General features: G+C 55.9%; 57 protein-coding genes (1 of these 57 cut by a window edge). 33 read left to right on the top strand and 24 right to left on the bottom strand.

All coding sequences use genetic code 11. The features are described 5' to 3' along the window. On the top strand, positions 1-1,207 hold the 3' portion of the coding sequence (locus AUQ41_RS05740; RefSeq protein WP_063087131.1) for a mechanosensitive ion channel family protein. Its footprint begins 137 nt before the window's first position; 1,207 of the gene's 1,344 nt are visible here — the last part of the coding sequence; its start codon lies beyond the left edge, outside the window; its stop codon occupies positions 1,205-1,207. On the opposite strand, the gene AUQ41_RS05735 is transcribed toward AUQ41_RS05740, so the two are convergent. Further along, on the bottom strand, positions 1,204-2,562 hold the full coding sequence (locus tag AUQ41_RS05735) for a YihY family inner membrane protein (protein ID WP_063087130.1): 1,359 nt from the start codon (positions 2,560-2,562) through the stop codon (positions 1,204-1,206). The two genes, AUQ41_RS05740 and AUQ41_RS05735, sit on opposite strands and share 4 nt — an antisense overlap. A 202-nt stretch (positions 2,563-2,764) precedes the next feature. Between AUQ41_RS05735 and fabI the strand changes: the two genes are divergently transcribed. The 7 genes from fabI (at position 2,765) to AUQ41_RS05700 (ending at position 8,674) form a co-directional block, all read left to right on the top strand. Beyond that, positions 2,765-3,595, top strand: coding sequence for an enoyl-ACP reductase FabI (gene fabI, locus AUQ41_RS05730; RefSeq protein WP_008891298.1), 831 nt, complete (start codon positions 2,765-2,767; stop codon positions 3,593-3,595). Between the two features lie 83 nt (positions 3,596-3,678). Next, positions 3,679-4,782, top strand: a complete 1,104-nt coding sequence (gene aroC, locus AUQ41_RS05725; protein WP_063087129.1) for a chorismate synthase — start codon at positions 3,679-3,681, stop codon at positions 4,780-4,782. A gap of 60 nt (positions 4,783-4,842) precedes the next feature. Further along, complete coding sequence (locus tag AUQ41_RS05720) at positions 4,843-6,042, top strand: hypothetical protein (protein ID WP_063087128.1); 1,200 nt, start codon at positions 4,843-4,845, stop codon at positions 6,040-6,042. 181 nt (positions 6,043-6,223) lie between these two features. Further along, positions 6,224-6,838, top strand: a complete 615-nt coding sequence (locus AUQ41_RS05715; RefSeq protein WP_063087127.1) for an intradiol ring-cleavage dioxygenase — start codon at positions 6,224-6,226, stop codon at positions 6,836-6,838. A gap of 143 nt (positions 6,839-6,981) precedes the next feature. Further along, positions 6,982-7,599, top strand: coding sequence for a TetR/AcrR family transcriptional regulator (locus AUQ41_RS05710; protein WP_063087126.1), 618 nt, complete (start codon positions 6,982-6,984; stop codon positions 7,597-7,599). Between the two features lie 40 nt (positions 7,600-7,639). Beyond that, on the top strand, positions 7,640-8,116 hold the full coding sequence (locus AUQ41_RS05705) for a DUF2269 family protein (protein WP_063087125.1): 477 nt from the start codon (positions 7,640-7,642) through the stop codon (positions 8,114-8,116). Positions 8,117-8,245: 129 nt separating this feature from the next. Continuing rightward, a complete protein-coding gene (locus AUQ41_RS05700) occupies positions 8,246-8,674 on the top strand; it encodes a heme-binding protein (protein WP_008891292.1) in 429 nt (142 codons plus the stop codon). Between the two features lie 34 nt (positions 8,675-8,708). Here the strand turns inward: AUQ41_RS05700 and AUQ41_RS05695 are convergent, their stop codons facing one another. Together AUQ41_RS05695 and AUQ41_RS05690 are read right to left on the bottom strand one after the other, a co-directional pair. Then, positions 8,709-9,449, bottom strand: a complete 741-nt coding sequence (locus AUQ41_RS05695) for a TlyA family RNA methyltransferase (protein WP_063087124.1) — start codon at positions 9,447-9,449, stop codon at positions 8,709-8,711. Positions 9,450-9,511: 62 nt separating this feature from the next. Continuing rightward, positions 9,512-10,189 carry a GntR family transcriptional regulator gene (locus AUQ41_RS05690; protein ID WP_008891290.1) on the bottom strand — a complete coding sequence of 226 codons (678 nt, stop codon included), beginning with the start codon at positions 10,187-10,189 and terminating at the stop codon, positions 9,512-9,514. Positions 10,190-10,507: 318 nt separating this feature from the next. Between AUQ41_RS05690 and dctP the strand changes: the two genes are divergently transcribed. The 7 genes from dctP to AUQ41_RS05655 all read left to right on the top strand — a co-directional run bounded on the left by dctP (position 10,508) and on the right by AUQ41_RS05655 (position 18,362). Further along, complete coding sequence (dctP, locus tag AUQ41_RS05685) at positions 10,508-11,515, top strand: TRAP transporter substrate-binding protein DctP (protein ID WP_063087123.1); 1,008 nt, start codon at positions 10,508-10,510, stop codon at positions 11,513-11,515. A gap of 106 nt (positions 11,516-11,621) precedes the next feature. Then, positions 11,622-12,311 (top strand): TRAP transporter small permease, encoded by a 690-nt coding sequence (locus AUQ41_RS05680; RefSeq protein ID WP_008891288.1) that lies wholly within the window; start codon positions 11,622-11,624, stop codon positions 12,309-12,311. 12 nt (positions 12,312-12,323) lie between these two features. Then, positions 12,324-13,640, top strand: a complete 1,317-nt coding sequence (locus AUQ41_RS05675; RefSeq protein ID WP_063087122.1) for a TRAP transporter large permease — start codon at positions 12,324-12,326, stop codon at positions 13,638-13,640. Beyond that, a complete protein-coding gene (locus AUQ41_RS05670) occupies positions 13,640-14,956 on the top strand; it encodes a malonyl-CoA decarboxylase (RefSeq protein ID WP_008891286.1) in 1,317 nt (438 codons plus the stop codon). Before AUQ41_RS05675 ends, AUQ41_RS05670 begins: the two co-directional genes overlap by 1 nt. A gap of 12 nt (positions 14,957-14,968) precedes the next feature. Then, positions 14,969-16,495 carry a malonyl-CoA synthase gene (locus AUQ41_RS05665; protein WP_063087274.1) on the top strand — a complete coding sequence of 509 codons (1,527 nt, stop codon included), beginning with the start codon at positions 14,969-14,971 and terminating at the stop codon, positions 16,493-16,495. A 268-nt stretch (positions 16,496-16,763) separates the two neighbouring features. Next, positions 16,764-17,471 carry a YkgJ family cysteine cluster protein gene (locus AUQ41_RS05660; RefSeq protein ID WP_063087121.1) on the top strand — a complete coding sequence of 236 codons (708 nt, stop codon included), beginning with the start codon at positions 16,764-16,766 and terminating at the stop codon, positions 17,469-17,471. Positions 17,472-17,573: 102 nt separating this feature from the next. Next, a complete protein-coding gene (locus AUQ41_RS05655; protein WP_063087120.1) occupies positions 17,574-18,362 on the top strand; it encodes an SDR family oxidoreductase in 789 nt (262 codons plus the stop codon). Positions 18,363-18,441: 79 nt separating this feature from the next. Here AUQ41_RS05655 and dxs read toward each other — a convergent pair whose 3' ends face one another. The 5 genes from dxs to AUQ41_RS05630 all read right to left on the bottom strand — a co-directional run bounded on the left by dxs (position 18,442) and on the right by AUQ41_RS05630 (position 23,719). Further along, positions 18,442-20,361, bottom strand: coding sequence for a 1-deoxy-D-xylulose-5-phosphate synthase (gene dxs, locus AUQ41_RS05650; RefSeq protein WP_063087119.1), 1,920 nt, complete (start codon positions 20,359-20,361; stop codon positions 18,442-18,444). A gap of 100 nt (positions 20,362-20,461) precedes the next feature. Continuing rightward, entirely contained in the window at positions 20,462-21,430 is a 969-nt protein-coding gene (locus tag AUQ41_RS05645) for an alpha/beta fold hydrolase (RefSeq protein ID WP_063087118.1), read from the bottom strand. 25 nt (positions 21,431-21,455) lie between these two features. Beyond that, the gene (locus tag AUQ41_RS05640) at positions 21,456-22,337 is read right to left on the bottom strand and encodes a polyprenyl synthetase family protein (RefSeq protein WP_063087117.1); all 882 of its coding nucleotides are present in this window, start codon (positions 22,335-22,337) and stop codon (positions 21,456-21,458) included. A 24-nt stretch (positions 22,338-22,361) separates the two neighbouring features. Next, complete coding sequence (locus AUQ41_RS05635) at positions 22,362-22,625, bottom strand: exodeoxyribonuclease VII small subunit (RefSeq protein ID WP_008891279.1); 264 nt, start codon at positions 22,623-22,625, stop codon at positions 22,362-22,364. A 161-nt stretch (positions 22,626-22,786) separates the two neighbouring features. Continuing rightward, entirely contained in the window at positions 22,787-23,719 is a 933-nt protein-coding gene (locus AUQ41_RS05630) for a histone deacetylase family protein (RefSeq protein ID WP_008891278.1), read from the bottom strand. A 689-nt stretch (positions 23,720-24,408) separates the two neighbouring features. Between AUQ41_RS05630 and AUQ41_RS05625 the strand changes: the two genes are divergently transcribed. After that, positions 24,409-24,726 (top strand): helix-turn-helix transcriptional regulator, encoded by a 318-nt coding sequence (locus tag AUQ41_RS05625; RefSeq protein ID WP_008891276.1) that lies wholly within the window; start codon positions 24,409-24,411, stop codon positions 24,724-24,726. A gap of 77 nt (positions 24,727-24,803) precedes the next feature. Here the strand turns inward: AUQ41_RS05625 and AUQ41_RS05620 are convergent, their stop codons facing one another. From AUQ41_RS05620 to AUQ41_RS05605, 4 genes are all read right to left on the bottom strand, one after another. Further along, on the bottom strand, positions 24,804-25,658 hold the full coding sequence (locus AUQ41_RS05620; RefSeq protein WP_008891275.1) for an EipB family protein: 855 nt from the start codon (positions 25,656-25,658) through the stop codon (positions 24,804-24,806). After that, complete coding sequence (locus AUQ41_RS05615; RefSeq protein ID WP_232308316.1) at positions 25,658-26,599, bottom strand: SPOR domain-containing protein; 942 nt, start codon at positions 26,597-26,599, stop codon at positions 25,658-25,660. The genes AUQ41_RS05620 and AUQ41_RS05615 overlap by 1 nt, the downstream gene beginning before the upstream one ends. Positions 26,600-26,762: 163 nt before the next feature. Then, positions 26,763-28,550: an aspartate--tRNA ligase gene (gene aspS, locus AUQ41_RS05610; protein WP_063087272.1), complete on the bottom strand. Its 1,788-nt coding sequence runs from the start codon at positions 28,548-28,550 to the stop codon at positions 26,763-26,765. A 256-nt stretch (positions 28,551-28,806) separates the two neighbouring features. Then, entirely contained in the window at positions 28,807-29,355 is a 549-nt protein-coding gene (locus AUQ41_RS05605; protein ID WP_063087116.1) for a histidine phosphatase family protein, read from the bottom strand. 462 nt (positions 29,356-29,817) lie between these two features. Between AUQ41_RS05605 and AUQ41_RS05600 the strand changes: the two genes are divergently transcribed. From AUQ41_RS05600 to AUQ41_RS05585, 4 genes are all read left to right on the top strand, one after another. Continuing rightward, positions 29,818-31,965: an RNA degradosome polyphosphate kinase gene (locus AUQ41_RS05600; RefSeq protein WP_008891271.1), complete on the top strand. Its 2,148-nt coding sequence runs from the start codon at positions 29,818-29,820 to the stop codon at positions 31,963-31,965. Positions 31,966-31,991: 26 nt separating this feature from the next. Further along, on the top strand, positions 31,992-33,473 hold the full coding sequence (gene ppx, locus AUQ41_RS05595) for an exopolyphosphatase (protein WP_063087115.1): 1,482 nt from the start codon (positions 31,992-31,994) through the stop codon (positions 33,471-33,473). A gap of 97 nt (positions 33,474-33,570) precedes the next feature. After that, positions 33,571-33,912, top strand: a complete 342-nt coding sequence (locus AUQ41_RS21120; RefSeq protein WP_063087114.1) for a hypothetical protein — start codon at positions 33,571-33,573, stop codon at positions 33,910-33,912. Beyond that, entirely contained in the window at positions 33,912-34,874 is a 963-nt protein-coding gene (locus AUQ41_RS05585; protein WP_063087113.1) for a DUF1835 domain-containing protein, read from the top strand. The genes AUQ41_RS21120 and AUQ41_RS05585 overlap by 1 nt, the downstream gene beginning before the upstream one ends. A 26-nt stretch (positions 34,875-34,900) precedes the next feature. Here AUQ41_RS05585 and AUQ41_RS05580 read toward each other — a convergent pair whose 3' ends face one another. Further along, positions 34,901-36,073: an NAD(P)-dependent oxidoreductase gene (locus AUQ41_RS05580; protein ID WP_143588702.1), complete on the bottom strand. Its 1,173-nt coding sequence runs from the start codon at positions 36,071-36,073 to the stop codon at positions 34,901-34,903. A 151-nt stretch (positions 36,074-36,224) separates the two neighbouring features. On the opposite strand from AUQ41_RS05580, the gene AUQ41_RS05570 reads away from it, so the two are divergent. From AUQ41_RS05570 to AUQ41_RS05545, 6 genes are all read left to right on the top strand, one after another. Beyond that, a complete protein-coding gene (locus AUQ41_RS05570) occupies positions 36,225-37,118 on the top strand; it encodes a glycosyltransferase family 2 protein (protein WP_063087110.1) in 894 nt (297 codons plus the stop codon). Positions 37,119-37,160: 42 nt separating this feature from the next. Further along, positions 37,161-37,931, top strand: a complete 771-nt coding sequence (gene rfbF, locus AUQ41_RS05565) for a glucose-1-phosphate cytidylyltransferase (protein WP_063087109.1) — start codon at positions 37,161-37,163, stop codon at positions 37,929-37,931. Between the two features lie 78 nt (positions 37,932-38,009). Then, positions 38,010-39,242 (top strand): class I SAM-dependent methyltransferase, encoded by a 1,233-nt coding sequence (locus AUQ41_RS05560; RefSeq protein WP_063087108.1) that lies wholly within the window; start codon positions 38,010-38,012, stop codon positions 39,240-39,242. After that, positions 39,239-39,775, top strand: a complete 537-nt coding sequence (gene rfbC / locus AUQ41_RS05555) for a dTDP-4-dehydrorhamnose 3,5-epimerase (RefSeq protein ID WP_063087107.1) — start codon at positions 39,239-39,241, stop codon at positions 39,773-39,775. The genes AUQ41_RS05560 and rfbC overlap by 4 nt, the downstream gene beginning before the upstream one ends. Further along, entirely contained in the window at positions 39,772-40,677 is a 906-nt protein-coding gene (locus AUQ41_RS05550; RefSeq protein ID WP_063087106.1) for an NAD(P)-dependent oxidoreductase, read from the top strand. The genes rfbC and AUQ41_RS05550 overlap by 4 nt, the downstream gene beginning before the upstream one ends. After that, complete coding sequence (locus AUQ41_RS05545) at positions 40,667-41,251, top strand: CatB-related O-acetyltransferase (RefSeq protein WP_063087105.1); 585 nt, start codon at positions 40,667-40,669, stop codon at positions 41,249-41,251. The genes AUQ41_RS05550 and AUQ41_RS05545 overlap by 11 nt, the downstream gene beginning before the upstream one ends. A 19-nt stretch (positions 41,252-41,270) precedes the next feature. Here AUQ41_RS05545 and AUQ41_RS05540 read toward each other — a convergent pair whose 3' ends face one another. Beyond that, a complete protein-coding gene (locus AUQ41_RS05540) occupies positions 41,271-42,185 on the bottom strand; it encodes a LysR family transcriptional regulator (RefSeq protein ID WP_063087104.1) in 915 nt (304 codons plus the stop codon). 101 nt (positions 42,186-42,286) lie between these two features. Here AUQ41_RS05540 and AUQ41_RS05535 point away from each other — a divergent pair, with 101 nt between their 5' ends. Both AUQ41_RS05535 and AUQ41_RS05530 read left to right on the top strand, forming a co-directional pair. Further along, positions 42,287-43,150: an SDR family oxidoreductase gene (locus tag AUQ41_RS05535; RefSeq protein ID WP_063087103.1), complete on the top strand. Its 864-nt coding sequence runs from the start codon at positions 42,287-42,289 to the stop codon at positions 43,148-43,150. Continuing rightward, positions 43,147-43,602 carry a nuclear transport factor 2 family protein gene (locus AUQ41_RS05530; protein WP_083952737.1) on the top strand — a complete coding sequence of 152 codons (456 nt, stop codon included), beginning with the start codon at positions 43,147-43,149 and terminating at the stop codon, positions 43,600-43,602. The genes AUQ41_RS05535 and AUQ41_RS05530 overlap by 4 nt, the downstream gene beginning before the upstream one ends. Before the next feature lie 323 nt (positions 43,603-43,925). Here AUQ41_RS05530 and AUQ41_RS05525 read toward each other — a convergent pair whose 3' ends face one another. Both AUQ41_RS05525 and AUQ41_RS05520 read right to left on the bottom strand, forming a co-directional pair. Next, positions 43,926-44,390 carry a DUF1348 family protein gene (locus AUQ41_RS05525; protein WP_063087270.1) on the bottom strand — a complete coding sequence of 155 codons (465 nt, stop codon included), beginning with the start codon at positions 44,388-44,390 and terminating at the stop codon, positions 43,926-43,928. 95 nt (positions 44,391-44,485) lie between these two features. Next, the gene (locus tag AUQ41_RS05520; RefSeq protein WP_063087102.1) at positions 44,486-45,034 is read right to left on the bottom strand and encodes a carboxymuconolactone decarboxylase family protein; all 549 of its coding nucleotides are present in this window, start codon (positions 45,032-45,034) and stop codon (positions 44,486-44,488) included. Between the two features lie 175 nt (positions 45,035-45,209). Between AUQ41_RS05520 and AUQ41_RS05515 the strand changes: the two genes are divergently transcribed. Then, positions 45,210-45,788: a TetR/AcrR family transcriptional regulator gene (locus AUQ41_RS05515; protein WP_063087101.1), complete on the top strand. Its 579-nt coding sequence runs from the start codon at positions 45,210-45,212 to the stop codon at positions 45,786-45,788. A gap of 120 nt (positions 45,789-45,908) precedes the next feature. On the opposite strand, the gene rnd is transcribed toward AUQ41_RS05515, so the two are convergent. The 7 genes from rnd to AUQ41_RS05480 form a co-directional block, all read right to left on the bottom strand. Then, positions 45,909-47,072 carry a ribonuclease D gene (gene rnd / locus AUQ41_RS05510; protein WP_063087100.1) on the bottom strand — a complete coding sequence of 388 codons (1,164 nt, stop codon included), beginning with the start codon at positions 47,070-47,072 and terminating at the stop codon, positions 45,909-45,911. Between the two features lie 115 nt (positions 47,073-47,187). Next, positions 47,188-48,276, bottom strand: a complete 1,089-nt coding sequence (locus tag AUQ41_RS05505) for a succinylglutamate desuccinylase/aspartoacylase family protein (protein WP_198155617.1) — start codon at positions 48,274-48,276, stop codon at positions 47,188-47,190. Between the two features lie 17 nt (positions 48,277-48,293). Beyond that, entirely contained in the window at positions 48,294-49,199 is a 906-nt protein-coding gene (gene rimK / locus AUQ41_RS05500; RefSeq protein WP_008891260.1) for a 30S ribosomal protein S6--L-glutamate ligase, read from the bottom strand. Between the two features lie 132 nt (positions 49,200-49,331). Further along, entirely contained in the window at positions 49,332-49,832 is a 501-nt protein-coding gene (locus tag AUQ41_RS05495) for a RimK/LysX family protein (RefSeq protein WP_008891259.1), read from the bottom strand. Positions 49,833-49,922: 90 nt separating this feature from the next. Then, positions 49,923-50,645, bottom strand: coding sequence for a DnaA ATPase domain-containing protein (locus AUQ41_RS05490; protein WP_063087099.1), 723 nt, complete (start codon positions 50,643-50,645; stop codon positions 49,923-49,925). Between the two features lie 35 nt (positions 50,646-50,680). Then, complete coding sequence (locus tag AUQ41_RS05485; protein WP_063087098.1) at positions 50,681-51,775, bottom strand: AI-2E family transporter; 1,095 nt, start codon at positions 51,773-51,775, stop codon at positions 50,681-50,683. A gap of 40 nt (positions 51,776-51,815) precedes the next feature. Continuing rightward, on the bottom strand, positions 51,816-52,940 hold the full coding sequence (locus tag AUQ41_RS05480) for a DUF2066 domain-containing protein (RefSeq protein WP_232308315.1): 1,125 nt from the start codon (positions 52,938-52,940) through the stop codon (positions 51,816-51,818). Positions 52,941-53,311: 371 nt separating this feature from the next. On the opposite strand from AUQ41_RS05480, the gene purM reads away from it, so the two are divergent. The 4 genes from purM (at position 53,312) to AUQ41_RS21030 (ending at position 55,895) form a co-directional block, all read left to right on the top strand. Then, positions 53,312-54,385 carry a phosphoribosylformylglycinamidine cyclo-ligase gene (gene purM / locus AUQ41_RS05475; RefSeq protein WP_063087268.1) on the top strand — a complete coding sequence of 358 codons (1,074 nt, stop codon included), beginning with the start codon at positions 53,312-53,314 and terminating at the stop codon, positions 54,383-54,385. After that, on the top strand, positions 54,373-55,047 hold the full coding sequence (purN, locus tag AUQ41_RS05470) for a phosphoribosylglycinamide formyltransferase (RefSeq protein WP_063087097.1): 675 nt from the start codon (positions 54,373-54,375) through the stop codon (positions 55,045-55,047). Before purM ends, purN begins: the two co-directional genes overlap by 13 nt. Before the next feature lie 177 nt (positions 55,048-55,224). Then, complete coding sequence (locus AUQ41_RS05465) at positions 55,225-55,623, top strand: hypothetical protein (RefSeq protein WP_143588701.1); 399 nt, start codon at positions 55,225-55,227, stop codon at positions 55,621-55,623. 143 nt (positions 55,624-55,766) lie between these two features. Then, positions 55,767-55,895, top strand: coding sequence for an aa3-type cytochrome c oxidase subunit IV (locus tag AUQ41_RS21030; RefSeq protein WP_197145299.1), 129 nt, complete (start codon positions 55,767-55,769; stop codon positions 55,893-55,895). Positions 55,896-55,949: 54 nt separating this feature from the next. Here AUQ41_RS21030 and AUQ41_RS05455 read toward each other — a convergent pair whose 3' ends face one another. After that, positions 55,950-56,504, bottom strand: coding sequence for an ATP-binding protein (locus AUQ41_RS05455; protein ID WP_232308314.1), 555 nt, complete (start codon positions 56,502-56,504; stop codon positions 55,950-55,952). Positions 56,505-56,635 lie beyond the last annotated feature (131 nt).

Here is a 56,635-nt window from a genome sequence, read left to right as displayed (position 1 = left end):
GCTGCGTGGTCGTCTGGCGTCGCTTCTCGCACGCTTGCAGGATTGGAAGCCGCTTTTACCCTATGCCGGGTTTCGGCGCTTTGCGCTGGTGCTGCCCAGTCTTGCCTTCCCGCTGATTTTTGTCATTGCCATCTGGCTGCTTGATGCCATCGCCATTCAGGCTGGCTACCGCCATAACATCATCCGGTTGGTGGCAAGTCTTCTGAATGCGTGGATTGTCATTCGTCTGGCCGCCGCCATTGTCAATGATCCTGTCTGGTCACGCACCATCGCCACCGTCGCCTGGACGTTGGCAGCACTCAACATTGTCGGATGGCTGGAACCAAGTATCGCAATCCTTGACGGGCATGCGATTGAATTCGGCGAGTTCCGCATTTCGATCTATGGCATCATCAAAGCCGTTCTCTCGCTTGCGGTTTTGCTGTGGGTGGCATCCTTTGCCTCGCGCCTGTTTGAACAACGCATCCGCAAGGTCCATCACCTGACCCCGTCGGTTCAGGTCCTGATGGCAAAGCTTCTGAAGCTTGTCTTGCTGTCGATCGCCGTTTTGTTTGCGCTGTCGACCATGGGGGTCGACCTGACAGCACTCGCCGTATTTGGTGGTGCGGTCGGTGTCGGGATTGGCTTTGGTCTGCAACGCATTTTCGCCAACCTGATCAGCGGCGTGATCCTGTTGCTTGACCGCTCAATCAAGCCCGGCGATGTCATTGCGATTGGCGATACCTTTGGCTGGATTCAGTCACTGGGCGCGCGCTATACCGCGGTTCGAACCCGCGATGGCACGGAATTCCTGATTCCGAACGAAGACCTGATCACCAATCAGGTCGAAAACTGGAGCCACTCGGACGTCAAGCTGCGCCTGAAGGTACCAGTCGGCATTTCCTATAACTGCGATCCCCACCTTGCGATCAAACTGTGTAACGAGGCAGCGGCAAAATGCGCACGCGTGCAGGACAATCCCGGCCCCAATACCCTGATGCGCGGTTTTGGTGACAACTCGGTCGATCTTGAAATCCGGTTCTGGATCAACGACCCGCAAAACGGACGCGGCAATATCATCAGCGAAGTTTTGCTCAATGTCTGGGATGCCTTCATCGAACACAATATCGAAATCCCGTTCCCGCAACGCGATTTGCACCTGCGCAGCAGCGATGAACCGATCCGCGTGGAAATGACCCACGCCAAAGCGCCCGGCCGCAACGACTAACTTATGATGTCGGTCATGTCTTTTTGATTGATATCGTCTTGTTTCTCGTGGTCCGGGTCTTTCTCGATCTGTTCGGGGATTTTGTCTTCGGGCCGCGGGGTATCAAGCAGATCACCCACCTTCACATCCAGAACCGTTTTGCGTTTTTCTTCCAGTTCGATCAGGCGTTCACGCATGGCAATCGGCCAGCCGCTATCGGTCTGCACGACCAGCAACCGGTCGTAATCCAGAAACAGGCCAAGGCGGCTCATCAGATCCATCAACGAAATCCGCGACAGGTCGCCCGAAAGCAGCCAGCGATGATTTTCGGAACGATCAATCAGCTTTTCACGCCGCAATGCTGCCAACGCCCAGTTCAGATCACGCCCGCCCAGTTTGACGTCGCGCATCATCCTGCGATAGGTCGGCGGCTTGTCGGCCTCGTGGAAACGACTTTGCAGATATTCCAAAACCCGCAGCACGGCGATAATCCGTTCCATATGCCCCGGCACCGCACCACGCGGATCGGGGATCAGGCCGGCTGCACGTGCCGCACGCCATTCGGACCGCGCGGCTGCCACCTGCGCACCCAAAAGGATCACGATCCAGGTCAGATACATCCACAACAAAAAGATGGGCACAATCGCAACCGCGCCATAAATCGTCTGATAGGTCGGAAATGTCGTGACATAATACGCAAACCCCTTTTTTAGGCTTTCGAACAAAACGGCCGCCACCACGCCACCGGCCACACCATCAATAATCTCGACCGAACGGTTCGGCATGCCGATAAACAGCAATGAAAAGGCCACCGCCGACAGGACAAACGGCGCAAGAAACGTCAGTTGACCGATATGCTCGGCAACCGCTTCGCCGCCCACCAGGTATCGCATGGCAAAGAAATAGGACGCCAGTGACAAGCTCAAGCCCAGCAACATCGGCCCAACCGTCAAAAGCGTCCAGAACACCACAAGGCGCGCCAGAATTTTACGCGGGCTGGTCACGCGAAACACATCGTTCATCGCCCCTTCGATGGCGCTGAGCAACATCACCGCCGTCAGGCCAAGCACGATTGTGCCAATCGCCGTCATCTGTCCGGTATTCTGCAAGAAATTGCCAAGATAGTCTGTAACCTGCGCGCCGGTTTCCGGCAGGAAATTGCTCAGGACCACGGTCATGATCTGGTCCTTGAACTGATCAAAAACCGGGAAGGCCGACAAAACCGTCAGGGCAATCGCCAGAAACGGCACCATCGCCAAAAGCGTCGTATAGGACAAACCGGCGGCACGTTGTATGGATTTGTCATGGACAAAACGCATACCGGCATAGCGCCAGAACGCAGTTCGATCAGCGAGCAATTTCTGAATTTCGGCCATTAAACGCTTATCCCCACGCATTTTCCGGTTATACTGCACCTGATCAACAAGATAGCGTGCCTGCACACGTTATGACAGGTCAGATTGACCTTGGCCGCGCTTTGTGTAGGATGCGCAAAATGTCTAATGCCTTCTGGGCCGGTCGCGGCTTTTCTTGAATGCCTCTACCTGCCAGAGAGAGATCGTGGGAACGAGAGGAAATATGAGCCTGTCCACCGACAATATTTCGGGCCTTATGGCCGGTAAACGCGGCCTGATTATGGGTGTCGCCAACGATAAATCGATTGCCTGGGGCATTGCACGTGCGGCTGCTGCGGCCGGCGCCGAAGTGGCCTTTACCTTCCAGGGCGAAGCCCTCGAAAAACGTGTGCGCCCGCTCGCAGAGTCCGTTGGCAGCAACATCGTTCTGCCATGTGACGTGACCGATGCGGCCAGCATGGATGCCGTGTTCGAGACGCTTAAGGAAAAATGGGGTAAGCTTGACTTTGTCGTGCATGCCATCGGTTTCTCCGACAAGAACGAACTGCGTGGTCGCTATGTCGATACCTCGCCGGAAAACTTCGCACTTTCGATGAACATCTCGGTCTATTCCTTTACCGCGATCGCACAGCGCGCGGAAAAACTGATGACCGATGGTGGTTCGCTTCTAACACTTTCCTATTACGGCGCGGAAAAGGTCATGCCGCACTACAACGTCATGGGCGTTGCCAAGGCGGCCCTTGAAGCCAGCGTCAAATACCTTGCCAATGACCTTGGCCCGGACCGCATTCGCGTCAACGCCATTTCGGCGGGCCCGATGAAGACCCTTGCCGCATCGGGGATTGGCGATTTCCGCTATATCCTGAAATGGAACGAATACAACTCGCCGATGCGCCGTAACGTCACGCTTGATGATGTTGGCGGATCGGGTCTGTACTTCCTGTCAGACCTTTCGACCGGTGTTACGGGTGAAACCCATCATGTCGATTGCGGTTACCACACCGTTGGCATGAAACAGGCAGACGCACCTGACATCACTGTCCAGAAATCCTGATCTGGGCCTGATACGATTTTGCGGGCTGCCCTGATGGGCGGCCCGTTTTGTCTCTTAAATATTTGAATTCTGGATAATCGGTTATGGCTGGCAACAGTTTTGGAACACTTTTCCGCTTCACCACCTTTGGCGAAAGCCACGGCCCGGCCATTGGCTGTGTCGTTGATGGTGTGCCGCCCCTGCTTGAGCTCACCGAGTCCGATATTCAGAATTATCTCGAAAAACGCAAACCCGGTCAGTCGCGCTTTACCACCCAGCGCCGCGAACCTGATCAGGTCAAAATCCTTTCGGGCGTGTTCGAAGGCAAAACCACCGGCACCCCGATCGGACTTCTGATTGAAAACGTTGATCAGCGTTCCAAGGATTATGGCGAGATCAAAAACCAGTTCCGCCCGGGCCATGCCGACTACACTTATTGGGAAAAATACGGTACCCGCGATTACCGTGGCGGCGGCCGTTCGTCGGCCCGCGAAACCGCCATGCGGGTTGCCGCTGGTGCAATTGCCCGCAAGGTACTGGGCGACGACATCAAAATCCGTGCCGCCCTGGTCAAAATGGGTACCAAGGAAATCAACCGTGCGAACTGGGACTGGGCTGAGGTCGATAACAACCCGTTCTTCTGCCCCGATCCCGAAGCCGTTCCGGTGTTCGAGGAATATCTTGATGGCCTGCGCAAGGATGGCTCATCCGTCGGTGCGGTGATCGAAGTCGTCTGTTCGGGCGTTCCGGTTGGTCTGGGTGATCCGGTTTATGACAAGCTTGATGCCGATCTCGCCAAGGCGATGATGACGATCAATGCCGTCAAGGGGGTCGAGATCGGCAATGGCTTTGAAGCAGCCGAACTGACCGGTATCGAAAATGCCGATGAAATGCGTCTGGGCGAAGATGGCAAGCCTGTCTTTGGCTCCAACCATGCCGGGGGGATTCTCGGCGGGATTTCATCAGGTCAGGACATTATCGTGCGCTTTGCCGTCAAACCGACCAGCTCGATCCTCACACCTCGCAAAAGCCTTGATATCTATGGCAAGGAAGTCGATGTCGTCACGAAGGGCCGCCATGATCCGTGTGTTGGCATCCGCGGCGTTCCGGTGGGCGAAGCCATGGCTGCGATCACGCTTGCCGACCACCTTCTGCGCCACCGCGCACAGTGCGAAGGCTGGAACACCAACAAGCATTTTCCAAGCTAATTTTCGGGCTAGTTTTCCGACGCAATCGTAACGGGCGAATATCGCATCACAACTGGTTTCATGCCGCGTCTAAGTGGCATGAACCCGATATTGCTCAAAACCCTGATCCAACTTGCTGCATCAAACAAAAAACCGGCTCCAAGCGGAACGGTTGGCAGTGACGCGCAGCTCAAAAATCGCATCGTCCTGTTTGCGGACGAAGCCGTCGCCCTGCCCGACTGGGGGATTTCAGGGCTGCCGTCCATGATCCTCGGCGCGGCACCGCAGACCTGCCTGTTTGTCAGCGACCTCACTGTCGATGATGACGGCGAGGATAAGGACGACACCGGCACTTCCGATAGCAGCAGCAATGACGCGTCAGATGTAACAGCCAGCGGTTCGGTATCTTTTTCCCTGACCATCAAGGCCCCGCCTGCCGCCGACAGCAGCCTTAAGTCGCGCACCATTGTCTGGAAGCTGACCTTGCCCGTTGCGGGCTTTCGCGATGTGCAAACCGGTGCCAGCACCCCGCCCGTGCACGCCCCTGTAATCAAAACCCGCATCAAGCTGGGCGGCGTTATCCGTGATGTCGAAATCGGACTTCTGGAAATGGGTCCTCTGGATCAACCGCTTCTGATCGGCAAAGACACGCTCTCAAACAAATTCCTGATCCGCCCGGACCGGCCCGAAGATCAGAAGACACCAGCCGCCCCCACGGTTGACCTGACACCACCAGTTGCCGAAGCCGCAAAACCGGACGACAGCAAGGCCGAGGCACGCACGGATAAAGACACGGCCGCATCCCCGTCAGATAAGAGCCCGGAAACTACGCCTGCAGCCACAGATACCAAGGCACCCGACGCAGCCGCCAAGCCAGACACCAACCCGGCGTCTGAAACACCAAATGCGGCACAGGCAGATGCGGAGGCAAGCGACACCGCCAAACCCGCCCTGGATCCGCAGCAATCCTCAGACGGCACGCAATCTTCCGATGCGTCCCAAACCACTGTGTCGCAGGACACTCAGGCAGCGGTAACCGACGATGACGGGAAAACGGCAGATGCTGATCCGGTCCAAGACAGCACATCGTCAGAAGACAGCGACAAACCGGAAAACACGGCGGACGCCGATCCAAACGACAGTTCGAGCAAGCCCGAGCAAGACACCACTACACCAACGACACCAGCGACCCCCGACACACCAACCGCACCAGAACCAGCGGCAACCAGCGCAGACACCCCGAAAGCTCAACCGGCTGAGCAGCAAAACAACTCCGCCTGAAGCAGACCCGAACCCTGAAGCGCCAGACTTCCCTCGCGCCATCCCCTCACGGGTGGCGCATTTTTTTGTCGATCAAAGTAATTTTCGACCAACCTCGCCTTGTAGTTTCGCGCCGCGACCACATCTGTACCTCATAACAAAAAAACACGGTCCCAAACGCGGTTGGGAAAAGGCAAAACCAATGACCATCGATCTGGACTTGGCCGGTCTGTCGCGCAGATCTGCGCTTAAGGGCTGGTTTGCTGCAGGCTCGGCACTTATCGGCAATTCCATTCTTTCACCGGTTTCCTACGCCAGTGACAGAACCCTTCCGGCGACACCAGCCTGCGGGGAAGATATCGGCCCGACACGCGCCATGACCGAAGGCCCGTTCTATAGCGAAAACCCGCCCGAAAAGCCCAACTTCCGAACCGATACCGGCGGCACGCCGGTGACCCTGCTGGGTTATGTGCTGAACTCGGCCTGCACGCCGATTGCCAATGCGATTGTCGATCTGTGGCATGCGGATGCCGATGGCCGTTATGACAATCAGGGCTTTAACATGCGCGGCTATCAGCGCACTGACGGCCAGGGACGCTATTACTTCGATACCATCCGCCCGGCCGAGTATGCCGGACGCACCCCGCATTACCACGTCAAAATCACCCCGCCCAATGGCCGAACCCTGACCACCCAGCTTTATTTCCCGGATGAACCGCTTAACGAGCTTGATCACCTGTTTGACAGCGCGCTTCTGATGAATATGCATCCGGCAAGTGACGGCGAAATCGGTCGGTTTGATTTCGTTCTGGGCTGATTGGCCAGCGCCCACGCATCACGATAACCCGCAGCCTTCCACCATAAGATCCGTATGAAAAAACGTGATTTTTGGTCTTGCGCCCTCGTGTGTCACGCTTTAATGTTAACGAAGTTAACATAAGAAAAACGAGATACGTGCAAATGGGAAAGTATCACCACGGTGATGTCCGGAATGTCCTCCTGCAACAAGCTGAAAACATCCTGACGGACGAAGGCCCGGCTGGTTTGTCGCTACGCCGTCTGGCGCGGCTGACCGGTGTGTCGGAAGCCGCCCCCTATCGCCATTTTGACGGTAAGGATGGCATTTTGGCGGCAGTCGCGATTGCTGCCTTTGAAAGGTTCGCCGAGCAACTTGAAAGTGCTGCGGAAAGTCACCCCGATCACGAAGAACGCATCATGGCTCTGGGGGCTGCCTATGTGCAGTTCGCGGTCGAAAACCCGCAGCATTTCCGTCTGATCTTTGGTCGGGAGCGCCCGCCCCTCGATCAATATCCGGAATTGCGCGATGCCGCCGATAACGCCTTTGACGTTTTGCAGCGTGCGGTCACATCAGTTGATCGCAAGGCCGAAATGACCCTGGCCGAGGCCGCCAGTGCCTATAACCGGGCACTCGCCGCATGGAGCCGCGCCCACGGCATCGCCATGCTGGTAATTGATGGCATGATCGTGCCACCCGCCGATCAAGATCTTTCAAGTTTTGTCCTTGGCCTTCTGGCCGAAGACCTGACCATGCCGGTCAATACCGCCAAAGCCCCTTAACCCCTAACGGGCAGCCGCCTGTTACCAACCGGAAAATCAGATGGAATACGCAACCGTCAAACTCATACACGTCATTGGCGCCATCCTGTTTTTGGGCAATATCATCGTATCCGCCGTCTGGAAAATTCAGGCCGACCGGACCAACAACCCGGTCGTTATCGCCTTTGCCTGTCGCCTGATCAACGTTACTGATCTTGCCTTTACTGCGCTTGGTTCGGCCCTGATTGTGATTGGTGGCATCGGGCTTTTCCACGCGACCGGCATCGCGCTCTCGGAGGCGCCCTATCTGATCTATGGCATTGGTCTGTTTGGCATGGCGGCGATGCTGTGGTTGGTGGGCTTGCTCCCGCTTCAGATCTATATGTCAAAGATCGCGGCCAAGACCGTCGCAAACGCCGAAACCGAAATGCCCGCAAGCTATGAGAAATGCCGCAGACTGTGGAACATGGTCGGGCGGATTGCCATCCTGTTTCCGCTGGCCGCCCTTTATCTGATGATCATGCGCCCCGACTTCTAAGTGGCGGGCGTAACATGCTGCGCCTTCCACCATACGGAAAGCCGTTTTATCTGATTGATCGGCTTTTGGCGCAGGCCCTAAGATGCCGCCAGTTAATTGCATCAAAGAAAACGTCCCGGGAGAAGTCCAATGCTGACCATCAAACGCCTGTCCATTGAGGATGCCTATATCCTGATCGAAGGCGCACGCAACCGCGCCAATGAAATAGGGGTGCCGATGTGCATCGCGATTACTGACGAATCCGGTGTTCTGATCGCGTTTGAACGCATGGATGGCGGCAAGGTCACCAGCACCACCATCGCCCAGGATAAATCCTTTACCGCGTCGGGCGCGCGCAAGGGCACGCATGAATATGCCGCGGCCGCTCAACCCGGCAAACCGGCCTATGGCATTGATAGTGAAATTGGCGGCCGTCTGTCGATTGTTGCGGGTGGCCTGCCAGTGTTCGTTGATGGTGAATGCGTGGGCGGTATCGGCGTCAGTTCCGGCACCCCGCCGCAGGATCAGGATTGCGCCCAGGCCGGCATTGATTTCTTCATGAAGAAAATCGGCAAGTAATCTGATAATCGCGGGTGGAAACCGGGCCTGTTGATCAGGCTGTTTTCCGCCCGCAAATCAGAAACTCGACATTGCCTTCGGGACCGGTGATCGGGCTTTTGGTAATGCCCAGCACTTCCCAGCCCGGAAGATTTGCCAGCCAGTCGGAAATCGTATCGCAGACTTCCTGATGCAATTCGGGTTCGCGAACGACCCCCTTTTTGCCAACACGCTCCTTGCCGACTTCAAATTGCGGCTTGATCAGCGCAATCAGATATCCGCCATCCTTGACCCGCTCCATACTGGCCGGAAGCACGGTACGAAGGCCAATAAAGCTGGCATCGCAAACAACGATATCGATGGCATCAGGGATCTGTTCTTCGGTCAGGTGGCGCGCATTGGTCTTTTCCATCACCACAACGCGGTCATCATTGCGCAGCTTCCAATCAAGCTGCCCCTGCCCGACATCAACGGCATAAACCTTGGCCGCCCCGTTCTGAAGCAGAACATCGGTAAAGCCACCGGTGGAGGCGCCGACATCAACCGCGATAAACCCGGTCACGTCGATCTCGAACTCTGCCAACCCTTTTTCAAGCTTGAGCCCGCCGCGTGACACCCACGGATGGGGCTGCCCGCGCAGCGTAATGGAAATGTCTTCCTTGCACGGCATGCCCGGCTTATCGAGCCGTTGCTCGCCGCTAAAGACATTGCCTGCCATGATATAAGCCTGCGCCTTGGACCGGCTTTCCACCAATCCACGTTCCACAAGCAACTGATCCAAACGTTTCTTTGCCATGAGCGCGTTTTAACGTACCCGCCCAAAAAGGTCACGCATTTGGTGTCGTCTTTGAACCGGAATCAGCTAGCCAGCGGTTCGAGGTATCCGCGCGGCACAATCGCCAGAAGATCATTAAGCGACTCACCCTGAACCGCCACATGCTGCTGCATCAGTTTGCCGGCTGTCTCGGCCTCGCCGTTGGAAATGGCACTGAGGATATCGGCATGTTCATTATTGGATTTTTTCACACGCCCCGGACGGTGCAATTGCAGGCGACGATAAGGTGCCAGTCGGTTGCGCACATTCTTGGTCTGACGTTCAAGAAAACTGTTGCGGCATCCGGCATAGATCGCCTCGTGGAAGCGGACATTGGCCTCGTAATAGGCGTCAGCATCAGCATGGTCCTTGAGCCCGTTGCACTCTTCGGACAGCGCAATCAGGTTTTCGATATCCACACGCGGCATGCGTCGAGCCGCCAGCCGGGCACACATCGCTTCAAGTTCTGCCATGACTTCGAACATTTCAATCAGTTCGGCAACCGTGATCGAGGCAACAATGGTGCCGCGGCGTGGCATGGTCGCAACCAGTCCCGAACCGGCAAGTGTCTGAAGCGCCTCACGCACAGGCGTACGTGAAACACCGAACCGTTCGCTTAAAGAACGCTCGTCAAGTTTGTCGCCAGGCTTGAGCACACCGGTCACGATATCGCGTTCAAGTTTCTGGACCAGATCGGTGGCAAGCTTTCCGTTTTGCGACATGTGGGACCTCGTTTTTCGTCACTTACTGGTATACCAGAACACATATTCTGGTACCAATCAAAGCCTTTTCGATGCTGCTTTGCGATGATTCCCTGCTGCATCGCAAAAGTTCAGGCCCGGTTTTCCTAAATCCCCCGGCAAATACTAGGGCGCGGATTTGTGGCACTGCAAAATGACGTTCTGGTATACAAAATTGCATGGACAGCATGCCAGAAATCTGTAACGCTTTCTTCCAATGCGAAAACCGCATCAATAATAAGACGCGCAAAAAGCCGTCAAAATGCATTCAAAACGCATGCTTCATCCGGGAGGATAAAGATGAAGATTTTCAAGAAGACTCTTACGGCGTCTGTTGCCGCCATCTCCATGTCTGTTGCTGCCTTTGGCATGTCCGCATCTGCTGGTGCCGAGACGCTCAAACTGTCTCACCAGTGGTCGACCAGCGACATCCGTCACAAGGTTGCACAGATCGTCGCCGATGAAGTCAAAGCCGCAAACGTTGATCTGGAAATCCAGATCTTCCCGTCCGGCTCCCTGTTCAAGGCAAAAGAACAGTGGACCCCGATGACACGCGGGCAGCTCGACATGATCGTTTATCCGCTGGCCTATGCCGGTGGTCGTGTTCCGGCAACCAACCTGACCCTGATGCCGGCACTGGTCAAAAACCACGATCATGCCAACCGCATCAACGAATCCCCGTTCATGGCTAAAATCGAAGAACTCCTGAACGAAGATGGTGTTGTAACCGTTGCCAAGGGTTGGCTGGCCGGTGGCTTTGCCTCGACCAAGGGCTGCATCCGCAAGCCGGAAGACGTAAAAGGCCTTCAGATTCGTGCCGCCGGCAAATCGTTCGAGCAGATGCTTGAAGGTGCCGGTGCATCCATCGCCGCCATGCCGAGCTCGGAAATCTATCCGGCCATGCAGACCGGCGTTCTTGATGCCACCAACACCAGCTCCTCAAGCTTCGTTTCCTATCGTATCTACGAGCAGGTCAGCTGCTACACCCCGGCCGCAGGCAACGCACTGTGGTTCATGTATCAGCCGGTCCTGATGTCGAAGAAAAGCTACGACAACCTCAATGATGCGCAGAAAGAAGCCCTGGCTGCTGCTGCGAAAAAGGCTGAGGAATACTACACCACCGAAGGCCGCAAGCAGGACTCTGACAGCATCGACGTCTTCAAGGAAAACGGCGTTGAAATCGCCGAACTGACCGATGAAGACTTCGCTGCCTGGCAGGCTCTGGCCAAGGAAACCTCCTACAAGAAGTTCGTCGAAGAGACCCCGAACGGCCAGGAACTTCTTGATATGGCACTTGCAGTCGAGTGATCGGTTCTTGACGTGAAGTGATGGTGGTGCCGGTCTGTCCGGCACCACCGCATTCCTCAAAATACAAAAATATAGACCAATACGGTTCCGTCAGAGGAGAACGCGCGTGTCGAACGCCATGTCCCCGCACCCACTTCCGATTGATCTGCCAGACGATTTCACGCAGACACCAAGTGCGTCGCATTCCGTTAAATCAGATATGCCTCCCCCGCCTGATGTCGAGCCGATCGACCATCAAAACGCCATGGCCGCAAACCGGTCCCAGGCGCCAAAGGGCCCGCTTGATGGCGTCATTTCTGCCATCCATTTCTTATCGCGCATTTGCGGGATCGCATCGGCAAGCATGTTTGCCATTGCGATGCTGATCATCTGCCAGCTGGTTTTCATGCGCTATGTGCTCAATGAATCCACCGTCTGGCAGACCGAAGCCGTCATCTTCCTGATGATCGGCGCGACACTGGTCGGCCTGCCCTATGTTCAATTGCTGCGCGGTCACGTCAATGTTGACCTGTTCCCGATGTACCTCAAACGCGGCGCACGCATGACCCTTGCCATCCTGACCCTGTCATGTGGCATGGCGATCAGCGCACTGTTTGGCTTCTATGGTCTGGAACTGGTGATCGAGGCTTATGAAGGCGGCTGGTTGTCTGAAACCATCTGGGCCGTCGCACTCTGGAAACCTTACACCGCGCTGCCGATCGGCTTTGGCTTGCTGTTCTTGCAATTCTTTGCCGATTTCCTGTCGCTTATCACCCGCAGATCGACACCGTTCGATATTCGCGACGACATTTCCTAAGGAGGCCGCATCATGGATCCCTTGCTTCTTGCGGCCGTTGTCGGCATCGCAACCACCCTTGTTCTTTTCTCTGGTATTCCGGTCGGCATTGGCCTGCTTCTGGTCAGTGTTGGCTTCATCATCACCTTTGATGGCACCGGATCACTGCCGCTGTTGCCGGAAATCCTGTTCGGCAAACTCGAAAGTTTCGAAGTTCTCGCCATCCCGATGTTCATCCTGATGGGCGCGGTTGTTGCCTCGTCTCGGGCCGGTGGTGACTTGTATTCTGTTCTTGATCGCTGGCTGACCCGTATTCCGGGCGGGCTTGTGATTTCAAACCTTGGCGCCTGCGCGATCTTTTCCGCCCTGTCGGGTTCGTCGCCTGCCACCTGTGCCGCAATCGGCAAGATGGGCATCCCGGCGATGCGCGAACGCGGCTTCCCCGATACGGTTGCAGCCGGCTCAATTGCCGCTGGCGGTACGCTGGGCATCCTGATCCCGCCAAGTGTCACCATGATTGTTTACGGGATCTCGACCGAAACCTCGATCGGGCGTCTGTTCCTTGCCGGTCTTCTGCCGGGTCTTCTGGTCACCGCCCTGTTCATGGCCTGGTCGCTCTATTCGACCTGGCGTCAGGGTAACGCCCAGGTCGCCCTTGGTGTTGTCAAATACACATGGAAGGAAAAGTTTGAAATCCTTCCGCGTGTTCTGCCCTTCCTCGTCATCATCGGTGCGGTTCTGTTCGCCCTTTATGGCGGTGTTGCGACACCTTCGGAAACGGCCGGTGTGGGTGCACTGTTCTGCCTGATCACCGCGATGATCGTTTATCGCATGTGGAAACCGGGTCAGCTTTGGAATGTCATGCGTGACACCACCAAGGAATCCGTGATGATCCTGCTGATCATCGGGGCTGCCGGCCTGTTTAGCTACATGCTGTCGTCGCTGTTCATCACCCAGTCGATTGCACAGTGGATTTCCGCCCTTGAGGTCAACCGTTGGGTTCTGATGGGCTTCATCAACGTGTTCCTGCTGATCAGTGGCTTCTTCCTGCCGCCGGTCGCGGTCATCCTGATGAGCGCACCGATCCTGCTGCCGGTGATCATCAATGCCGGTTTCGATCCTTACTGGTTTGCCGTGATCCTGACGATCAACATGGAAATCGGTCTGATCACCCCGCCGGTTGGTTTGAACCTGTATGTAATCAATGGCATTGCACCCGACATCCGTCTGCAGAGCATCCTTAAGGGCGCCTTCCCTTACGTGATGTGCATGATCGCAGCGATCATCATTCTGTGCTTCTTCCCGCAGATCGCCACCTGGCTTCCGGAAACCATCATCGGAGGACGCTAATGTCAGGCATGTCTGTCAAAAGCTGGCTTTCAAGCATTGCCGACCGTGGTCGCGAACTGCTTGATCTGCCTCTCTCGACCCCGCAGGACCCGCTCAAGCAGCTTGGCGCCATGTGCAAGGACCTTGTTTCGCAAAAGGGCGAGGCACGTGGCACCGCGGCTGCACGCGAAGTGGTGCGGCTTTGGGAAAACCTTCCCGAAGAAGACCATCTGGCCTTCTTCCGGATGATGCAAAATGACTTTAGCGCTGATCGCGCCAAGGTCACCAAGGCCGCCGAGGCCTTTGCCAAGGACCCGTCCGAGGCAAACCTCGCCGTCCTGACCCAAACGTCCGAGCCGATCCGTCAGGAACTGCTGCGCAAGATCAACATGGCACCGGGTGGCACGCGGGCCATTGTCGATATGCGTGAAACCCTGATTGCACTTCTCAAGAACAACCGCGACCTTGAACCGCTCAATGCCGATATGCAGCACCTGCTGACCAGCTGGTTCAACCGTGGCTTCCTTGAGTTGCGTCACATTGACTGGGATACCTCGGCGGCCATCCTTGAAAAACTGATCCGCTATGAGGCGGTCCATGAAATTCAGGGCTGGGAAGATCTGCGCCGTCGTCTGGCAACCGACCGGAAATGCTTTGCCTTCTTCCATCCGGCCATCCCCGACGATCCGCTGATCTTTGTTGAAGTCGCCCTCGTGCACGGCTTGGCTGATAGCGTTCAGGCGCTTCTGGCCCCGGAAATCGATGAAAAGGCACCGGAAACCGCCAACACGGCGATCTTCTATTCGATCAGCAACTGTCAGGCGGGCCTTAAGGGGATTTCGTTTGGCAACTTCCTGATCAAACAGGTGGTCGAGGAACTCAAACGCGAATTCCCGCAGCTCAAACAATTTGCCACCCTGTCGCCCATTCCGGGCTTCATGGGCTGGCTGCGCACCCGCCAGAAAAGCAAGGCCGACGACGCCGAACTTGCCGGTCAGGTGCTGGACGGGCTTAGCGAAGACGACTGGATCAACGATCCGATCAAGGTCGCCAAGCTGCAAAAACCGACTTTGGCGCTGTGTGCCACCTATCTTGCCACCTGCAAACGCGGCAAGTCCCCGCTTGATCCCACTGCCCGCTTCCATCTGGGCAATGGTGCACAGCTTGAACGCCTGAACTGGCTTGGCGATACCTCCGAAAAGGGTCTGCGTCAGGCGGGCGGCATGATGGTGAACTACGCCTATCACCTCAATGATATCGAGAAAAACCACGAAGCACTGATGAATGACGGAAAGATCGCCACATCGAAATCCGTCGCACAGCTTGCCGGAATTTAAACAGGTATGACCATGTCAGATAATCTTCTTCAAACATTTCTGGACCGTTTTCCGGCCGACAAATCCCGCACGTTTCTGATTGAACGTGACGGCACCGAACGCAGTTTTTCGTGGCTGCTTGATCGCACCGGTCGTTATGCCGCCGTGCTGGCATCCCATGGCGTAGTCAAGGGTGACCGCGTTGCCGCACAGGTCGACAAATCCTCCGATGTGATCGCGCTGTATCTGGCCTGCCTGCAACTTGGCGCCATTCACCTGCCGCTCAACACTGCCTATACCGGTGATGAAATCGCCTATTTCCTGGGTGATGCCGCACCGCGTGTCTTCGTCTGCCGTCCGGGCCATATCGACGCGGCCAAGGAACTGGGTGACAAGAATGACGTCGCGGCTGTCCTGTCGCTTGGTTCAAACGGCGATGGCAGCCTCAATGACGAAGCCGCAAACGCCACTGCCATGACCGACATCGTCGCCGCCGACAAGGACGACGTTGCTGCCATCCTGTACACCTCGGGCACCACGGGCCGGTCCAAGGGCGCGATGCTGACCCACAACAATCTGGGCTCGAACGCCAAAACCCTGCATCAGGCATGGGGCTTCAAGCCGGGTGATACTCTGCTGCATGCCCTGCCGCTGTTTCACACCCACGGGCTGTTTGTTGCGATCAACATCATGCTGATGAATGGCGGCAAGGTTATCCTGCTTCCGAAATTCGATGCCGATGACGTGATTGAACGCCTGCCGCAATCAACCGTCCTGATGGGCGTTCCGACCTTCTATACCCGCCTGCTGGCGCATCCGAAATTCACCAAGGATGTTACCGCCAACATGCGTCTGTTCGTCTCTGGCTCGGCCCCGCTTCTGGCCGAAACCCATGACGCGTTCTTTGAACGCACCGGTCACAAGATCCTTGAACGCTATGGCATGACCGAAACCTGCATGAACACGTCGAACCCGCTCGATGGCGAACGTCGTCCGGGTGCGGTTGGCCCGACCCTGCCGGGGATCGAGGCCCGCGTTTGTGACAAGGATGGCAATGTTCTGGGGGCTGGTGAAATCGGTGTGCTTGAGGTCCGTGGTCCGAACGTCTTCAAAGGCTACTGGCAGATGCCGGAAAAGACCGCGTCCGAGTTCCGCTCTGACGGCTTCTTTATCACCGGCGATCTCGCCACCATCGGCGAAGACGGCTATGTCACCATCGTAGGCCGTGACAAGGACCTGATCATTTCCGGCGGCTTTAACGTCTATCCCAAGGAAGTCGAAGAAGTCATCGCCGAATATGACGAGGTCGATGAAGTCGCGATCTTTGGCCTGCCACATCCCGACTTCGGCGAAGCCGTTGCCGGTGTGATTGTGGCCGCCAATGGCGATCAGGCCGACCCCGAAGCCATCATCAAACGCACCCAGGACAAGCTGGCCAAATTCAAGGTGCCCAAGCGCATCTGGGTGATCAAGGAACTGCCGCGCAACACCATGGGCAAAATTCAGAAGGCCCAGCTGCGCAAACAATACGAAGACACCTTTACCTCCCCTGCAGCATAAGCGTTGCAGTCTTATACTCCCGCTGCCCGGAGCCTTTCCTGCTAACAGAAAGCTCTTTCCCGCAGCACCCATCGGGTCTCTGACCCTACCTCCCCGGCCGGATTTATCTGGCCGGTTTTTTTGTCTGCACGGCCAAAACCCGAACGTCACCAACTCCACCGTTATGCAATTTTTTGGGAATAACGCCAAACAATGCTAAATTAGATAACGACCAAACAGCCAATCTGAAGGCCTGTCTTGAGTACCAGCACGAAAGTAACTGGGATTGATGACCAAGCTTGATGACGCAATAGACCGGGTTTCGCGCAACATCGCCCAGACCGGCGCCCTGACGACCGAGGCATCGCGGCGCTACGAACAGATGTTTGCCGATTTCCGCACCGAACTGGACCGCGCCCTTGATGCAGCCGATACGCTTGCCGATGCTGCCGGGGCGACCATGGCGATACTCGAACAGGCATCAAACCTTTTGCGCCAAAGCTTCCCCAACCCGCACCCGCGTGCCTGTCGCGATCAATGCAGCGCCTGCTGCCACCTGTTTGTCAGTGTACCGCCCGGTGTCACCGACCTGATCGCCGCCTACATCACGGCAAATTTCACCACGCCACAGATCGATACCCTGAAAGATCGCCTGCGCAGCGCCGCAACCGACATCGAACAGTTTACAAAAACCAGTGACGTTCGGGTGCGCTGCCCGTTGCTTGATGAACAGGATCGCTGCAGCATTTACGCCATCCGCCCGCTGACCTGTCGCGCCTTCACCTCGGCCAATGCCGGTCTGTGCCATGCCATGGTCTTTGGCGACAGTGCGCAACAATCCACCCGCATTGATCAGGATCCCGGCCATTACCGCCTGCATATCGCCGCAACCGAGGCCCTGCAAAATCTCGCAACCCGTCGCGGCCTTAACGGGCGTCAGGAAGGCTTCGTTCACGCCCTGCTCGATAAGCTTGAAAACGGATCAGCATCCGCCTGATATAAACGCCTTGCAATTTCGCGCAAACAGGACCATTTCCCCAGAGTTCCTCAAGGGCTGCGCATCCGCCCGGCCTTGCCATCACAATCAAATGGGGCAGACATGGATAACCCGTCCGCAAATTCACCGCGCGTGGCCTTTGTCACCGGTGGCGCCCAGGGCTTGGGCCTTGGCATCTCAAAGCATCTTCTGGGCCTTGGCTGGAAGGTCGCGATGTTTGATCTTGATGCCGATGCGGGCGAGGACGCGCTTGATGGCCTGACGGACGCTGAACGCGACCGCACATTGTTTTTGCAAGGCGACGTTGCCCATGAGCCCGACATCAAACTTTGCATCCAGCAATGCGTTGACCGGTTTGGTCGCATCGATGGCCTGATCAACAATGCCGGGATCGCCAATCCCCATGTCCCCAACATCGAAGACCTTGAATGGGATCAATGGCAACGCGTGATCAATGTCAATCTGGGTGGTGCGTTTCTGGCAACCAAGCACGCGACACAGCATCTGCGCGATACCAATGGCGCGATTGTCAATATCGCCTCCACCCGCGCCTTCCAGTCAGAGGCCAACACTGAACCCTATGCCGCGTCCAAGGGTGGCATCGTTGCCCTGACCCATGCGCTGGCGGTCAGCCTTGCGGGTGATATTCGCGTCAACGCCATCGCACCGGGCTGGATCGAAGTTGGCGACTGGCAGAAAAACGCCAACAAAACCGAACCCGATCACAGCGAAGCCGACAAGGCCCAACACCCAGTTGGCCGTGTCGGCACGCCTAAAGACATCGCACAGGCCGTCTCCTTCCTGCTGGATGGCGATAAATCCGGCTTCATGACCGGCGAAACCATCCGCATTGATGGCGGCATGACGCACAAGATGATTTACGTCGACTGACTAACGCGAAGAACGAAAAAGGCCGGTCTGTCATTTCCGACAACCGGCCTTTTGTTTATCTCGATATTCTTTGACCTGATCAGGCGCGTGCCTTGCTTTCGCTCATGCCAAGCGCGCCAAGGGCGGTCTTGACGATGGCCTTGGCATCAAGCCCGGCCTTCTCGTACTGGATTTCCGGCTTGTCATGATCAATCAGCGTATCTGGCAGCGCCATGGTGCGGATCTTAAGCCCGTTATCCAGCAATCCGTGGCCTGCCAAATGCTGCAGAACCATCGCGCCAAAGCCGTTGATCGACCCTTCTTCGATGGTGATCAGGACTTCGTGGTTGCGCGCCAGATCGGCAATCAGTTCATGATCAAGCGGCTTGGCAAAGCGTGCATCGGCAACCGTGGCAGGCAAACCCCGTGCGGCAAGGTCTTCGGCGGCAATAAGCGCCTCGGCCAGACGCGTGCCATAAGACAGGATCGCGATCTTGCCACCTTCGCGCAGGATGCGGCCCTTACCGATTTCAAGGACTTTCCCCTCGGCCGGCATTTCAACGCCAACACCCTCGCCACGCGGATAGCGGAACGCAGATGGTCGATCATCAATCGCCCAGGCGGTCGTGGTCATGTGGACAAGCTCTGCCTCATCAGCGGCCGCCATCAAAACAAAGTTCGGCAAACAGCCAAGATAGGCAATGTCATAAGCCCCGGCATGGGTCGCACCATCGGCCCCGACCAGTCCAGCACGGTCCATCGCGAAACGCACCGGCAGGTTCTGGATCGCGACATCATGCACGACCTGATCATAACCGCGCTGCAGGAAGGTCGAATACAGCGTGCAGAACGGTTTGTATCCTTCGCACGCCATCCCGGCGGCAAAGGTCACCGCATGCTGTTCGGCAATCCCGACGTCAAAGGCACGATCGGGGAAATGATCGGCAAAGATGTTAACCCCGGTGCCGGACGGCATCGCAGCCGTGATCGCGGTAACTTTCTCGTCCTTCTCGGCAAGCTTCACCAGCGTTTCGCCATACACCTTGGTGTAGCTCGGCGCATTCGGGGTTGGCTTGGCCTGCTTGCCGGTCACAACATCAAACTTGGCAACGCCATGATATTTGTCTGCGGCATTTTCCGCCGGGCCATAGCCCTTGCCCTTTTGGGTCACGGCATGGATCAGGATCGGGCCATCAACATCGGCATCGCGGACGTTTTTCAAAACCGGCAACAGATGATCCATGTTGTGGCCATCAATCGGCCCGACATAGAAGAAGCCCATTTCTTCAAACAGGGTCCCGCCCGTAACCATGCCACGGGTATATTCTTCAAGCTTGCGCGCCGCCTCTTCGATCTGGCGCGGCAGATGCTTGGTCAGGCCCTTGGCCGCATTGCGCAGCCCCTGATATCCCTTGCCCGAAATCAGGCGTGACAAATAACCCGACATCGACCCCACCGGCGGGGCAATCGACATATCGTTATCGTTCAGGATGACAATCAAACGCTGATCGGTGGCGGCGGCATTGTTCATCGCCTCATAGGCCATGCCAGCACTCATCGATCCGTCGCCGATGACGGCAATCACGTTCTTGCGCTTGTCATCCGATAGCTGGTTGGCGACTGCCATACCAAGCCCTGCCGAGATCGAGGTGGAGCTATGCCCTGCCCCGAACGGATCATATTCGGATTCGGATCGTTTGGTGAAACCTGACAAACCACCACCCTGACGAATGGTGCGGATACGATCACGCCGCCCGGTCAGGATTTTATGCGGATAGCACTGATGACCAACATCCCAGATCAAACGATCATACGGCGTATCAAACAGGTAATGGATCGCAACCGTCAGCTCGACCACACCAAGTCCAGCACCCAGATGCCCGCCGGTCACCGATACCGCATCAATCACCTCGGCGCGCAACTCGTCGGCAACCTGCTTCATCTGGGCAGGCTGCAACTTGCGCAGCTCTTCGGGGGTGTTGATGGTATCCAGCAGCGGGGTCTTGGAGGTCGTGCTCATTCCGATCTCGATTTCAATTTTTTATATGGCGTTGGTTACAACAGGGTGACTGTTATGGCGCCATGTTGCAAGCTGCGTAAAATAGCGAGGTTCGACCGAATTAGCGACCCTGAATTTCACCGGTTTTTACCTTATCGAGGAAACGGTGGATCACTTGCTCGACGGTGCGGTGAATGGTGTCGCGATCCTGACCAAAATCGCGGCATAAATAGCCAAAATTCTCTGCAATATATGGGGTGCATTTCGGCAAGAAGGAATAGTGCCCGGCCCCTTTGACCTTCACAAACTTTGCCCGCCCGCGCAACAGCTTGCGGAAGTGTGCGGCGTTAACATGGTCATGCAGGATTTCATCTGTATCGGCCTCGACAAACAGCATCGGGATATCGATATCGCTCAATCCCGCATCGGTCGCTGCCACACCAAAGGCTGGCGCAATCGCGATAATGGCGGCAATTCGTTCATCGCGCTCGGACACCACCGGCCCGCCATACACAGTATGCAACCGATCAAGGTGATCATCGCTTGGCGCATGCTGGCAAATCACGTGGTCCGTTTCAGCGTTGATTTCGCAGTAATCCTGCCAGGCCTTGGCATCAAAATCCCAGCCCCCCAACTTAAGAACCGTCGCCCCGCCTGCCGAATGGCCAAGGGCATAGATTTTGTCCTGGTCAATCTGCGGCCCGATCTCGTCATGCGCCAACAGCAGATCAAGTGCCAGACGCATTTCCTGCGGGCGGCGCTCGATAATCGTCAACTGCCGGGCTTCGGACGCATCAAGGTAGTTATCGCCATGATGCTGCGGGGCCGCGACGATATAGCCCCGCCGTGCGAGATATTCCGCCAACCAGAACTGATTGAACCGATGCCCTTCCGATCCGTGCGAAAACAGAACGATGGGAAACGGGCCATCATCGGCAAAGTCGGCCCCGCGCGCAGCACTGGATGCCACGCCCATATGACGCACCGAACTCTCAGGTGCCGTCGCCGGATACCAGATCGCTAACGGAAACGGGTCCTTGTCAAACAGCCGGTCACGAAAACCGGCTGTATATGGCGCATGATCGGTCATGGTGATGATCTAGGGCCACAGCCGCTTAACGGCCGCGTTCAACCACAAAACGTGCCACCGCACGCAGCGGTCCGGCCTCGTCATCAAAGCAGTTCAGGTGATTGATCGCCTGATCGCACAGCATTCTGGCCTGCGCGCGGGCCTGATCAAGACCGAGCAATTTGACGAAGGTTGATTTTTCCTGATCAACATCCTTGCCGGCCGTCTTGCCGAGTTCTTCCGAACTTGCCTCGACATCAAGAATGTCATCCTTGATCTGAAACGCCAGCCCCATGTCATGCGCGTAGGATCGAAGCGCCAAACGAATGCTTTTCGGTGCCTTGCCAAGGATCGCCCCGGCTTCGCAGGCAAAGGCAAACATCCGCCCGGTCTTGAGCAAATGAAGGTGTGTCACCTGCGCCTGATCAAAGCTCTGCCCTTCCCCGGCCAGATCGATCATCTGCCCGCCGACCATGCCATACGGCCCCGCCGCACGGGCAAGGGCACGGACAAGATCGGTGCAAACACGCGGATCAGGATGGGTATCTTCATCGGCCAGCACTTCAAACGCCTGGGTCAGCAACGCATCACCGGCCAAAATCGCTGTCGCCTCATCAAACTGCTTGTGGCAGCTGGGCTTGCCGCGGCGCAGATCATCGTCATCCATCGCCGGCAGGTCATCATGGATCAGCGAATAGCTGTGCACCATCTCGACCGCCGCGGCCACGCGCAGGGCCGAGCGGCGCGATACCTTGAACAAGCCAGCAGAGCTCAGCACCAGAAACGGGCGCAGCCGTTTGCCATCGCCCAGCGTCGAATAGCGCATCGCCTGATACAGGCGCTGCTCGATCTGGCCATTGGCGCGGGGCAGGATCCCGTCAAGCGTCTCGCCCAGATCAGCAGACGCCGCACTCAGTTCGGCAATCATGTCGTAACTCACGACGGTCTCCGATTATTCAATTTCGGTCGGGGTTGCCGACGGGCGGCCATCCGCATTCAGGGTGATTTTTTCGATGCGCTCTTCAGCCGCACGCAGTTTGTCCGCGCAATGGCGTTTCAGCGCCGCACCGCGTTCATAGGACGCAATGGCGTCATCAAGCCCGACCTGCCCCTGTTCAAGCTGACGCACAAGGGTTTCAAGCTGCCCAAGCGCCTCTTCGAAACTCAGTTTCGCGATATCTTCAGGAAGTGCGGGAGATGCAGTAGCCTCGGACATGTAAGCTCCATTTCTTAGATCGGCGCGGAGTTTACGCGTAAGTCACGATCAGGGCAACCGAACAGAACGCAATTTCGTCTGACTGAAACGCTTTTGTCGGGCAATACCCCGATGATCTTTGAGTGATCTTGAGGTGATCTTGGGCTGATCTTTGACTGCCCTTAATGGGCCCCCATCAATGTCCGCACATGTTGCACGGCACTGGTCGCAAGTGACGGCAAATCATAGCCCCCTTCAAGCAAGGACACCACACGCCCACCACACTGTTCCTCGGCAAGATCCATCAACTGCTTGGTCATCCAGACAAAATCATCCGCCACATAGCAAAGCCCCGCCAGCGGATCATTCTTGTGCCCGTCAAAGCCCGCAGAAATGATCAGAAGTTCCGGCTTGAACGCGGCAATACCGGGCAAGACCGTCGAATTGAACGCCTCTTGCACTTCTTTTGTGCCCGATCCGGCAACCATACCGACATTAAGGATATTATTGGCACATCCGCGTTCGCTCTCCGCCCCTGTGCCGGGATAAAGTGGCCATTGATGGGTAGAGCAATAAAAAAGGTCCGCATCATTATAAAACAGGTCCTGCGTGCCGTTACCGTGATGGACATCGAAATCCATCACCGCCACCCGCTTGATGCCGAATTTGTTGCGCGCATGGTGGGCTGCAATGGCCGCATTGTTAAACAGGCAAAATCCCATCGCCCGGTCATACTCGGCGTGATGCCCCGGCGGTCTGGTCGCGACAAAGGCATTCTTTTCATGCCCCTCCATCACCGCATCAACCGCGACACAGGCCCCACCAACCGATCGCAATGCCGCCCTGCCCGACCCCGGCGAGACATAGGTATCACCATCAAGCGGCTCGATGCCGTGGTCGGGGATGCTTGCCATCACCTTGTCGACATAGGCCGGGTCATGCACTTTCTTGATCAGGTCGATATCGCCCAGCGGCGCTTCTTCGCGGTGAAGGAACATGAATTCCTCGGCCTCGAAAACGCGCTGGATCACGCGCAGACGATCGGCGCATTCCGGGTGTCCCGGGCCGGTATCATGTTCAATACAATCGTGATGGGTCACGAACAAAGTCGCCATTTTTCTGCGTCGCCTTCCTGAATGGTCCGATATGGTGCGGCGCCGGGACCAAGCCCGGGTCACGGGATCGCGTTGACCGCGTCCGTTATTTTTATCCTACTTTGCTTGTTCTAGCGCAAAACAGGATGCTTCTCTTTGTTCTAAATCAGCACATCACCGAACGATAAGGCAAGCTTTTTGGCCTTCTATCTTCGCATCATCTGGCGCGTGTCACGTCTGCTACTAATACTTTCACAGTTTTGCCGTTTTCTCGGGTTTGTATATGCTGGTATCGATTATGTTTCAAACCGAGCAAACGGGAACATAATCAAATAAAAACAGGTCCTGTCGGAATCGGTGCAAAGGTTTCATTCGCCCGCACACCGCCCAAGGGATCAAATTCGCAATCGCCAGAGAAAAATCTGGTGCATGGAAGGAAGTTCGACAGGCCGGATTCCGGCACAAACACCATCAGCAGCAGGTGAGATCCGAGTAAACACTCTCTTGACAGATTTGTAATATACTTGAGAATAAGTTTACCGATGAATTCCTGTAATTTGTTGGTGGCAGAAGTCACTATCCTTTAGGTATTATTACCGCAGTGACTTCGCGCCAGTCGGATCAGAAGCCACCCGATGGCTCCGTCTGGTGATTTGTCGAATTTTCATTGGGACAATGGCCGCTTGCGGTCAGGCTCATAAGGAAGCCAAATGGAACTTAACAACTTAGAAGAAAAGGCCGAACAGGCTAGCACCCTGTTAAAGGCCATGAGCAATCAGAGCAGACTGCTTATCCTTTGCCAACTCAACGAAGGCGAAAAGTCGGTTGGCGAACTCGAACGCATTGTCGGGCTAAGCCAGTCCGCCCTCTCGCAGCATCTTGCACGCCTGCGTCGTGACAAGCTCGTCCAGACTCGTCGCGAAGCACAGACCATCTACTATTCGCTGAATGGTAACGATGCTCTGCGCGTGATCGAGACCCTCTACGGGCTTTATTGCAACGCCTCACGCAATTCTGCTGCTGCGTAAAACACCCGGGCACTCCCCACTAAAAAAGCCTGCCTTTTTTGGGCAGGCTTTTTTACGTCCGAAACAGGAGATCCGTCTTACTGCGATCCGCATTCCGGCAGCGGCAGCTTGGTGACCTTGTCCAGCGTGCCCAGCACTTCAAACTCGCCATAGTCAAAACGCATACCATGCGCGACACCGTTATCGCCAAAATCAACCGCCATCTCGGTTGACGGACCGTTTTCCGCAGCCCCGATCGGATAAAATGCCAGGTTCATGCGATGAAATGCGCCGCGCGCAATCGCGTCGGGATCGTTGGCGGTATTATCGGCATCCTTGCTGCCTGAAATCACCACAGCAACCCGGTTGGTCGGGGTATCGCCGCTGCCATCAAACACCAGATCATTGGCAAACCGCACCCCGTCTTTCGCACGTTTCAGCAACACCAGCGAATGCTGGGTCGGGAACATGGCATCGGCCGGAAGTTCTTCCTCGACCTCGACCGGGATTTCGTAACTGACCTTGACCATGTCGTCCTTGCGGACCGCCTTACCGACGATCTCGTCGACCTTGGTGCCATCAAGATAATCACGCATGCGGAACCGATATTCCGTTCCGTCGAAATCTTCCCACTGGGTCATGGAATAGGCCGAATTGATCGGCGTGCCTTCGCTGCCCTGAAGGATCATGATCTGCTGCATTTCCGTGACCCAGCCATCGCACATCTTCTCAAAGCGATAGCCAAGCACACCGGATGCATCAACGATCGAACTGCCCTGTTCGGCATGGCTCAGCTTGAAATGATATTCCGCCACATGCGGCACGATGGCATCTTCGATGCCCGTCACATTACCAGCCTGCGCGGCACAGCCACCAAGACCCAAACAAAAGATCAGCGTTCCTTTAAGGGAACGCTGACGTTGCTTAATCTCTGAAAAAAATCCAGACAACATCACTCTCCGGTGGCGCCAACTCCGACAATCCAGGGATCTTTAACCCCCTTTTTGGCAGCAAGAAGGCGCAAATCATGTGCGTGTTCTGCCGAAAGCGGCCCGACCGCAACACGAAGATACGGCTTGCCCTTGACCTCGGCATTCAAAAGGCGCGGCTGGTATTCCTTATAAAGGCCCAGCGCCCTGTTGGCACGCGCTTCATCTGCAAAGCTTGCCAATACCACATAATCACCGGGCAGCGGCGCGGCAAGGTCATCCCCTGCAAGCGCGTCCCCGTCAAGTGCTGCATCCACCGGTTTGACCACCACATCATCCCCGTCCCCCATAACAGCCGGGTCGACCAATGCGGCAGTAACGGTTTCCTTCAGCGTGGCAATTTCGGCTGCCGGTTCATCACTGACATAGCCTGCAACGGCGGCATCCGCCTCGACCTGCGGGTCGATCGGACCAAGGTCACTGCGATCAACGGCAACGTCTTCGACTTCGATCTGATCACGTGCAGAGGCAACCTCAACCGCATCAACCGCATCACCAGGCGTCTTTTTCGGGGTCAGTGGCGGCAGGTTGGTGGTGACAATCGCGTTGGATTTAAGCGCCGTCGCACTCGGGCGGGACCAATCCTCTGCCGGGGCATTCACCGCGTAGATTTCCGGGCGGGCAACGCGCAGTTCCTGTTTAATCTCAGGCTCGCCCATCACGGCGAGGGCTGCGGCCTCTTCGGCCAGGATGGTGTCGTCGTCCTTGCAGATGGTCTGTTCGAGAAGTGGGCGATGCAGCGCGCAATCACGCTCGGCAACGAAAGAAACCGCATGGTCGGTTGTGCTTTTGCCGGTCGACACATAGCTGATCAAATCACCGGCAAGCTTTGCCACCGTCAACTCAATCGGACCACCGCACGCGCCAAGCGCCAAAGGTGCCGCCACCACAAGAATTTTTCTCAACAGGCCATCCCCCGAAGGATCGAATTTTCTTTTCCTCCGCTACAGTGGCCCAATGCCGGTTAATATTAGGTAACGATTGCCAATAGATTTCCCCAAAAGAAAACGGCCCGGAAAGCTCCGGGCCGCTTGTATCTTCAGTATTTCGGGCAAGGCCCAAAACACATCAGTCTTTTTTCGCTTTCGGCGGCAGCTGCACACGCAGGTGCAGTTCTTTAAGCTGCCTGTCATCAACCTCTGCCGGCGCATTCATCATCAGATCCTGTGCCTGCTGGTTCAGCGGGAAGGCAATGACTTCGCGAATGTTCGGCTCATCGGCCAGCAACATGACGATACGGTCAACACCCGGGGCCGAACCACCGTGCGGCGGGGCGCCGAATTTGAACGCGTTGATCATGCCACCAAAGCGGTCATCGACAACGTCCTTGCCATAACCGGCAATTTCGAACGCCTTGTACATGATGTCCGGGCGATGGTTACGAATGGCACCCGATGACAGCTCGATACCGTTACAAACGATGTCATACTGCCACGCCTTGATATCAAGCGGGTTCATGTTTTCAAGTGACTCAAGACCACCTTGGGGCATCGAGAACGGGTTGTGGCTGAATTCGATCTTGCCGTCGTCGTCTTCCTCATACATCGGGAAGTCAACAATCCAGCAGAACTTGAACATGCCTTCTTCGCGCAATTCCAGTTCGTCACAAACCTTGTCACGGACCTTACCGGCGAACTTGGCAGCGGCCAGTTCCTTGTCACAGGCAAAGAATACCGCATCGCCATTGGCAACGCCGGTGATTTCCTTGATCTGTGCGATACGATCGGCATCAAGGTTCTTGGCAATCGGGCCTTTTGCTTCGCCGTCTTCACCGTAAACGATGTAACCAAGACCAGCCGCACCTTCATCACGTGCCCAGTTGTTGAGCTTGTCAAAGAAGCTGCGCGGGCGCGATGCGGCACCGGTTGCCGGGATCGCACGAACAACCGAACCTTTTTCGATGTTCGATGCAAAGATGCCAAAGCTCGACCCGCGGAACGGCTCGGTAACGTCCGAAATGATCAGCGGGTTACGCAGGTCCGGCTTGTCGGATCCGTATTTCGCCATCGATTCATCGAACGGAATGCGCGGGAACGGATACGGGGTCACATCGCGACCACCGCCGAACTCGACAAAGATGTCATGCAGAACCGGCTCGATCGCGGCGAACACGTCGTCCTGGGTGGCAAAGGCCATCTCGAAGTCGAGCTGGTAAAACTCACCCGGCGAACGGTCGGCACGTGCATCTTCATCGCGGAAGCACGGTGCAATCTGGAAATATTTGTCAAAGCCCGAAACCATCAGCAGCTGTTTGAACTGCTGCGGTGCTTGCGGCAGGGCATAAAACTTGCCCGGATGCATACGCGACGGCACCAGGAAGTCACGTGCGCCTTCCGGCGAACTTGCGGTCAGGATCGGCGTCTGGATTTCAAGGAAGCCCTGTGCGGTCATTTTCTGACGCATGGCCGAAATCACCTGCGAACGCAGAACGATGTTCTTGTGCACGCTCTCGCGACGCAGATCGAGATAACGGTGACGCAGGCGAACCTCTTCGCCGTACTCGACATCGCCAAACACCGGCATCGGCAGAACTTCGGCCGAAGACTGAACCTCGATGTTCGATGCATAAACTTCGATCTCGCCGGTCGGCAAGTTGGGGTTGATGGTTGCGGCCGTACGTTTGACAACCTTGCCATCGACCGTGATCACGCTTTCAGCACGCGCTTTATCAAGCGTCTCGAACAGCGGGCTCGAAATATCGATCACGACCTGGGTGATGCCGTAATGGTCGCGCAGGTCAACGAACAGAAGGTTGCCGTGGTCACGTTTACGGTGAATCCAGCCAGACAGGCGAACTTCCGCATCGGCGTCAGTCGCGCGCAGCGCATTACAGTTATGAGAGCGAAAAGGATGCATTGTCATTCCAGGTTGCTTTGTATTTTGGGCCGCAAATTTGGCCGCAAAGGTGCATGCCAGACCCGCGCTGTCAAACAAAAAACGCACCACAACATGCCCGCCAACCAGTGATTCATGGCGCTTATGTGTGATGTTCCCCTGCCCGACGGGCGTGGTATCTCAAAATTTCAGCGGTATAAAACGCGCAGACAGGCCCTTCGTCAAGTGCCAGTAATGCAGACCAGCTAACGCACATCAGTCAACGCAGATCAGCAAATCATTGGGTGATTGGTTCTGCGCTGATCTTGACCGCCTGAAGATCCTTGACCTTGATAAAGTCGATCAGCCGTCCACTGCCCGGTGTGATTTCGCCCCAGTGATCAACATCGAACTCGAAATGCGCAAGCCCGCAGGTCGGATATTTGCGCGCCATGATCTCGCGCGCCTCATCATTGCCACCGCCATAAAGCGACTGGGCAAAAATCTCGATCCCCGGATTATGGCCGATGAACATCACATGCTTGGCGTCTTCATGGGTGTGGTGCAGGCTTTCAAGCAACACCCGCTCGCTGGCCATATACAGGTCTTCGTTATAGATCACATCGGCATCGGTTGCGAAATCCCGCCCCAAAAGGCCAAGCGTCTGCACCGCGCGCGCCGCCGTCGAACACCAGATCAGGTCCGGCACCAGTTCATGCTGACGCAGATAGCGGCCCATAAAGGGTGCAGCCTTTTCACCACGACGGTTCAGTTCGCGGTCATGGTCGGCCCGACCCGGATCCGCCCAGCTTGATTTGGCATGCCGAAGCAACAACAGCGTTTTCATGTCTTCGTTTCTCTAGGGCCCAAACTCACTCGCATGATCGTCCCGGTCTCCCGGATTTGTGCGGATATGCGAAGCAAAACCACAGGAAGATCTACATCTTTCAAGGTTTTGCGACAAAATAGCCCGTGCAAATCCGGGTGATCCGAAGGACAACTGATATGAGAGAAAGCCTCTGCGTCAAATCCCTTGACCGGGGACGCCCCCGCTCTGCGGGCATTTCCTAGCTTTTTCTCTCATATCAGTTGCCGGGCCGGTAATGTGAGTGAGTTTGGGCCCTACGTCGCGAACGATGATCAAACGGTGTTCTTCCATGCCATATCACACGCCGTGACGCCATTATAAAAACTGACACATAAATTTAAGAAAATTGCACCCACCCAAGCAGTTATCCTATACTCCATTTGCAACCGGGAACTGTCGCATAAGTTCAAGGACGTTCCCTCAATCCGCAGGAGGCATAGCGTGACACACGCCGCTGCAGTTCAGTCAAGCGCGATCACCATTGATTCGGAAAGCCGCTTCATTAACCGCGAATTATCGTGGCTGGCATTCAACAATCGCGTTCTTGAAGAGGCCCAGAATACCGGCCACCCGCTGCTTGAAAGACTGCGTTTCCTGTCGATTTCGGCCAGCAACCTTGATGAATTCTATATGGTCCGCGTCGCCGGCCTCGTCGGGCAGGTCCGCGCTGGCATGACCAAGGTCAGTCAGGATGGCATGAGCCCGTCCGAACAGCTGCGCGCCATTACCTTTGATGCCAACCAGTTGATGCAGGATCAGCAACGCGTCTGGCGCCAGCTCAGCAGCGAGATGGAAAAACAGGGCATCTCGGTCATTGATCAGGGCGACCTGACCCAGACCGACCGCAAATGGCTGGATGGCTATTTCACCCGCGAAATCTTCCCGACGCTGACCCCGCTTGCCATTGATCCGTCGCACCCCTTCCCGTTCATTCCCAACCTTGGCTTTGCCATCGTCATGCAGCTGTTTGATCCGGCTGACGGGCACAACATGCGTGGGCTTATTCCTGTACCGCAAAAGATCGGCCGCTTCCTGCGCCTGCCGGGCCGCAATGAACGTTATCTTCCGGTCGAACAGGCAATCTTGCTCTATCTTGGCAAGCTGTTCCCGGGCTTTGATATGATCGAACACGGTTTCTTCCGCGTCATCCGGGACTCGGACGTTGAGATCGAAGAAGAAGCCGAAGATCTGGTCCGCGTTTTCAAAACCGCACTGAAACGTCGCCGTCGCGGCAGCATCATCCGTCTTAAGGTCAACGCGGCGATGCCCGAAGACCTGCTTGATTTCGTCATCGATGAACTTGATGTCGCGCTTGAAGAAGTCGTCAAGGTCGATGGCCTGCTCGGCGTTGTTGATGTCAAACAGCTGATCGATTCCGATCTGCACCATGACTTGCTGTTCTCGCCCTATGCCGCACGTTATCCGGAACGGGTACGTGACTTTGGCGGCGATTGCTTTGCCGCGATCAGCAAAAAGGATCTGGTGGTTCATCACCCGTTCGAAGATTTCGACGTGGTGGTGCAGTTCCTGCTTCAGGCTGCCCGTGATCCCGATGTGGTCACCATCAAACAGACGCTGTATCGCACCTCGGAAAACAGCCCGATCGTCAAGGCCCTGATTGCCGCCGCGGAAGCCGGTAAATCGGTTACGGCGATGGTCGAACTCAAGGCCCGCTTTGACGAAGAAGCCAACCTGCGCTGGGCGGCTGACCTTGAACGTGCGGGCTGTCAGGTGGTTTATGGCTTCCTGGATTGGAAAACGCACGCCAAGGTGTCGCTGGTGGTCCGCCGTGAAACCCATGGCCTTAAGACCTATACCCACTTCGGGACCGGCAACTATCACCCGATCACCGCCAAATTCTATACCGACATCTCGTTCTTCTCGTGCGATCCGGCATTGGGGCGTGATGCGGCCAGCATCTTTAACTTCATGACCGGTTATGCCACCCCGCGCTCGCTTGAAAAAATCGCAATTGCGCCGCATACCCTGCGCCCGACGCTGCTGACCCACATTGATCAGGAGATCGAGAACTGCAAGGCCGGCAAGCCATCTGGCATCTGGGCCAAGATGAACAGTCTGGTCGATCCGGTGGTGATTGATGCGCTTTATCGCGCAAGTCAGGTTGGCGTTCATATCGAATTGATCGTGCGGGGTATTTGCTGTCTGCGTCCGGGGGTTCCGGGCCTTTCGGAAAACATCCGCGTCAAATCGATTGTCGGTCGGTTCCTTGAACATTCGCGCATTGTGGTCTTTGCCAACGGCGCAAAGCTTCCGTCGCGTAAGGCCAAGGCGTTTATTTCGTCCGCCGACTGGATGCCGCGTAACCTGAACCGCCGTGTTGAAACCCTGGTTCCGGTTGAAAATCCGACCTGTCAGCAACAGATTGTTGAACAGATCATGATTGCCAACCTGAAAGACACTGCACAGGCATGGCATCTGCAGCCGGACGGCTCCTATGAACGCTGCGAGGCAGGTGAAAATGCATTCTCGTCGCACAAATATTTCATGACCAACCCGTCACTTTCGGGCCGCGGAAGTGCGCTGGATCAAGCCGACCCGAATGTTCCCGTGCTACAGCTTGACGACTAAAGACGACCAACAGGTGCCAACATCTTATGCTGACTGACCAACGGGCTTCCAACCGCATCGCGATCATAGATGTTGGCTCCAACTCTGTGCGGCTTGTCATTTTTGATGGCATGACCCGCGCACCGATGCCGATCTTCAATGAAAAGGTCATGTGCGGCCTTGGCCGTGACCCGGAAAACACCGGTCGCCTCAACCCCGAGGGGGTGGAGCTCGCCGTGGTCGCCATGCACCGCTTTGCGAAACTGTTGCGTGCGATGAAGGTCACCCATGTCGATGTGCTGGCCACCGCTGCTGTGCGGGCTGCCAGCGACGGCAAGGAATTCTGTGATCGCGTGGCATCGGAAACCGGCCTGACGGTCAAGGTGATTGACGGCCTTGAAGAAGCCCGCCTGTCGGCCCTTGGCATCATATCAGGTGATCCGATGGCATCGGGCATCATGGGCGATATCGGCGGCGGATCGCTCGAACTGGTTTTACTGGATCAGGGCGAGATCAAAAAACGTGTCAGCCTGCCTTTGGGTGCGATGCGCCTGCATACGGTGTTTGGCTCTGACCGGGCCCGTCTGACGGCTGAAATCAATCAGCACCTTGATACGGTCGATTGGCTGGCAGAGGGTAAAGGCCAACAGCTTTATGCCGTCGGCGGTTCCTGGCGATCAATTGCCAAGCTGTTCATTGCCCAGGAAAACTATCCGATTTCGGTGGTGCATAATCTTGCCATGCCGCAATCGGAAATGGCCGAACTGACCCACATCATTTCCCAGCAAAGCCGGGTGTCGCTTGAAAAGATCGGCGGTGTGTCCAAACGTCGTATCGACAGCCTGCCGCATGCGTCTCTTGTCATGAACATGCTGATGACCCGCATGAAGCCAAAGGAAGTTGTCTTTTCCGGCCATGGCTTGCGCGAAGGCTGGATGTATGAAGTCCTGCCCGAAGATCTGCGTCAACGCGACCCGGTGCTTGAAGCCTGCTTCAGCTTTGCCGAAGACGGCGAACGTTTCCACCAGCACGGCGAAGAAGTCGCGCAATGGTGTGCGCCGATCTTCTCCGAACTGCCGGTCAATATCGAACGGCTGCGTTTGGCCGCCTGCATCATTGGGGATATCGGCTGGAACGAACATCCCGATTACCGTGCAGAGCAAAGCTATAACCGCATTCTGCGCCACCCCTATATCGACCTTAATCACCATGACCGGGTGTTCCTCGCCTACACCATCGGCTCGCGCTATACCGGCAACTTCAAGGGCGACGAAGCCAGCGACCGCATCCTCAGCGACGAGGACCGCCTGACGGGCCGTTTGTTTGGCCATGTCATTCGCCTGGGCCATACGCTGTCTGGCGGGGTCGAAGGCATTCTGCCGCAAACGCAATTGCTGCTCGAAGATGGCAAGCTGATCTTGCAATTCGAAAAGCAGGCATCGGCCCTGTATGGCGAAGTCGTTGAACAGCGTCTGTCGAAACTGGCCAAGCTTATGAACCGCGAAAGTGTTGTCCGCCTCGCCGAATAGAGTTCAGACGCGCACAATCAGACCGCGCATTTTATTGACGCCCCACACCAAAACCGGCACCATCATCGATCTCTTTTCTGATCAGGAGTGCCGTGTCATGACAGACACCAAACAGCCATCCGATCACACCGCGCGTGACATCGTGGGCGCACTGGCGCACATGTCCTTTCAAACGCTTTGTCAGGAAATAACCGTTCTGCCAGATACCGACGACGAAATTGAAAAGCTTCGCGCCGCGGCCCGCGATGATGAGAAATCACTGATTGACCTTCTGATTGCACTGCGGTCTGCCCGACTTGGTGACATTGCCCCCTTGTTTGCCAATCCGGACGACGATCCGGCCAATGCCAAAATCGCCACATCCGATGTGCCCGACAACATGCTCTCATTGCTGAGTGCCCTTCGGGCGAGCACGGGCGTCCCGGTCCCAGGCGAATAATGAAACCGCTCGACACCCAAGCCACGCTGCATGTCCGTTGCGGATCCGATATCCGCGATGGCCTCAAGCAGGCAGGCTTCATCGGCGATTTTCTGGAATTCTCCGATCCGTTTTGTCAGGGCCCGGTGCCCGATGTGCCGCGCGATGCCTTCATCGAAACCCGTGCGGCCTTCATTTCTGGCGCTTACGACCTGCGCGGTGATACGGCACTTGAACGGCTCAGGCGCGAATATGACGCGCTCCATCGTCTTGGGCAGTATGACCATGTCGTGCTCTGGTTCGAACATGACAGCTACGATCAGCTGATCCTGGCCTTCCTGATGGATGCCATCGCCACCATCCAGCCCGAAACCAATATCGACGTCATCTCCGTCAACCACGCGCCCGCGTCCGAAGCCATCGACCGCTTCATCGGCCTTGGTCAACTCACCCTCGATGGTCTGATCTGGTGCTGGAACACTCATCGCACGCCACTTAACAGCGACATGCTGACATTTGGCAGCAAAGTCTGGAAGGCAATCCGCCAAGACACCCCAAAAGACCTCAAAACACTTGCGGAAACCGGCAATGCGCCCCTGCCCCACATGCCAGAGGCCCTCAACCGCCACCTCGCCGAACTGCCCGATCCGCGAACCGGATTAAGCCTGACCCAAAAACTCACCCTGCAAATCATCAAGGATCACGGCCCGCTCCCGGTCGGCACGGTCTTCGGCCACGTGATGCGAAGCGTTGATCCGCTGCCCTATCTCGGCGATCTGATGTTCTGGTCAGAAATTCAGTGGATGATGGACTGCCAGGACCTGCTCTTCACCCTCACGCCCGCCACCCCCAAAACCAACTGGGCCGAACGCACCATCACACTCACCAACACCGGCCACGAAACCTTGGCCGGCAAACGCAATTTCCTTGATAACTTTACCGGCGTTCGTTGGGTTGGCGGCATAAGAATCAGCCCGATATAAGCGGACTGATTCGCCTACTTTTTGGTTTAGGCGTTCCAGAAAAGTTCCGCGTTCACTTTCTGGTTTTCCACCAGATACTTAAGCTGCTCAAGACGAATGTGCTTTCTGCCAAACAGGTCTTCTGCCTTCGCTTTTTCCGCTTTTAGACGCTCAGCAACCTGCGCAGCCCCCTTTTCCGCATTCCATTTGAAACCGATATTTGGAAGCACACTATGAAGCTTGTCAAATGACACGCGGTAGCTGCGTGCATCCACCTGCGCGTCATCGGAATAAGTCAGATCACAGCCCGGAACGACTTTCTGAACAGTTTTGGCAATATCAATAACCTGATAATTCTGCTCATTGGTGCCAACGTTAAAGGCTTCCCCACTCACCAGGTTGGCCGGTGCGGTCAGAACGGCTTCAAAACTCGCGCTCATGTCCTCGACATGCATAAGCGGGCGCCATGCAGATCCATCAGACAAAAGCTTCACTTCACCAGAAACAATCGCGCGGGCTGTCAGGTTATTCAGGACAACATCAATACGAATACGCGGGGAGTCCCCATAACACGTCGCATTGCGCATGAAGACTGGCTCGAAGTTCTCGTCTTTCATCGCGCGCAAGGCGTTTTCACAATCAATTTTGCTTTTCGCATATGGCGTCAGCGGAAGCGTTGGTGATGTTTCATCGACCGGCTTTGAAACATCAGCAGCACCGTAAAGCGAACAAGAAGACGCAAACACAAAACGTTTGATGCCATGCTTCTTGGCTATCTCTGCCAATTTCATGGTTGCCTTGAAATTGATATCGTCAGTCAGCTCCGGTGCAAAATCACCCAGCGGGTCATTGCTCAGCGCAGCCAGATGAATGATGGCTTCAACGCCCTCGATATCCTTTTCCTGCACATTTCGCATATCAACGGTTCTGACTTCATCCACGGATGGCGGCGTCCAAAGGTCGAGACCATTGAAGTAGCCTGTATCAAGACCGATGACAGAATGGCCGCGGGACTTGAGATACCCGGACATGACACTTCCGACATAGCCCTGATAACCGGTCAATAATACTTTCATAAGAAGTCTTTCTGTTGATATGCGTGTTAAGGAGTTCGTTTTGCGGCACACCCCCCCGCATCCGCAAAGCGAACAAACAATATTTTTCCTGCCGCATTTTCTAAATCCTCGCGGAAATGCTTTCAACAGCAAAACAGCAAACACCTTTATAAACGCACTAAAACCTCTGAGCTTTTTAAGGCGCGGGAATGCTCACGATTATTTTCAACTTGGCCGGAATCTGTCGTTGGACATTATGTTCGGATTGAGTATGTTCAGCCCCACAAGGGACATGGATTTTCTGCAGGAAAAATAAATGACGGCGAGAACAACAGTTATCACGATCACCCATAACGGGGGGCTCGTTATTGGCGGGCTGTTGAAATCGCTTCCTGCCGACCTGCCACTGATTGTCATCGATAACGCTTCCGAGGACGATACGCTTGATATCGTCACCAATTTGCGCCCGGATGCCAAAATCATCCGCAATCGCGTTGGCCTTGGCTATGGAACCGCTGCAAGTCAGGGTCTTGAGATTGTCGAAACCGAATTTGCCCTACTGGCCAATCCGGACTCTTTGATGACCGGTGATGCCATTGACGCACTTGTCGCCGCCGCGGACCAATACCCAGATGCTGCGATGTTCGGCCCACTGCATAAGGATGGCAATGGCGATATCGAACCCAGCCATGATGTCGAACTCTGGAAGCGTCGCGATTATGGCCGACTTGCCTATGATTGCGTGCCCGAAGGGCCGCTTTGCGTCGAATTCCTATCTGGCGCGGTCAATCTGGTTCGCATGGATGTCATGCGTCAGGTTGGTTTCTATGATCCGGAAATTTTTCTTTATTTCGACGATGACGACATGTGCGCACGCATGCTCCGTGCCGGGCATGGCATGATCCTTGTTGCTGATTCAGTTGTCATGCATCTAAATGGGGGGTCAGTTCGCCCCAACCGTGCTTATTACTGGGAAAAGTTCTGGCACCTTGCATGGTCACGCATATACTTTGAACGCAAATATAAGGGCCGTTTGGCGGCGATCTGTCTTGGTCTGAAACACACTGTGCGATACGGCTGGAAGGCGCTCTTGTATGGGATCACCCTGCAACGCAAAAAGGGCTGGCGTGATCTTGCAAGATTTTTTGGCTCGCTTGGCGCGTTGGTCGGTGTGCGGGCCTCAAAGCAGCCGCGCGCGACACAGCGTTAAGGCCTCTGAAAGCAAACCCTGAGTGAGTGGAACTCTTTTCAAATGAAGGCAGTAATTCTTGCAGGCGGATATGGCAGCCGACTGAGTGAAGAAACATCGGTCAGACCAAAGCCGATGGTCGAAATTGGTGGCAAGCCGATACTGTGGCACCTGATGAAGATTTACGCGGCACACGGGGTGAATGAGTTCGTGATCTGCCTTGGCTACAAGGGCTATGTGATCAAGGAATATTTCGCCAACTACTTCCTGCATCATGCCGATGTCACCATTGATATGGCGACCAATCAGCTCGAATATCACAATGCCAATGCAGAGCCCTGGAAAATCACCCTCGTTGACACCGGCCTGAACAGCATGACCGGCGGCCGTATCAAGCGTGTCGCTGACCATCTTGATGATAATGCCCCCTTCTGCCTGACCTACGGCGACGGGCTCGGCAATGTCGATATCACCGCCAGTATCGACTTCCACAAAAAACAGGGCCGCAAGGCAACCATGACAGTGGTCTCACCTCCGGGCCGCTTTGGCGCGACGGTCCTTGATGGCGATCGCGTCACCACGTTTCAGGAGAAGCCGCTTGGCGATGGTGCTCGCATCAATGCTGGCTTCTTCGTCTGCGAAAAATCCGTGCTCAACGAAATTGCCGAAGACAAAACCGTCTGGGAAGCAGAACCGCTGCGCAACCTGTCTGATCAGGGTGAACTTTCTGCGTGGCGTCACGATGGTTTCTGGCAACCGATGGATACACTTCGCGAAAAGCATATGCTTGAAAACTTGTGGTCAGAAGGCAAAGCACCGTGGAAAGTTTGGTAAGCCAAACCCGATGACGGCTGAAATGCGCTAAATCCCGGGGCTCCAGATCGCCCCGCCTGATGTGATGATGGATACGAAATGACAACGCCAACCTGCCGCGCCTGCGGAACCGACCTGAAACACACTCTCGTTGATCTTGGCCTGAGTGCGCTTGCCAACTCCTATGTGCCGATGGATCGTGCTGATCAAAACGATCCGCGCTATCCGCTACATGCGCGTGTGTGCAGCAACTGCTTCCTTGTTCAGGTCGATGACGTTGTCCCGCCATCTGAAATCTTCAGTCACTATGCCTATTTCTCTAGCTACTCCTCAAGCTGGGTCGAGCATGCCCGCAAATACTGCGAAGCAGCAACCGAGCGACTTGGTCTTGGCAAAGATTCTTTCGTGGTCGAAGTGGCATCCAACGATGGCTATTTGCTGCAGCATTTTGTTGTCAAATCAATCCCGGTTCTGGGCGTTGAACCGGCTGCCAACATTGCCAAGGAAGCCGAGAAAAAAGGTGTTAAAAGCCTGGTGGCCTTCTTTGGCAAGGAAACGGCCGAAAAGGTCGTGGCCGAACACGGCCACGCGAACCTGACCGCGGCCAACAACGTTCTGGCCCACGTGCCCGACATCAACGATTTCGTCTCGGGTTTTGCCACGGTTCTGGCTGATGACGGGGTCTCAACCTTTGAATTCCCGCATCTTCTGAACCTTCTGGAAAAGACCCAGTTCGACACCATTTACCACGAACATTTCTCCTACCTGTCGCTTTACGCGGTCGAGAAATGTTTTGAGCAAAATGGCCTTAAGGTCTTTGATGTCGAAGAACTGCCAACCCACGGTGGTAGCTTGCGGGTCTGGGCTCAGAAAACCATCGGCACCCGGCCCGAAACCGGTCGGCTAAGGGCACTCCGCACCAAGGAAGCCAATGCTGGCATCGCAACCCTTGCCTGCTACGAGGGCTTTGATGCGAAATGCCGCAAGATCCGTGACGATCTGCTGGCTTTCCTCAAATCCGCCAAGACAGAGGGCAAAACCGTTGCCGGCTATGGTGCGGCTGCCAAGGGCAACACGCTTTTGAACTACTGCGACATTGGTACAGATCTGATTGATTTCGTGGTCGACGCCAACCCGCACAAGCAAAACACGCTCCTGCCCGGAAGCCACATTCCGGTCAACGCACCGGACCACCTCAAGGTCGCCAAGCCGGATTATGTCCTGATCCTGCCTTGGAACCTGTCGACCGAGATCATGAAAGACATGGCGCATGTCAAGGATTGGGGCGGACAGTTCATGGTTGCCATCCCCAAGGTCGAAGTGATCGGATGAAATTTGTCGCGACAGACATAAAAGGCGTCGACCTGATCGAGCTTGAAAAGCACAGCGATGATCGCGGCTTTTTCGCGCGCTCCTTCTGCAAGCAGGAACTTGCCTCTAACGGCCATGAATTCGAGATAGATCAGGCAAATCTGTCGTTTAATCATCACGCGGGCACGCTGCGCGGCATGCATTATCAGGCCGCCCCTGTTGGTGACCCAAAAGTCGTGCGCTGCATCTCCGGTGCGATCTTTGATGTTGTCATTGACCTCCGCCCAATCTCACCGACCTATTGCAAATGGGTGGGTGCGGAATTGTCAGCAACCAACCGCAATTCCCTGATCATCCCGGCAGGCTGCGCACATGGTTTTCTGACGCTTGAACCCGATACCGAGGTTCTCTATCTGATGGGCGCCCCCTTCGTGCCTGACCTCGCATCTGGCGTGCGCTGGAACGACCCGGCCTTTGGTATTGAATGGCCCCAAAAGCCTTCCATCATCAATGACCGCGATGCCAACTACCCTGACTACGAGCCGTCAAAATGAAGGTCCTCGTCACCGGCGCCAACGGCCTGATAGGTCCCTATGCCTGCCAAAAGCTGATCTCGGCTGGCCATGATGTCATCACCTGCGGACGAACTGTGCCAGAAGATGGCGAGCTCCCCGGACGACATGTGACGGGTGACCTGCTGGATGCCAGTTTTCGCAAACACCTGATCGCATCCGAACGTCCCGACGGGCTGATCCATCTCGCCTGGCAGACCAAGCACGGTCATTTTTGGAACGCGCCGGATAATCCCGATTGGCGCGAAGCCAGTATCGATCTTCTGGATCGTTTCCATGATCGGGGCGGCAAGCGTGCCGTGTTGGCCGGAAGCTGTGCCGAATATGACTGGCAAGGCATTGCGCCGGGACAAAAACTGACCGAGAACGCAACTTGCAATCCGCACACGATCTATGGTCAGGAGAAACTGAAGCTTGCCCAGCATTGTCTGGACCTTAATGCCAAGGGTGCCACCATCGCCTGGGGACGTCTGTTCCTGCTGTGCGGCCCGAAAGAGGCCCCCGCACGGTTTGTTCCGGCCATCACACGCGCCCTTCTGGCTGGTGAAACTGCCAAGATGAGTTCTGGCAAGCAGATCCGCGATTTCATGCATGTCGCCGATGCCGGTGCTGCCTTTGCCAAGCTGATCGATCATCCCTTCACCGGGCTTATCAATATCGCATCCGGCAAGGGCCACAGCTTGCTCGAGGTTGCAGAAACCATCAAAAGCCTCATTGGCCATGGCACCATCGCAGTGGGCAGCATGCCCGACCGCCCGGATGATCCGCCCTATCTGGTCGCAGACACCTCAACGCTTACCGAAACGATTGGTTTCAGGCGCGAATTTGACCTAACATCCGCATTGCAGGATTGTATTGATTGGTGGCAGCGCGATGAAGCTTAAGGACCGTATTCGGAAATTGCTGGGTATTAAACCCAAATCGGCAAAGCTTCCGGCCCATGTCACCATTGGCAAGCATTCCTATGGCCTGAACAAAAACATGGTCGCTGGCGCCTCACAGGATGCGGCTCTTTCCATAGGGTCTTACTGTTCTATCGGGCCTGACGTCCTGTTTCTGTGCAAGGTTGATCACCCGCTAAACTATCCAAGTACCTACCCGTTCAAGACACGCCTGTGGCACCCTGACCAACCCAATAGTGACGCCATCACCAAAGGGGCGATCACGCTTGGTCATGATGTCTGGATTGGTGCGCGCGCCATTATTCTGTCCGGCGTCACCATCGGCACCGGGGCAGTCGTCGCAGCCGGTTCCATCGTCACAAAGGACGTCCCGCCTTACGCCATCGTCGGTGGAAATCCGGCACGCGTCATTAAAAAGCGCTTTGACGATCAACAGATCGAAAAGCTGCTTGCGACCCGCTGGTGGGAACGCAGTGATGAAGAGCTTCACGCAATGGCCGATCTGCTTTATGGCGATGTCGATGCTTTTCTTGAAGCAATTCAGAACCGTCCGTGACCGTCTGACCAGTACAAGTCTACCCCAACCCTCGCGACGCCCGGAAAATCTCGCTTCGGAGCCATTTATGCGCGGCATTGGCGGCGTTGCGGACGTGCCAGTATTGGGCAAAGCCATATTCGCGGAATTCAAGCGGCAGGTCGAACTGGCCAAAATCCTGCATCATCGAGCCTGCCAGGCGCGATGGCAGGGTGGCGATGATGTCAGTACCCCGGATCAGGTTGGCGACGCTGGCAAAGGTCGGCACCTGAAGCACTGTGCGGCGTGATCGGCCAAGGCCGCGCAGGATGTCATCAATTTCCGAACTGTCATTGGCCCCGATCATCACGCGCGCATGGCTGGCCGCACAATACCGGTCCAGCGTATCGGGCGGCCCGTCGTGAAATGCCGGATCATAAAAGCACCGCATCCGTTCGCGAAAAAGGCCCTGCCGGGCGATATCGCCATGCTTGCCCGACTGATCAATCGTGATCGCATGATCAATCGTGCCATCGCGCAGCCATTTGACCATGCGGTCTACCCCCGGCACCGATACGACCTGAAGCCGCACATCAGCAGAACATTTTTGCAACCGCTTCATCAGGGCTGGCAAGATCACCGCCACCTCGTAATCATTAGCACCAAGCACAAAGCGCGCAGAATGATCGGCATTATCGGGATCAAACGCCACCACACGGGTCAGGCCACGCATCCCTTGCAACAACCCACGCACCTGTGGCGCAATTTCGTCGGCATGGGCGGTCGGTGCAACTGATCTACCTGACCGGACAAACAGCGGATCGCCAATAATCTGGCGCAACCGATCCAGCCCGTGACTGACCGTCGGTTGCCCGACATCAAGGCGGTGTGCGGCTGCTGTCACCGATCCCTCGTCATAAATCGTCAGGAACAGCCGAAGCAGGCGATAATCAAGATCCAATTCATCGATTTTCATGCATAAGTATTATCATACCCATCGAATTGATCATATGCATTATTGGGTCCAGATTTCTCCCATGAACAGGCGATGCCTGACCCCTTAACGGAGAAACTGACATGACCATCCTCATTACTGGCGCCACCGGCCAACTCGGAAGCCTTGTTGTCAAACATCTGCAGGGTCGCATCCCGGCAAGCGACATCGCCGTCAGTGTGCGCAAGCCGGAAAAGGCCGCAGACCTGAGCGCCAAGGGGATTGATGTCCGCGCGGGCGATTTCAATGATCTTGCCCTGATGACAAAGGCGTTTGCCGGCATTGACACCGCCCTCATCATCTCGGCCGAAGACGACAACGAAACCCGCATCAAACAACACCGCACCGCCGTCGATGCCGCCAAGGCCGCCGGCGTCAAACACATCGTCTATACCGGCATCATCGATCCCAAGGCGGATGCCGATTTCACCTATTCCGCCATTCACCTGGATACCGAAAACTACATCCGCCAAAGCGGCCTCGCCTTCACCATTTTGCGCAACAGCTTCTATGCCGATCTTCTACTGGCCGGTGTACCGCATGCGCTTGAAACCGGCGATTTTGGTGCCCCGGCCGGTGATGCCAAAATCACCTACATCCCGCGCAATGACCTGGCAGAAGCCGCCGCCGTGGTTCTTGCCAAGCCATCTGATCACGTCAATAAAATCTATGACCTGACCGGGACCAAGGGTGTGACGCACGCCGAAATTGCCGGCTTTATCGCAGACGCCACCGGCAAGCCGGTCAAATTCGTAGACCTTCCGGCTGAGGTCCATACCGGCATCCTCAAAAGCCTCGGCCTGCCCGATCACCTGATCGAAGCCCTTGCCGGTCTCTATGTCGGGGCGAAGAAAGGCGACTACGAAACCGTAAGTGACGATTTCGAAAAGGTCGTCGGGCGCAAGCCACAATCAGTTGAAGACTTCATCGCAAAGGCTCTGAAATGAACCGCTTTAAATCAGGACTTCTCATCCCCGTACTCGCAACCTTCATTGCCACCATCCAACCGGCTCATGCCGGTGAGATTGAGGATCGCAACACCGCAAACGCCGTTGCCTTCTATGAAATGGTCTTTAACGAAAAGGACGTGGACGGCGCGATCACGAAATATATCGGCGAGAAGTATATTCAGCATAACCCGTTTGCCGCCGATGGCATCGAAGGTTTCCGTAGTGCCATCTCTGGTTGGCTGGCGTCAGATCCCTCTATCCATGCTGATATCGTCCGCACCGTCGCCGAGGATGATCTGGTCGTGCTGCATGTCCGGTCAACCTCCGCGCAGGGCGAAAGCGCTGTGATGGACATTTTCCGCTTTGATGACAACGGCAAGGTTATCGAACATTGGGATGTCGTTCAGCCGGTTCCGGCGACATCAGCAAATAACAACACAATGTTCTAGGCCCTCAACGCCGTTCATAACATCAAGCCCCCGAAAAGGTGCTTTTCATCTGACAAAAAACGGGCCCCGAAAGGGGCCCGGCAAGTTTTCAGGGAGGCATCAGAAACGGACCAAACGGTCCCTGACCTTCAGGGGGTAAAGGTCAGCAGAGAAGAGACAAAAAGCACAGCCGTCGAGGTAATCGAAAAAGCGATATATTTGATAATCATGTTCAGGCTCCTTTGCGGGGGGGCGGGGGGACAGGCCCCAAGTAGAACGCGTTTCCGCCGAACTTTCCTGTCCGCAAAAGGACCCGGAACATGGCGGGGTGGTCTAAATCGGGACTAAAGTCCCAGGTGTGACAGCCCCGGATGATCATCCGGACGGCGACCAAGCGGCCAATGAAACAGCCGGTCTTCAGCCGAAATCGGCTTGTCATTGATCGATGCCACGCGATGGCGCATCAGGCCGTTTTCATCGAATTCCCAGTTCTCGTTGCCATAGGCCCGAAACCAGTTGCCGCTATCATCGCGATATTCATAGGCAAAGCGCACAGCGATGCGGTTTTCATGAAACGTCCAGAGTTCCTTGATCAAACGGTACTCCAGCTCCTTGGCCCATTTGCGGGTCAGGAATTCAACGATGTTTTCCCGGCCCTCGAAAATCTCGGCGCGGTTCCGCCAACGGCTGTCTGGCGTATAGGCCAGCGACACCTTTTCGGGATCGCGGCCGTTCCAGCCATCCTCGGCCATACGGACCTTCTGTTTGGCGGTTTCGACGTTAAAAGGCGGAAGAGGTGGCCGTGACATCATCTGATCCTTTGGTGTTTGGTCGATAAAGGGACCCCGGTCGGCGCGCAGCAACATGCGGAGGGGGGAATGCCGACCGGGGGAGTTGCCGGAAGTTACGCTGCGGAGGCGTTAACCACCGGGAAGTCAATCGGGGTATCAAAGGCTTCGTTGAGGTAATTGGTCAGGGTATTGAGCGCGACATGCGCCACGATCTCGACCAGTTCGGCCTCGCTGTAACCGGCAAGCTTGGCGGCACTGACGTCACCTTCACTTACCTGGCCACGGTTTTTGACCAAAGCGACAGCAAAGCGCACAGCCGCATCGGCCTTCTGATCGCTCGACGTGCCATTGCGGTTTGCCGCGATCTCGGCGTCATCAAGTTTGGCGATGTTTTTACCCAGATAGGTATGCGCCGACAGGCAATAGTCACAGCCGTTAAGCTGTGCGACCGCAAGGGCAATGCGTTCGCGGGTCTGCGGATCGAGCGCCCCTTTGGCAAGCGCCCCATTCAGACCAAGATAGCCCTCAAAGGCCGCCGGGCTGTTTGCCGTCAGACGAAACAGGTTCGGAACCGAACCGAGCATCTTGTTCACACCTTCAAGAAGCGGCTGGGAAGCTTCCGGTGCAGCATCGATCGAAGCAGGCAGGGAAATACGGGTCATTGAAACTCTCCTAAACAAGTTCGGGTTGATCAGTGTTGAAAGCATATATACAGACAGGTCTGTCTACTTGTCAAATATATTTTTGGAATGACCATTCTTGTATCTGAAACGCTTGCAATTCTGCGGCTTTCCCGCCACAAGAATACAGACCGGTCTGACTATTGGAGTAAGAAAATTGAAGTCTAAACGCGACGTTCTCGTCGATACGGCCCTGCGTCTTTTCTACACACAGGGCTTCAACGCCACCGGAATCGACAAGATTCTGGCCGAGTCCGGCGTCGCCAAAATGACGATGTACAAACACTTCAAGTCAAAGGATGAACTGATCCTGGCCGCCCTTACGCGCCGCGATGAACAATTCCGCGACTGGCTGAGCGCTGAAATGCAAAAGGCATCAACCAACCCGCGCGATCAGTTGCTTGCGATGTTTGATGCGCTCGAAGAATGGTTTCATGGCCGCGCTTTTAAGGGCATGGGCTTTTCCGGCTGCGCGTTTATCAACGCCTCAAGCGAGTTCGCCAAACTTGACCACCCGGCCCACCAGATCGCCGCCGAACACAAACGCTGCGTGCTCGAACATATTGCCGATCTGTGCACAAAGGCCGGCGCGTCCGATCCCAAACAACTGGCCGAACAACTCGCCCTTCTAAAGGAAGGGGCAATTGTCACCGCCCAGGTGCGCGGCATGCCCGAATCCGCCCGGATTGCCAAAACCATGGCAACCGCCCTGCTGGATGCCGCCCTGCCCGCCTGACGACATCGAAACGTCATTCCCGCGACGGCGGGAATCCATTGCTTGCGTGATAGTCCGGCTATCAAAAACAAAAACGGGGCCGTCGGGCCCCGTTTTTTGTTCATCGCAGCAATAAGCGACCTAGTCCTCAAGCTCGACAAAGACCACTTCGCCGCCTTTAAGCTTAAGGCCAAGCTGCCCGTGTTTCAGGCGCAGCGCGTATTGCCCGAAAAGCTCGCGCCGCCAGCCACGCATGGCCGGAACATCGGCGTTGTCGTCGGCGGCGATATTCTGAAGATCGTCGCTTGATGCCACCAGACGCTGGGCAACGCCCTTTTCCTCGGCACAGAGTTTAAGCAACACCTTCAGAAGCTCCACCGTCGGGCCGATCCCGGCCGGCAGCTCGATACGTTCCTTTGGCTTCGGCCACTGATCCTGCGGGCTATCAAGTGCTGCCTTGATCGCCTCGATAATCGCCTGCCCCGGTTTGGAGGTGCCAAAGTTGCGACCAACGCCACGGGTTTTATCAAGGTCCTTGTCGGTCATCGGCTGACGGGCAGCGATATCAAGCAAGGTATCATCGCGCAAAACCCGGTTGCGCGGCAGGTTCTTGCGCTGCGCCTCGGTCTCGCGCCATTCGCCAAGCGCACGGGCGACTGCCAGGAATTTCGGGCTGTTGGATCGGGTTTTAAGCCGCTTCCATGCCTCGGCCGGATCAATCGAATAGATCGACGGATCAGTCAGGCGTTCCATTTCCTCAAACAGCCAGACCGCACGGCCATTGGCCTCAAGGCGCTCGTGAAACGCTTCATAGATCACACGCAGATGGGTGACATCGGAAAGTGCGTAGCTGATCTGCTTGGTCGAAAGCGGACGGCGCGACCAATCGGTAAAGCGCATCGATTTATCAATGCTTTTGCGCGCCACCTTGTTGACCAGCGTCTCATAGCCGACCTGATCACCATAGCCGAGCACCATCGCCGCCACCTGGGTGTCAAACACCGGATGGGGGACCTTGCCCGACAGATGGACGAAAATCTCGATATCCTGGCGGGCAGCGTGAAACACCTTGACCACCGCCTCGTCCTGCATCAGCTCGAACAGCGGCGTCAGGTCTATGCCCTCGGCAAGCGGATCGACCGCCGCCCCGTTGTCGGACGGCTCCGGACTTGCCAGCTGCACCAGACACAGTTGCGGCCAATAGGTCGAGTCCCGCATGAATTCGGTATCGACAGTGACATATTCGAACTTGCGCAATCTTTCACAGAGATCGCGAAGTTCTTCTGTAGTTGTAATTGGTTCCATGCCGACTGCTATAGCATTGCCTGCCACAATTCGCCAGTGGCTTCGATGCAGGGCTGATCTTCGCCGTATTCGGGCAACATATGCGCCAAGGCTCTCCAGAGAATAGGTCCTGACCCTAGATAATCTCGTCCTCATCCAGAAGCGGATCGGATTGCAGGTGGGTTTCGATGGCGTCCATGCGTTCCTGAACTTCCGACGGCCGCTTGATCGATGCGATATGAAACAACGCATCGCCCTGATTGACGATCGGATGGTTGGTCCGCCCGATGATCAGGCCTTCCTCACGCACCACGACTTCCTCGTCACGCTGCCCGAACGGGTCGGAAACGGCGGCCACAACATCACCGGCATGGACAAACTCGCCGGCCAGCTTGAAGGTCCGCAAAATGCCGCCCGCCGGTGCGCGCAGCCAATGGCTGTTGGAAGATTTGAACGATGCCACACGCGGTTCGCGTACAGTGCGTTGCGACAACATGCCAAGCTTGCGCATCACGCGCAAAACGCCCGATACCCCCGCACGGATCGACATTTCATCAAAACGAAGTCCCTCGCCCGCTTCATAAAGCAGGATCGGCACACCAAGCTCGCGCGCAGCTTCACGCAGCGACCCGTCGCGCAGCGGACTGGTCAGAATGATCGGCGCGCCGAATGCCTCGGCATATTCCATGATTTTCGGATCGTCTTCATTGACCCGGATCTGCGGCAGGTTAACCCGGTGAATGGCAGCTGAATGCAGGTCGATGCCAAAGTCCGATCGTTCGACAATTTCGTGCAGGAACAGATGGGCAAGCTGAGCTGCCAGCGACCCGCGCGAATGCCCCGGGAAGCACCGGTTCAAATCGCGGCGGTCGGGCAGATAACGGGTGTTGTTCAAGAACCCGAACGCATTGACCACCGGCACGGCAAGCAATGTGCCACGCATGCCGCGAAGGGCTGGCGATTTCAACACACGGCGGATGACCTCCACCCCGACAATCTCGTCACCATGGACAGCACCACTAACGAAAATCACCGGCCCCGGTCGTTTGCCATGCACGACATTGACCGTCAGATTGACCGGCGTGTGGTTGGACAAAAGCGAGATCGGGATATCAACAATCTGGCGCGTGCCCGGAGCAACCTTTTTCCCAGCGATTTCAAAATCAGGGTTCTTGGGGGTTCTGGGCGCTTTGCCTTTCCCCTTCGGTGATCCGGTTTCGCTCATTTTGGTATCCCTTGTTCTTATCCCTTGCCTTTGGTCCGCACCTTACCGGGTTTGAAATCTTTTTCCATGAATTCAATGATCATGCTGGCAATGTCCTTGCCCGTTGCATTCTCGATGCCTTCCAGTCCCGGTGACGAATTCACCTCCATCACCACCGGCCCGTGATTGGATCGCAGGATATCAACACCACAAACATTAAGCCCCATCGCCTTGGCGGCTTCAACGGCGGTTGAGCGTTCCTGCGGGGTGATGCGGATCGCACGCGACGAGCCACCACGATGGATGTTGGACCGGAAATCGCCCTCAGCCCCTTTGCGTTCCATGCTGGCAACAACCTTGCCACCAATCACAAAGCAACGGATATCGCTGTTGCCGGCTTCCTTGATGAATTCCTGCACCATGATCGCAACATTCGCACCACGGAACGCCTCGATCACGGATTTGGCGGATTTTTCGGTTTCGCCCAGAACCACACCGATACCCTGTGTGCCCTCCAGAAGCTTGATCACCACCGGCGCGCCACCCACGATCGACAGAACTTCATCGGTCTTCTTCGGATCATGGGCAAAGGCCGTCACCGGCAGGCCAATACCACGGCGTGCCAGGATCTGCAGCGAACGCAACTTGTCGCGCGACCGGCCAATGGCAACGGACTCGTTTAACGGATAAACACCCATCATTTCAAACTGGCGCAGAACCGCCAGACCGAACTGGGTCACCGACACACCGATACGCGGGATCACCGCGTCATAACCGGTAAGCTTGTCACCGCCGTAATAGATTTCCGGTTTCAGCGACGTGATGTTCATCGACACCCGCAGCGTATTGATGATGTCCAACTCATGCCCGCGTGCTTCGGCCGCCTCGACCAACCGTTTGTGGGAGTAAAGGTTTGGATTGCGTGCAAGCATCGCGATTTTCATAAGATGTCCCCCAAGGTCGGCAAAACGAAGTGCGACCGGTATAATACCGGTGGCTGGCGAATGCGGAATTGTCAGAAAGTAAAACGCCCCAGTCGGATGTTAGTTCCGATCTCGGGCTGTTCTTCTGCGCGTCTATCTCTGTTCCGGCTTCCCTGCAAGATAAGATTTCGATGGCAGCACCAAAAATCTTCCTGCTTTCATCGCTGTGCGGCCCAAAAGCATGGGAAAGCCCATGATTGACCGGTTTGCCAGCGATACTTCAACTTTCAATTTGTGATGCCCAACCTGGATATGGGTGGCAATCACAAACCGTTCTTCGGCATTTCCGTTCGAAGAGCGAATCTCGCGCATTTCAATCAGCGGCGCCAGACAATCGATCCGCCCATGCCCGTCCCCGCGATAATGCGGCAGGGTAAATGATACAAAATCCTGCCCGTCACGCACGACTTTCTTTGGATTAAGAGCATGCAGCGACGATGTTCGGGCCCCGGTATCAACCTTGGCCTTGATCAACGGCACGCCGAGATCAGGAAGGCCGATCCATTCCCGCCACCCCAAAACATGTCCATCGGAAATCAGGGTATCGGTCTGGCTCTTAAGCGACGGTTTTGCTTTTACGCGTTGCGGGCTCACATGCAGCTTCCGGTTATTGAATGCAATCTGTTAGGTGGTGGTGATGATAACCTGTAACAACCTGATCGGCTTACGAAATTCGTTTCGATGTTACGATTTCGCAGTCATGTCATCCATGACACTGCGCACCAGCGGCAAGGTCACCGCCCGCTTTTCGGCCAAGGCCCGGCGATCAATGGCCGCCACCAATTGACTTAACGCCGCAAAGGACCGTTCGATCCTTGGCAAAACATAACTGATGATTTGCGGGCTGGCCGGGATCTGCCGGTCGGCAAACAGCTTGATCAGCAATCCGACAATCAAATCATCATCCGGCGGCGAAATCTCGCACACCAGGGCCGCGCCCAGCCGTGATTTCAGATCGGGCAAATCAATCTGCCAGCGCGATGGCGGCTGGCTTGCGGTCAACAACAAATGCCCACCGCGTTCCTTCAGCATATTGTAAATATGGAAACAGACGGTTTCATCAAGGCCCGCGCCGGCCACAAGGTCCGCATCCTCGATCACAAGACCAGTGGCATCGCCCAGAAGCTCATCGGGATTGATCCCGTTCAAATCTGATGCTGCGACCTGCAACGCACCGGATCGCGCCCGCCAGACTTCCGCCAGATGACTTTTGCCGCATCCCTTTGGCCCATACAGGCACAAGGCCGGGGCGGGCCATTTCGGCCATTGGTCGATCCACGCCACCGCCTCGCTGTTGCAATCGGCCACCATGAAATCATCACGGCCAAGTGCCGGACGCATTTCAAGCGCCAGCGGCAATTGCTGCGGGTCGTTATCTTTGTCCGGCTTGGATGTCACCCGGGTCACAGTAAACTCAATTTGCTGATCTCGATCTCTGGGGTCTATTTCTCGGCCTCGGTCGTGGCATTGTTGCCAGCGTCCGGTCCGTGATCATAAAGCCTGCTATCGAGATACTGCCTTAAGCCATAACGTACAAGCACGCCGATCACGGCGGCCACCGGCACCGCCAGCATCACACCAAGAAGTCCAAACACCGCACCCCCGGCAAGCAAGGCAAACATCACCCAAACGGCATGAAGCCCGACCTTGTCACCCACAAGCTTGGGCGTCAGGAAATTACCCTCAAGCACCTGACCGATCAAAAACACCAGCGCCACCAGCCCAAGATCAAGCCCAAAGCCAAACTGGGCCAGCGCCACACCCATGCCAACCGCAAAGCCGGCAATCATCCCGAAATAGGGCACAAACGACACAAGCCCGGTCATCAAACCAATGACAAAGCCAAACTCAAGCCCCGCCAGCGTCAGGCCAAGCCCGTAAAACAGGCCAAGCAATATGCACACGGTCGCCTGTCCGCGGACAAAGCCTGCAAGGGTTTCGTCAATCTCGCTGACACACTGGCGGATATCCTTGGCCGACCGCCTCGGCAGATAACTGTCCACCTTGGCAACGATCTTGTCCCAGTCACGCAGCAGGTAAAACGACACCACCGGCGTAATGAACAGCAAGCTCAGGAAGTTCAAAAGCGCCAACCCGCCCGAAAGCACATTGGTCAGAACATTACCGACCCATTTAAGGGCATTGGCACTCTGTCCCTTGATCGCATCCGATACACTTTGCAGCGTTTCGGGTGCCACGCGATCAAGCACATTTTGCAAATACGGCGCGACATTGGTGCGCAACGTATCGACATAGCCCGGAAACCGTTCAAGGAATCCTGCCAACTGGCTGCCGATCATCGGCACGACAATCAACATCACCAGAATGAACACAAGGAAGAAAAGGAACGTGATGATGCTGGTTGCAATCACCCGGCTGGCCCCGCGTTCCTCAAGCCGGTCGGCAAGCGGATCGAGGAAATAGGCAATCGCCATCCCTGCCACAAACGGCAACAGAATGCCCGAAAACAGCCAGATCAGGAAAAAGAATCCAACAACAAAGATCAGCCAGAAACGTGCTTGCTGTCGTAATGTCATTCCCCGGCCCCTGTTAAACTGTCCCTGTCATGCAAAAGGCTTATCCGCCTAATGACAGCCCCTGCAAACGATCCGCCCCGCTTGGCTGAATGAACCAGAGTTCCCCCATCCGCGACAGGCTAAGGTTCTGCTGATTAAGCGCTGTCTGCAACTGATTGGCCGACCCGACATATTCGATCGATACCTGCACTTCGCGTTTCGACATCGCAATCACCCGCGAATTGCGCACCACCGGCAGCCCGATCAACTTGTTCTCGATCCCCGCCCAGTCCGCAAGACCGGTAATCGGGATAAACACCATCAGGTTGCCACCCGTGCTGTAATTGATCAGGTTGGCGCGTTTCCAGCCATCGGCCAACTGCTCCTGAACCGACTTGGCAGCCCGCACCAGCGTTTCATTCAATGTCTCGCCGGCTTGCGTCTTTTCCTGCACACCAAAAATCTGCGGCGCGCCATTGGGCTCATAGCGGGTGACGGATACATCAACCGTCTCGCCGCCCTCTGGCCCGCTGACCTCGGCACTGGCCACAACAGCCACATCCGCGCCATAACGTTTGGCAAGCTGGGACAGACGTTCCATTGATCCGCTTTCGGCCTGCTCGGCCGAGACGGTGCTGATATCGGTCAGATCGCCAATCGGTGCCTTGATCGGCACCAGTCCCGATGTCGCGATATTACGCGCCCAGACATCGCGCCACGGATTGGGATCATCCCACAGATTGACGAAATTATTCGTGCGATAGACCGGCACGATCATCACCGGTTTGGACTGCAATTCGGCAAATGAAATATCGCGGAACCGCAAGAACCGGCGAAGCTCGTCATCCTTGAAGCGCACGGTCATGTCCGCGATATAGCGCACGGATGATGTCTTTTCGTTCGACACCCCGAAATCGCGCACCATGTTCGTGATCACCGATGTTTCCGGTGTCGCAAGTCCGGCGCGATCTTCGGGCAGGGTCAAGCGGGCAACCACTTCTTCAAACGCCTTGCGCTGACCGATTTCAAGTGCACGCTCGCGCGCAGCAGCCGCAGTTTCGGCGCGCTCGTCAACATGAACACCGCTGACGGTGAAAATGTCCTGTGCCGCTGCCGGAAAGGCGATAATGGCTGCTACGGTGGCGGCACCCGCCCACATCTTGATGTTTTTCAATGAAGTAAGCACGTATGCCTCTTTGCCCTAGTCTTATTTTAAGTCGTGTCTTGTTGCATTATTCTATAACGCTCTTTGTGGCATGTTGAACGCATTCTGCAAAGAAAACTCTGTCATGCGCAGGTGATCATTGCATATTGCCCGCGTTTGAGTATTTTCGGCCCAGCGGAAATTATCAAGCCCGCGTTTTTTATCAGCAGGATCGCTCTCGTCCTCTATATCTGATTAAAGGCGTCAGTAAGGCGGATTGGTCAAACAGCAGGTTCCCTGCGACCCGGACCGCAATGCGACAGTTGCCCGTCGATTGGACGTCGATACGTGCTGATGAAAAACGCGGTTTTGCCGCCTTTTATTCATGCATGTTTGATGCCAGGGACCCCGAAATGACCACCTCTAACGGCCTTACCTATAAGGACTCCGGTGTCGATATCGATGCCGGGAATGACCTTGTCGAACGAATCAAACCGCTTGCAAAAGCAACAACCCGTTCCGGTGTTGCCGGTGGTCTTGGCGGCTTTGGCGCCCTTTTTGATCTGAAGGCTGCCGGATATAACGACCCGGTTCTGGTATCCTGCACCGATGGTGTCGGCACCAAGCTGAAAGTCGCCTTTTTGGCTGACAAACATGACACGGTCGGCATCGATCTTGTCGCCATGAGCGTCAATGACCTCGTCGTACAGGGTGCAGAACCGCTTCTGTTCCTCGATTACTTCGCAACCGGCAAGCTTTCGGTCGATAACGCCGCCAGTGTCGTTGGCGGCATTGCCGAGGGCTGCAAACAGGCGGGTTGTGCGCTGATCGGTGGCGAAACCGCCGAAATGCCGGGCATGTATGCCGACGGCGAATATGATCTGGCCGGTTTCGCGGTCGGTGCGGCCGAACGCGGCGAACTGCTTGATGGCTCCAACGTTGCCGAGGGCGACGTTATCCTTGGCCTGGCATCCAGTGGCGTTCATTCCAACGGCTATTCTCTGGTCCGCAAGGTTGTCGATATGGCAGGCCTTGGCTACGGCGACGAAGCCCCCTTCGCACCGGGCAAAACCGTTGGCGAAGCCCTGCTTGAACCGACCAAGGTTTATGTCAAAAGCTGTCTGGCCGCCCATAAGGCTGGTCTGGTCAAGGCACTTGCCCACATCACCGGTGGTGGCCTGACCGAAAACGTTCCGCGCGTTCTGCCCGAAAACCTGACCGCTGTGTTTGATGCCAGCACCTGGGAATACCTTCCGGTATTTAAATGGCTCGCCAAACAGGGCGGCATTCCGGCAACCGAAATGGCGCGTACCTTTAACTGCGGCATCGGCATGTGCGTTGTTGTTCCGGCCGATAAAGCCGATGAAGCCGAAGCCATCCTGCGCGAAAACGGCGAAACCGTCAGCCAGATCGGTGTCATCGGCCCGCGTGCTGGCGATGGCCCGCAGGTCGTGATCAAAAACATGGCCCGTTCATGGGAAAAGTAAACAAGTTGAAGCTCGCCGTTCTGATTTCAGGCGGCGGGTCCAACCTGCAAGCCATCATCGATGCCTGTAATGCGCCCGACTACCCGGCCGAAATCGTGCTGGTCTTTTCCAACCAGCTTGATGCCGGCGGGCTTGAACGCGGCCGCCGTGCGGGCATCCGGTCGGAGGCCATCTCGCACAAGGGTTATCCCGGCGGGCGCGAGGCCTACGATAACGCGGTAAGCACCCTGATCGAAGAAAGTGGTGCCGACCTTGTCGTTCTGGCCGGTTACCTGCGTCTGGTCAGTGAAAGCTTTGTCACCCGCTGGAAAGACAAACTGATCAACATCCACCCGTCGCTTCTGCCAAGCTTCAAGGGTCTCGGTGTGCATCAGGCTGCCCTTGATGCCGGGGTGAAGTTCGCGGGTTGCACCGTGCATTATGTCGTCCCCGAAGTCGATAGCGGCCCGATCATCGCCCAGGCCGTCGTTCCGGTCATGCCGGGCGACGATGCTGGCAAACTGGCCCAGCGCATCCTGAGGCAAGAACACCGCATCTACCCGCAGGTCATCCGCTGGATCGCCGAAGGCCGCGTCTCGGTCGATGCCAAGGGCATTGTAACGGTGGCCGATGCGCCGCAAGCCGACTTTGCCGAAATCAACCCGGCGCTCGAGCCCGGATGAAAGAACCTTTGGCGCTGGCTGCGCAGGTTTCTGAACGCATAAAAGGCGGGGCATGATCATGTGCCCCGCCTTTTTTTTCGCTGCTGCCAGATCCGCAAACCGGGGTCATAATCTTTGCGCATTCTGATGCTGTTATGGGCTTACCAAATGCCACCACCGCCACGGAAAACCGATATCATGATGCGCAAGCTCTCCGGACTGATCATCCCCCTCGCCATGTTGGCCATGCTCAGCAGTCCTGTACTCACCACTCCTGCACTGGCCGATTCCGATCCGGAACTGGATTCTTACAAGGCCGATATGCAAACCGGTGAAAAATCCTGGCGGGCGCAAAAATGCGCTGTCTATCAGGAAACCCGGGACGAAATGCTTGATGAAATTCCGCGCGGCGCACTCAGCCCCGAATTTGCCAAGGCCGAAGAAGACTATATCGAAAATGGCTGTGCCGGGCGCGCCTATGCCTGCCCGAAATCCAAGACGGAACTCGACTATGCCAACAAGATGTCGTTTGCGATGATGAGCCACGGGCTATCGGGCACCTTCCTGCCCTATGGCTGCAAATCAAGCATCCAGTAACCCCTTGGGATCAAAGGTGAACCACAACAGATGTGAAGTCGGTCAAATGTCTAACATCTATGGTTAATCTGCATCTTGCACTGCATCAACTTCGTGGATATACATTTGAACAATCCCAAAATATCCAATCCAAGGAGGCAAATTTGCAGGGTAACGATTACGAACTGACTGAAACCCATGTCAGCATCTATCACGGCTACACCAACTTCGTGAAATGGGGCACCATCTCGATCATTGCCCTTCTGGTGTTGATGGCAATTTTCCTTCTGTGATTTGCCTGTTGCGAAAAACTAAAAGCTGCCGTTTTCCGGCAGCTTTTTTTATGCTCAAAGCGTATCTGTCTCATAGCGCACGATATTAAACCCCTCGTCCACGCCCGGCGGAACAAAGGCCGCATTGATCTGATGGAACTGGGCATCGCTGGCGGCGAACTGATGGCTTCCGGCCCGGTTGCGCACGCGAAGACGGTTGATGCACACCGCGTCCTGCATATCAAGATAATGCAAAACATGATCGGCCCCGGCATCCTCAAGGATGCCGCGCATCCACCGCCGAAGGCCGACTGTATTGGCCGGAAAATCCAGCACCACCGAAACACCAGCGCGCAGCACCATCGCCACATGCGGCCCCATCACGCTGCGCAATTTGTCCGATAGCCGGACATAATCCGCAACCGAGCACATCTGATCTCCAAAAAGCGTCGAGAGCCATTCATCCTCGGCAATCAGAACCGTGCCGGGCTTGCGCGCCAGTTCCGCGGCAAGGGTTGATTTGCCCGCGGCAATCTTGCCACACAGCAAATGAAGGGTGCCGACCTTTGTGCCGTCTTGCGGCATCAAGGATCGATCACGTGGTTGTAACGCTGATAAGGGCTTGGTCATTGTCATCTCCCGGATTGCACATCGCTGGTCTGGCCGGGAGACAGCCACAAAAAAACCCGCCTCGCCGGCGGGTGGGTCTCATTTGGTCAAAACGTCGCTACCCCGCCACTCTATGAGAGGCGGTAAAAATT

Source organism: Thalassospira sp. MCCC 1A02898, from assembly GCF_001618185.1.
Classification (GTDB): Bacteria; Pseudomonadota; Alphaproteobacteria; order Rhodospirillales; family Thalassospiraceae; genus Thalassospira; species Thalassospira tepidiphila.
Note: the sequence above shows the minus strand (reverse complement) of the source record. Positions and strands in the feature narration are given on the sequence as shown.

What these genes read in the sequence shown, in the direction of transcription:
- fabI (WP_008891298.1), top strand. Translation starts at nt 2,765, where the DNA reads ATGAGCCTGTCCACCGACAATATTTCGGGCCTTATGGCCGGTAAACGC.
- AUQ41_RS05670 (WP_008891286.1), top strand. Translation starts at nt 13,640, where the DNA reads ATGTCAGGCATGTCTGTCAAAAGCTGGCTTTCAAGCATTGCCGACCGT.
- ppx (WP_063087115.1), top strand. Translation starts at nt 31,992, where the DNA reads ATGCTGACTGACCAACGGGCTTCCAACCGCATCGCGATCATAGATGTT.
- aspS (WP_063087272.1), bottom strand. Translation starts at nt 28,550, where the DNA reads ATGCATCCTTTTCGCTCTCATAACTGTAATGCGCTGCGCGCGACTGAC.
- rfbF (WP_063087109.1), top strand. Translation starts at nt 37,161, where the DNA reads ATGAAGGCAGTAATTCTTGCAGGCGGATATGGCAGCCGACTGAGTGAA.
- aroC (WP_063087129.1), top strand. Translation starts at nt 3,679, where the DNA reads ATGGCTGGCAACAGTTTTGGAACACTTTTCCGCTTCACCACCTTTGGC.
- AUQ41_RS05710 (WP_063087126.1), top strand. Translation starts at nt 6,982, where the DNA reads ATGGGAAAGTATCACCACGGTGATGTCCGGAATGTCCTCCTGCAACAA.
- AUQ41_RS05605 (WP_063087116.1), bottom strand. Translation starts at nt 29,355, where the DNA reads ATGAAAACGCTGTTGTTGCTTCGGCATGCCAAATCAAGCTGGGCGGAT.
- AUQ41_RS05705 (WP_063087125.1), top strand. Translation starts at nt 7,640, where the DNA reads ATGGAATACGCAACCGTCAAACTCATACACGTCATTGGCGCCATCCTG.
- AUQ41_RS05560 (WP_063087108.1), top strand. Translation starts at nt 38,010, where the DNA reads ATGACAACGCCAACCTGCCGCGCCTGCGGAACCGACCTGAAACACACT.
- purN (WP_063087097.1), top strand. Translation starts at nt 54,373, where the DNA reads ATGGGAAAAGTAAACAAGTTGAAGCTCGCCGTTCTGATTTCAGGCGGC.
- AUQ41_RS05585 (WP_063087113.1), top strand. Translation starts at nt 33,912, where the DNA reads ATGAAACCGCTCGACACCCAAGCCACGCTGCATGTCCGTTGCGGATCC.
- AUQ41_RS05545 (WP_063087105.1), top strand. Translation starts at nt 40,667, where the DNA reads ATGAAGCTTAAGGACCGTATTCGGAAATTGCTGGGTATTAAACCCAAA.
- AUQ41_RS05720 (WP_063087128.1), top strand. Translation starts at nt 4,843, where the DNA reads ATGCCGCGTCTAAGTGGCATGAACCCGATATTGCTCAAAACCCTGATC.
- AUQ41_RS05535 (WP_063087103.1), top strand. Translation starts at nt 42,287, where the DNA reads ATGACCATCCTCATTACTGGCGCCACCGGCCAACTCGGAAGCCTTGTT.
- AUQ41_RS05690 (WP_008891290.1), bottom strand. Translation starts at nt 10,189, where the DNA reads ATGTCGCAAAACGGAAAGCTTGCCACCGATCTGGTCCAGAAACTTGAA.
- rimK (WP_008891260.1), bottom strand. Translation starts at nt 49,199, where the DNA reads ATGAAAATCGCGATGCTTGCACGCAATCCAAACCTTTACTCCCACAAA.
- AUQ41_RS05505 (WP_198155617.1), bottom strand. Translation starts at nt 48,276, where the DNA reads ATGAGCGAAACCGGATCACCGAAGGGGAAAGGCAAAGCGCCCAGAACC.
- AUQ41_RS05520 (WP_063087102.1), bottom strand. Translation starts at nt 45,034, where the DNA reads ATGACCCGTATTTCCCTGCCTGCTTCGATCGATGCTGCACCGGAAGCT.
- AUQ41_RS05660 (WP_063087121.1), top strand. Translation starts at nt 16,764, where the DNA reads ATGACCAAGCTTGATGACGCAATAGACCGGGTTTCGCGCAACATCGCC.
- AUQ41_RS05715 (WP_063087127.1), top strand. Translation starts at nt 6,224, where the DNA reads ATGACCATCGATCTGGACTTGGCCGGTCTGTCGCGCAGATCTGCGCTT.
- AUQ41_RS05735 (WP_063087130.1), bottom strand. Translation starts at nt 2,562, where the DNA reads ATGGCCGAAATTCAGAAATTGCTCGCTGATCGAACTGCGTTCTGGCGC.
- rnd (WP_063087100.1), bottom strand. Translation starts at nt 47,072, where the DNA reads ATGGAACCAATTACAACTACAGAAGAACTTCGCGATCTCTGTGAAAGA.
- AUQ41_RS05675 (WP_063087122.1), top strand. Translation starts at nt 12,324, where the DNA reads ATGGATCCCTTGCTTCTTGCGGCCGTTGTCGGCATCGCAACCACCCTT.
- AUQ41_RS05540 (WP_063087104.1), bottom strand. Translation starts at nt 42,185, where the DNA reads ATGAAAATCGATGAATTGGATCTTGATTATCGCCTGCTTCGGCTGTTC.
- AUQ41_RS05630 (WP_008891278.1), bottom strand. Translation starts at nt 23,719, where the DNA reads ATGGCGACTTTGTTCGTGACCCATCACGATTGTATTGAACATGATACC.
- AUQ41_RS05625 (WP_008891276.1), top strand. Translation starts at nt 24,409, where the DNA reads ATGGAACTTAACAACTTAGAAGAAAAGGCCGAACAGGCTAGCACCCTG.
- AUQ41_RS05455 (WP_232308314.1), bottom strand. Translation starts at nt 56,504, where the DNA reads ATGACCAAGCCCTTATCAGCGTTACAACCACGTGATCGATCCTTGATG.
- dctP (WP_063087123.1), top strand. Translation starts at nt 10,508, where the DNA reads ATGAAGATTTTCAAGAAGACTCTTACGGCGTCTGTTGCCGCCATCTCC.
- rfbC (WP_063087107.1), top strand. Translation starts at nt 39,239, where the DNA reads ATGAAATTTGTCGCGACAGACATAAAAGGCGTCGACCTGATCGAGCTT.
- AUQ41_RS05655 (WP_063087120.1), top strand. Translation starts at nt 17,574, where the DNA reads ATGGATAACCCGTCCGCAAATTCACCGCGCGTGGCCTTTGTCACCGGT.
- AUQ41_RS05570 (WP_063087110.1), top strand. Translation starts at nt 36,225, where the DNA reads ATGACGGCGAGAACAACAGTTATCACGATCACCCATAACGGGGGGCTC.
- AUQ41_RS05530 (WP_083952737.1), top strand. Translation starts at nt 43,147, where the DNA reads ATGAACCGCTTTAAATCAGGACTTCTCATCCCCGTACTCGCAACCTTC.
- purM (WP_063087268.1), top strand. Translation starts at nt 53,312, where the DNA reads ATGACCACCTCTAACGGCCTTACCTATAAGGACTCCGGTGTCGATATC.
- AUQ41_RS05485 (WP_063087098.1), bottom strand. Translation starts at nt 51,775, where the DNA reads ATGACATTACGACAGCAAGCACGTTTCTGGCTGATCTTTGTTGTTGGA.
- AUQ41_RS05640 (WP_063087117.1), bottom strand. Translation starts at nt 22,337, where the DNA reads ATGATTGCCGAACTGAGTGCGGCGTCTGCTGATCTGGGCGAGACGCTT.
- AUQ41_RS05700 (WP_008891292.1), top strand. Translation starts at nt 8,246, where the DNA reads ATGCTGACCATCAAACGCCTGTCCATTGAGGATGCCTATATCCTGATC.
- AUQ41_RS21120 (WP_063087114.1), top strand. Translation starts at nt 33,571, where the DNA reads ATGACAGACACCAAACAGCCATCCGATCACACCGCGCGTGACATCGTG.
- AUQ41_RS05665 (WP_063087274.1), top strand. Translation starts at nt 14,969, where the DNA reads ATGTCAGATAATCTTCTTCAAACATTTCTGGACCGTTTTCCGGCCGAC.
- dxs (WP_063087119.1), bottom strand. Translation starts at nt 20,361, where the DNA reads ATGAGCACGACCTCCAAGACCCCGCTGCTGGATACCATCAACACCCCC.
- AUQ41_RS05645 (WP_063087118.1), bottom strand. Translation starts at nt 21,430, where the DNA reads ATGACCGATCATGCGCCATATACAGCCGGTTTTCGTGACCGGCTGTTT.
- AUQ41_RS05550 (WP_063087106.1), top strand. Translation starts at nt 39,772, where the DNA reads ATGAAGGTCCTCGTCACCGGCGCCAACGGCCTGATAGGTCCCTATGCC.
- AUQ41_RS05525 (WP_063087270.1), bottom strand. Translation starts at nt 44,390, where the DNA reads ATGTCACGGCCACCTCTTCCGCCTTTTAACGTCGAAACCGCCAAACAG.
- AUQ41_RS05635 (WP_008891279.1), bottom strand. Translation starts at nt 22,625, where the DNA reads ATGTCCGAGGCTACTGCATCTCCCGCACTTCCTGAAGATATCGCGAAA.
- AUQ41_RS05695 (WP_063087124.1), bottom strand. Translation starts at nt 9,449, where the DNA reads ATGGCAAAGAAACGTTTGGATCAGTTGCTTGTGGAACGTGGATTGGTG.
- AUQ41_RS05465 (WP_143588701.1), top strand. Translation starts at nt 55,225, where the DNA reads ATGATGCGCAAGCTCTCCGGACTGATCATCCCCCTCGCCATGTTGGCC.
- AUQ41_RS05620 (WP_008891275.1), bottom strand. Translation starts at nt 25,658, where the DNA reads ATGTTGTCTGGATTTTTTTCAGAGATTAAGCAACGTCAGCGTTCCCTT.